Source organism: Klebsiella sp. Lac1, assembly GCF_009825425.1.
Taxonomy (GTDB): Bacteria; Pseudomonadota; Gammaproteobacteria; order Enterobacterales; family Enterobacteriaceae; genus Klebsiella; species Klebsiella electrica.
Map to the genome: position 1 here is coordinate 684,761 of NZ_VJZJ01000001.1, position 56,328 is coordinate 741,088.

Annotated in this window: 61 protein-coding genes (2 of these 61 only partly in view); 44 read left to right on the plus strand and 17 right to left on the minus strand. The window is 54.7% G+C overall.

The genetic code is table 11. The features are described from left to right. The 23 genes from FNY10_RS03290 to dacC all read left to right on the plus strand — a co-directional run. A protein-coding gene (locus tag FNY10_RS03290; RefSeq protein WP_160705094.1) for a terminase large subunit crosses the window boundary here: on the plus strand, nt 1-76 show its 3' portion. 1,655 nt of this gene lie to the left of the window's left edge; only the last 76 of its 1,731 coding nucleotides appear in the window; its start codon lies beyond the left edge, outside the window; its stop codon occupies nt 74-76. Continuing rightward, a complete protein-coding gene (locus tag FNY10_RS26565; protein ID WP_202395559.1) occupies nt 73-234 on the plus strand; it encodes a hypothetical protein in 162 nt (53 codons plus the stop codon). Before FNY10_RS03290 ends, FNY10_RS26565 begins: the two co-directional genes overlap by 4 nt. Further along, complete coding sequence (locus tag FNY10_RS03295; RefSeq protein WP_160705093.1) at nt 224-1,450, plus strand: phage portal protein; 1,227 nt, start codon at nt 224-226, stop codon at nt 1,448-1,450. The genes FNY10_RS26565 and FNY10_RS03295 overlap by 11 nt, the downstream gene beginning before the upstream one ends. Further along, nucleotides 1,443-2,042 carry an HK97 family phage prohead protease gene (locus tag FNY10_RS03300; RefSeq protein WP_135721207.1) on the plus strand — a complete coding sequence of 200 codons (600 nt, stop codon included), beginning with the start codon at nt 1,443-1,445 and terminating at the stop codon, nt 2,040-2,042. Before FNY10_RS03295 ends, FNY10_RS03300 begins: the two co-directional genes overlap by 8 nt. 9 nt (nt 2,043-2,051) lie before the next feature. Beyond that, the gene (locus tag FNY10_RS03305) at nt 2,052-3,290 is read left to right on the plus strand and encodes a phage major capsid protein (protein WP_160705092.1); all 1,239 of its coding nucleotides are present in this window, start codon (nt 2,052-2,054) and stop codon (nt 3,288-3,290) included. Nucleotides 3,291-3,367: 77 nt separating this feature from the next. Further along, nucleotides 3,368-3,685 (plus strand): head-tail connector protein, encoded by a 318-nt coding sequence (locus FNY10_RS03310; RefSeq protein WP_160705091.1) that lies wholly within the window; start codon nt 3,368-3,370, stop codon nt 3,683-3,685. A gap of 8 nt (nt 3,686-3,693) precedes the next feature. Further along, a complete protein-coding gene (locus tag FNY10_RS03315) occupies nt 3,694-4,032 on the plus strand; it encodes a phage head closure protein (protein ID WP_160705090.1) in 339 nt (112 codons plus the stop codon). Beyond that, the gene (locus FNY10_RS03320) at nt 4,029-4,478 is read left to right on the plus strand and encodes an HK97-gp10 family putative phage morphogenesis protein (RefSeq protein WP_160705089.1); all 450 of its coding nucleotides are present in this window, start codon (nt 4,029-4,031) and stop codon (nt 4,476-4,478) included. The genes FNY10_RS03315 and FNY10_RS03320 overlap by 4 nt, the downstream gene beginning before the upstream one ends. After that, a complete protein-coding gene (locus FNY10_RS03325; RefSeq protein ID WP_160705088.1) occupies nt 4,475-4,822 on the plus strand; it encodes a DUF3168 domain-containing protein in 348 nt (115 codons plus the stop codon). Before FNY10_RS03320 ends, FNY10_RS03325 begins: the two co-directional genes overlap by 4 nt. Nucleotides 4,823-4,879: 57 nt before the next feature. After that, nucleotides 4,880-5,584 carry an immunoglobulin domain-containing protein gene (locus FNY10_RS03330; RefSeq protein ID WP_160705107.1) on the plus strand — a complete coding sequence of 235 codons (705 nt, stop codon included), beginning with the start codon at nt 4,880-4,882 and terminating at the stop codon, nt 5,582-5,584. A 30-nt stretch (nt 5,585-5,614) separates the two neighbouring features. Next, on the plus strand, nt 5,615-6,007 hold the full coding sequence (locus tag FNY10_RS03335; RefSeq protein ID WP_160705087.1) for a phage tail assembly chaperone: 393 nt from the start codon (nt 5,615-5,617) through the stop codon (nt 6,005-6,007). Between the two features lie 2 nt (nt 6,008-6,009). Further along, complete coding sequence (locus FNY10_RS03340; RefSeq protein ID WP_160705086.1) at nt 6,010-6,315, plus strand: DUF4035 domain-containing protein; 306 nt, start codon at nt 6,010-6,012, stop codon at nt 6,313-6,315. Nucleotides 6,316-6,405: 90 nt separating this feature from the next. After that, nucleotides 6,406-6,639, plus strand: a complete 234-nt coding sequence (locus FNY10_RS03345) for a YebO family protein (protein ID WP_160705085.1) — start codon at nt 6,406-6,408, stop codon at nt 6,637-6,639. Between the two features lie 58 nt (nt 6,640-6,697). After that, nucleotides 6,698-10,078 carry a phage tail tape measure protein gene (locus FNY10_RS03350; protein ID WP_160705084.1) on the plus strand — a complete coding sequence of 1,127 codons (3,381 nt, stop codon included), beginning with the start codon at nt 6,698-6,700 and terminating at the stop codon, nt 10,076-10,078. Between the two features lie 23 nt (nt 10,079-10,101). Further along, nucleotides 10,102-10,575, plus strand: a complete 474-nt coding sequence (locus tag FNY10_RS03355; protein WP_160705083.1) for a hypothetical protein — start codon at nt 10,102-10,104, stop codon at nt 10,573-10,575. Continuing rightward, nucleotides 10,562-11,044: a DUF1833 family protein gene (locus tag FNY10_RS03360; protein WP_160705082.1), complete on the plus strand. Its 483-nt coding sequence runs from the start codon at nt 10,562-10,564 to the stop codon at nt 11,042-11,044. The genes FNY10_RS03355 and FNY10_RS03360 overlap by 14 nt, the downstream gene beginning before the upstream one ends. A 9-nt stretch (nt 11,045-11,053) precedes the next feature. Then, nucleotides 11,054-11,434, plus strand: a complete 381-nt coding sequence (locus FNY10_RS03365) for a hypothetical protein (RefSeq protein WP_064367488.1) — start codon at nt 11,054-11,056, stop codon at nt 11,432-11,434. Next, a complete protein-coding gene (locus FNY10_RS03370; RefSeq protein WP_160705081.1) occupies nt 11,434-14,520 on the plus strand; it encodes a host specificity factor TipJ family phage tail protein in 3,087 nt (1,028 codons plus the stop codon). Before FNY10_RS03365 ends, FNY10_RS03370 begins: the two co-directional genes overlap by 1 nt. 77 nt (nt 14,521-14,597) lie before the next feature. After that, nucleotides 14,598-17,162, plus strand: coding sequence for a hypothetical protein (locus tag FNY10_RS03375; RefSeq protein WP_160726280.1), 2,565 nt, complete (start codon nt 14,598-14,600; stop codon nt 17,160-17,162). A 9-nt stretch (nt 17,163-17,171) separates the two neighbouring features. Beyond that, nucleotides 17,172-17,459 (plus strand): hypothetical protein, encoded by a 288-nt coding sequence (locus FNY10_RS03380; protein ID WP_160726281.1) that lies wholly within the window; start codon nt 17,172-17,174, stop codon nt 17,457-17,459. 97 nt (nt 17,460-17,556) lie between these two features. After that, nucleotides 17,557-17,796, plus strand: coding sequence for a hypothetical protein (locus FNY10_RS03385; protein ID WP_160705129.1), 240 nt, complete (start codon nt 17,557-17,559; stop codon nt 17,794-17,796). Next, nucleotides 17,796-18,113, plus strand: a complete 318-nt coding sequence (locus FNY10_RS03390; protein ID WP_160726282.1) for a hypothetical protein — start codon at nt 17,796-17,798, stop codon at nt 18,111-18,113. The genes FNY10_RS03385 and FNY10_RS03390 overlap by 1 nt, the downstream gene beginning before the upstream one ends. Before the next feature lie 364 nt (nt 18,114-18,477). After that, on the plus strand, nt 18,478-19,680 hold the full coding sequence (dacC, locus tag FNY10_RS03395; RefSeq protein WP_100684012.1) for a serine-type D-Ala-D-Ala carboxypeptidase: 1,203 nt from the start codon (nt 18,478-18,480) through the stop codon (nt 19,678-19,680). A 28-nt stretch (nt 19,681-19,708) separates the two neighbouring features. Here the strand turns inward: dacC and deoR are convergent, their stop codons facing one another. Beyond that, a complete protein-coding gene (deoR, locus tag FNY10_RS03400) occupies nt 19,709-20,467 on the minus strand; it encodes a DNA-binding transcriptional repressor DeoR (protein ID WP_141965025.1) in 759 nt (252 codons plus the stop codon). Between the two features lie 70 nt (nt 20,468-20,537). Continuing rightward, a complete protein-coding gene (gene ybjG / locus FNY10_RS03405) occupies nt 20,538-21,131 on the minus strand; it encodes an undecaprenyl-diphosphate phosphatase (RefSeq protein WP_131048287.1) in 594 nt (197 codons plus the stop codon). Between the two features lie 326 nt (nt 21,132-21,457). Here ybjG and FNY10_RS03410 point away from each other — a divergent pair, with 326 nt between their 5' ends. Further along, nucleotides 21,458-22,696: an MFS transporter gene (locus FNY10_RS03410; protein WP_131048288.1), complete on the plus strand. Its 1,239-nt coding sequence runs from the start codon at nt 21,458-21,460 to the stop codon at nt 22,694-22,696. Between the two features lie 46 nt (nt 22,697-22,742). Here the strand turns inward: FNY10_RS03410 and FNY10_RS03415 are convergent, their stop codons facing one another. After that, entirely contained in the window at nt 22,743-23,555 is an 813-nt protein-coding gene (locus tag FNY10_RS03415; protein ID WP_131048289.1) for a Cof-type HAD-IIB family hydrolase, read from the minus strand. Beyond that, entirely contained in the window at nt 23,555-24,757 is a 1,203-nt protein-coding gene (locus FNY10_RS03420; RefSeq protein ID WP_141965023.1) for an MFS transporter, read from the minus strand. The genes FNY10_RS03415 and FNY10_RS03420 overlap by 1 nt, the downstream gene beginning before the upstream one ends. Nucleotides 24,758-24,915: 158 nt before the next feature. Between FNY10_RS03420 and FNY10_RS03425 the strand changes: the two genes are divergently transcribed. After that, entirely contained in the window at nt 24,916-25,464 is a 549-nt protein-coding gene (locus FNY10_RS03425; protein ID WP_131048291.1) for a TetR/AcrR family transcriptional regulator, read from the plus strand. Nucleotides 25,465-25,886: 422 nt separating this feature from the next. Here the strand turns inward: FNY10_RS03425 and FNY10_RS03435 are convergent, their stop codons facing one another. Then, the gene (locus FNY10_RS03435) at nt 25,887-27,572 is read right to left on the minus strand and encodes an aspartate:alanine antiporter (protein ID WP_100684090.1); all 1,686 of its coding nucleotides are present in this window, start codon (nt 27,570-27,572) and stop codon (nt 25,887-25,889) included. 268 nt (nt 27,573-27,840) lie between these two features. Between FNY10_RS03435 and FNY10_RS03440 the strand changes: the two genes are divergently transcribed. Continuing rightward, entirely contained in the window at nt 27,841-28,224 is a 384-nt protein-coding gene (locus tag FNY10_RS03440) for an inner membrane protein YbjM (RefSeq protein WP_141965022.1), read from the plus strand. Nucleotides 28,225-28,230: 6 nt separating this feature from the next. On the opposite strand, the gene FNY10_RS03445 is transcribed toward FNY10_RS03440, so the two are convergent. Beyond that, nucleotides 28,231-28,494 carry a GrxA family glutaredoxin gene (locus FNY10_RS03445; RefSeq protein WP_004859945.1) on the minus strand — a complete coding sequence of 88 codons (264 nt, stop codon included), beginning with the start codon at nt 28,492-28,494 and terminating at the stop codon, nt 28,231-28,233. Between the two features lie 204 nt (nt 28,495-28,698). Here FNY10_RS03445 and FNY10_RS03450 point away from each other — a divergent pair, with 204 nt between their 5' ends. From FNY10_RS03450 to FNY10_RS03505, 12 genes are all read left to right on the plus strand, one after another. After that, nucleotides 28,699-28,986 (plus strand): YbjC family protein, encoded by a 288-nt coding sequence (locus tag FNY10_RS03450; RefSeq protein ID WP_131048293.1) that lies wholly within the window; start codon nt 28,699-28,701, stop codon nt 28,984-28,986. Further along, nucleotides 28,970-29,692, plus strand: coding sequence for an oxygen-insensitive NADPH nitroreductase (nfsA, locus tag FNY10_RS03455; RefSeq protein WP_100684000.1), 723 nt, complete (start codon nt 28,970-28,972; stop codon nt 29,690-29,692). The genes FNY10_RS03450 and nfsA overlap by 17 nt, the downstream gene beginning before the upstream one ends. A gap of 113 nt (nt 29,693-29,805) precedes the next feature. Further along, complete coding sequence (rimK, locus tag FNY10_RS03460) at nt 29,806-30,708, plus strand: 30S ribosomal protein S6--L-glutamate ligase (RefSeq protein ID WP_100683999.1); 903 nt, start codon at nt 29,806-29,808, stop codon at nt 30,706-30,708. Nucleotides 30,709-30,796: 88 nt separating this feature from the next. Then, the gene (locus FNY10_RS03465) at nt 30,797-31,276 is read left to right on the plus strand and encodes a YbjN domain-containing protein (protein ID WP_100683998.1); all 480 of its coding nucleotides are present in this window, start codon (nt 30,797-30,799) and stop codon (nt 31,274-31,276) included. Nucleotides 31,277-31,624: 348 nt separating this feature from the next. Next, a complete protein-coding gene (gene potF, locus FNY10_RS03470; RefSeq protein ID WP_100683997.1) occupies nt 31,625-32,737 on the plus strand; it encodes a spermidine/putrescine ABC transporter substrate-binding protein PotF in 1,113 nt (370 codons plus the stop codon). A 187-nt stretch (nt 32,738-32,924) separates the two neighbouring features. Then, nucleotides 32,925-34,058, plus strand: coding sequence for a putrescine ABC transporter ATP-binding subunit PotG (potG, locus tag FNY10_RS03475; RefSeq protein ID WP_100683996.1), 1,134 nt, complete (start codon nt 32,925-32,927; stop codon nt 34,056-34,058). A 10-nt stretch (nt 34,059-34,068) separates the two neighbouring features. Next, the gene (gene potH / locus FNY10_RS03480) at nt 34,069-35,022 is read left to right on the plus strand and encodes a putrescine ABC transporter permease PotH (protein ID WP_131048295.1); all 954 of its coding nucleotides are present in this window, start codon (nt 34,069-34,071) and stop codon (nt 35,020-35,022) included. After that, a complete protein-coding gene (gene potI / locus FNY10_RS03485) occupies nt 35,019-35,864 on the plus strand; it encodes a putrescine ABC transporter permease PotI (RefSeq protein ID WP_004859959.1) in 846 nt (281 codons plus the stop codon). The genes potH and potI overlap by 4 nt, the downstream gene beginning before the upstream one ends. Before the next feature lie 75 nt (nt 35,865-35,939). Beyond that, nucleotides 35,940-36,413, plus strand: coding sequence for a YbjO family protein (locus tag FNY10_RS03490; protein ID WP_100683993.1), 474 nt, complete (start codon nt 35,940-35,942; stop codon nt 36,411-36,413). 42 nt (nt 36,414-36,455) lie between these two features. Next, complete coding sequence (gene rlmC, locus FNY10_RS03495; RefSeq protein WP_160704001.1) at nt 36,456-37,586, plus strand: 23S rRNA (uracil(747)-C(5))-methyltransferase RlmC; 1,131 nt, start codon at nt 36,456-36,458, stop codon at nt 37,584-37,586. A 78-nt stretch (nt 37,587-37,664) separates the two neighbouring features. Continuing rightward, nucleotides 37,665-38,381 (plus strand): response regulator transcription factor, encoded by a 717-nt coding sequence (locus FNY10_RS03500; protein ID WP_100683991.1) that lies wholly within the window; start codon nt 37,665-37,667, stop codon nt 38,379-38,381. Then, on the plus strand, nt 38,378-39,856 hold the full coding sequence (locus FNY10_RS03505; RefSeq protein ID WP_160703999.1) for a sensor histidine kinase: 1,479 nt from the start codon (nt 38,378-38,380) through the stop codon (nt 39,854-39,856). The genes FNY10_RS03500 and FNY10_RS03505 overlap by 4 nt, the downstream gene beginning before the upstream one ends. Before the next feature lie 77 nt (nt 39,857-39,933). On the opposite strand, the gene artJ is transcribed toward FNY10_RS03505, so the two are convergent. Together artJ and FNY10_RS03515 are read right to left on the minus strand one after the other, a co-directional pair. Further along, nucleotides 39,934-40,665, minus strand: a complete 732-nt coding sequence (artJ, locus tag FNY10_RS03510; RefSeq protein ID WP_131048298.1) for an arginine ABC transporter substrate-binding protein ArtJ — start codon at nt 40,663-40,665, stop codon at nt 39,934-39,936. Between the two features lie 103 nt (nt 40,666-40,768). Next, a complete protein-coding gene (locus tag FNY10_RS03515; RefSeq protein ID WP_267459461.1) occupies nt 40,769-41,617 on the minus strand; it encodes a KpsF/GutQ family sugar-phosphate isomerase in 849 nt (282 codons plus the stop codon). 324 nt (nt 41,618-41,941) lie between these two features. Here FNY10_RS03515 and FNY10_RS03520 point away from each other — a divergent pair, with 324 nt between their 5' ends. From FNY10_RS03520 to FNY10_RS03535, 4 genes are read left to right on the plus strand one after another with little or no spacing between them, the layout of a single operon-like run. Further along, nucleotides 41,942-42,661, plus strand: coding sequence for a DeoR/GlpR family DNA-binding transcription regulator (locus tag FNY10_RS03520; protein ID WP_100683987.1), 720 nt, complete (start codon nt 41,942-41,944; stop codon nt 42,659-42,661). Between the two features lie 29 nt (nt 42,662-42,690). Continuing rightward, complete coding sequence (locus FNY10_RS27280) at nt 42,691-43,995, plus strand: four-carbon acid sugar kinase family protein (RefSeq protein ID WP_416309065.1); 1,305 nt, start codon at nt 42,691-42,693, stop codon at nt 43,993-43,995. An 18-nt stretch (nt 43,996-44,013) separates the two neighbouring features. Next, on the plus strand, nt 44,014-45,012 hold the full coding sequence (gene pdxA / locus FNY10_RS03530; protein WP_100683985.1) for a 4-hydroxythreonine-4-phosphate dehydrogenase PdxA: 999 nt from the start codon (nt 44,014-44,016) through the stop codon (nt 45,010-45,012). A 47-nt stretch (nt 45,013-45,059) separates the two neighbouring features. Continuing rightward, nucleotides 45,060-46,556 carry a GntP family permease gene (locus tag FNY10_RS03535; protein WP_131048301.1) on the plus strand — a complete coding sequence of 499 codons (1,497 nt, stop codon included), beginning with the start codon at nt 45,060-45,062 and terminating at the stop codon, nt 46,554-46,556. Between the two features lie 39 nt (nt 46,557-46,595). Here the strand turns inward: FNY10_RS03535 and artM are convergent, their stop codons facing one another. The 5 genes from artM to FNY10_RS03560 all read right to left on the minus strand — a co-directional run bounded on the left by artM (nt 46,596) and on the right by FNY10_RS03560 (nt 50,207). Next, a complete protein-coding gene (gene artM / locus FNY10_RS03540) occupies nt 46,596-47,264 on the minus strand; it encodes an arginine ABC transporter permease ArtM (RefSeq protein ID WP_100683983.1) in 669 nt (222 codons plus the stop codon). Then, complete coding sequence (gene artQ, locus FNY10_RS03545; RefSeq protein WP_131048302.1) at nt 47,264-47,980, minus strand: arginine ABC transporter permease ArtQ; 717 nt, start codon at nt 47,978-47,980, stop codon at nt 47,264-47,266. The genes artM and artQ overlap by 1 nt, the downstream gene beginning before the upstream one ends. 6 nt (nt 47,981-47,986) lie before the next feature. After that, the gene (gene artI, locus FNY10_RS03550) at nt 47,987-48,718 is read right to left on the minus strand and encodes an arginine ABC transporter substrate-binding protein ArtI (protein ID WP_131048303.1); all 732 of its coding nucleotides are present in this window, start codon (nt 48,716-48,718) and stop codon (nt 47,987-47,989) included. A 19-nt stretch (nt 48,719-48,737) separates the two neighbouring features. Continuing rightward, nucleotides 48,738-49,466 carry an arginine ABC transporter ATP-binding protein ArtP gene (gene artP, locus FNY10_RS03555; protein WP_100683980.1) on the minus strand — a complete coding sequence of 243 codons (729 nt, stop codon included), beginning with the start codon at nt 49,464-49,466 and terminating at the stop codon, nt 48,738-48,740. A 222-nt stretch (nt 49,467-49,688) separates the two neighbouring features. Then, entirely contained in the window at nt 49,689-50,207 is a 519-nt protein-coding gene (locus tag FNY10_RS03560; protein WP_131048304.1) for a lipoprotein, read from the minus strand. Nucleotides 50,208-50,323: 116 nt separating this feature from the next. Here FNY10_RS03560 and FNY10_RS03565 point away from each other — a divergent pair, with 116 nt between their 5' ends. Both FNY10_RS03565 and FNY10_RS03570 read left to right on the plus strand, forming a co-directional pair. Further along, the gene (locus FNY10_RS03565) at nt 50,324-50,644 is read left to right on the plus strand and encodes a heavy metal-binding domain-containing protein (protein ID WP_100684089.1); all 321 of its coding nucleotides are present in this window, start codon (nt 50,324-50,326) and stop codon (nt 50,642-50,644) included. Between the two features lie 2 nt (nt 50,645-50,646). Further along, complete coding sequence (locus FNY10_RS03570; RefSeq protein WP_160704071.1) at nt 50,647-51,477, plus strand: N-acetylmuramoyl-L-alanine amidase; 831 nt, start codon at nt 50,647-50,649, stop codon at nt 51,475-51,477. Nucleotides 51,478-51,484: 7 nt separating this feature from the next. Here the strand turns inward: FNY10_RS03570 and FNY10_RS03575 are convergent, their stop codons facing one another. The 4 genes from FNY10_RS03575 to poxB form a co-directional block, all read right to left on the minus strand. After that, on the minus strand, nt 51,485-52,498 hold the full coding sequence (locus FNY10_RS03575; protein WP_131048305.1) for an NAD-dependent epimerase/dehydratase family protein: 1,014 nt from the start codon (nt 52,496-52,498) through the stop codon (nt 51,485-51,487). A 96-nt stretch (nt 52,499-52,594) separates the two neighbouring features. After that, complete coding sequence (locus FNY10_RS03580) at nt 52,595-54,028, minus strand: SDR family oxidoreductase (RefSeq protein ID WP_141965016.1); 1,434 nt, start codon at nt 54,026-54,028, stop codon at nt 52,595-52,597. A 10-nt stretch (nt 54,029-54,038) separates the two neighbouring features. Further along, nucleotides 54,039-55,040, minus strand: a complete 1,002-nt coding sequence (ltaE, locus tag FNY10_RS03585) for a low-specificity L-threonine aldolase (protein ID WP_160703995.1) — start codon at nt 55,038-55,040, stop codon at nt 54,039-54,041. Nucleotides 55,041-55,192: 152 nt separating this feature from the next. Beyond that, on the minus strand, nt 55,193-56,328 hold the 3' portion of the coding sequence (gene poxB / locus FNY10_RS03590; RefSeq protein ID WP_160703993.1) for a ubiquinone-dependent pyruvate dehydrogenase. The gene runs 583 nt beyond the window's last position; the window shows 1,136 of its 1,719 coding nt (coding positions 584-1,719); its start codon lies off the right edge, out of view; its stop codon occupies nt 55,193-55,195.

Sequence of the window (56,328 nt, forward strand, 5' to 3'; positions counted from 1 at the left end):
AGGTCGCGCAATGCTCAATGAGGAACGCGATTTCCTGTCTACTCTCGACCCGGATGAAGGGCTTTTAATTATATGAAAACACTTATCACTGATGCAATTGGGCTGGCCGGGTTCGGTTCGCTCGCTGCTGGTGTATATCTACAGTTCGGGCTGGCGCTATCTCTGATGATATCAGGTGGCCTGATACTGCTTTATGCGCTGGTGGCGGCAATGAGGGGGAAAAATGCTTCTTGATGCCTTGTTCCGTAGTGAGCCTCTGGAAAACCCCAGCACACCGATCTCGGGGGAATCAGCAGAAACAGATAATATTTTTGCCCGTGACGTGTTTGTCAGCCCGGAAACAGCGATGAAGCTGGCTGCGGTGTATGCGTGTATTTACGTTATCTCTTCGAATATCGCTCAGATGCCACTGCATGTTATGCGGAAAACCAATAATAAGGTTGAAGCTGCACGCGACCACGGTGTGTTTTACCTGCTTCACGATGAACCGAATATATGGCAGACCAGCTATAAATGGCGCGAGTTAAAGCAGCGCCACATTCTAGGCTGGGGTAATGGTTACACATGGGTTAAGCGCTCCCGACGTGGAGAGGTTTCCGGACTTGAATGCTGTATGCCTTGGGAGACGACGTTACTTAATACTGGCGGACGCTACACCTATGGAGTTTACAACGAAGAGGGGGCATTTGCCGTCAATCCCGATGATATGGTGCATATCCGGGCGCTGGGTAATAACCAGAAGATGGGGCTCAGCCCAATTATGCAGCATGCCGAGACCATAGGTATGGGGATGAGCGGGCAGAAATATACCAGCTCGTTCTTTAACGGAAATGCAAGGCCTGCCGGGATTATTTCAGTCAAACAAGATTTGAATAAAGAAAGTTGGGGATGGCTTAAAGAGCAGTGGCAGAAAGCTACTGCAGCTTTACGCAGTCAGGAAAACAAAACATTACTTCTCCCGGCACAACTGGATTACAAAGCGCTCACAGTTTCCCCGGTCGATGCCCAAATTATCGAGATGTCGAAACTAAACCGTTCAATGATTGCAGGAATATTCAACGTTCCGGCACACATGATCAACGACCTCGAAAAAGCCACGTTCTCAAACATTACGCAGCAGGCCATTCAGTTTGTCCGATACACGATCATGCCGTGGGTGACGAACTGGGAGCAGGAACTTAACCGCCGCCTGTTTACCCGTGCTGAGCTGGCCGCCGGATATTACGTCAGGTTCAACCTTACTGGTCTGCTTCGCGGTACCCCGCAGGAGCGCGCGCAGTTCTACCACTTCGCGATCACTGATGGCTGGATGAGCCGCAATGAGGCGCGAGCCTTCGAAGATATGAATCCGGTAGATGGCCTGGATGAAATGCTGGTGAGCGTTAACGCCGCGAACCCGGCAGACGATTTTAAGGCACCAAAAACCGATGAGGAAAAGCCCAATGAATGACCGTGAAACGCGCTGTTACAGCGGGGAGGTCAGAGCCGAGCAACGCACCGATGAACCTACCCGCATTCTGGGCTATGGCTCGGTATTCAACAGCCGTTCTGAACCCCTATGGGGATTCCGCGAAATTATCAAGCCCGGAGCATTTGACGATGTGCTGAATGATGATGTTCGCGGGCTGTTTAACCATGACCCCAATTTTATTCTCGGACGGAGCGCCGCCGGAACGCTGTCCTTGTCAGTCGACGATCGCGGCCTGCGTTACGACATTACAGCACCGGATACGCAGACTATCCGCGATCTGGTGCTGGCGCCTATGCTGCGCGGTGATATTAACCAGTCGTCCTTTGCTTTTCGGGTAGCCCATGACGGTGAAAACTGGTACCAGGACGATGAAGGGATTGTTATTCGTGAAATATCGAAGTTTTCCCGGCTGTTTGATGTCAGCCCGGTGACCTATCCAGCATATCAGGAGGCCGATTCTGGCGTCCGATCAATGAAAGCCTGGCAGGAGGCGCGCAACAGCGGCGCGCTACAGAACGCCATTAATCAACGAATGGCGCGCGAGCGCCTGCTGACCCTTCTTAACGCGTAAGGAAAAAACATGAAACTGCATGAAATGAAGCAAAAACGTAATACCATCGCCAGCGATATGCGCGCACTGCATGAAAAAATTGGTGATACGGCCTGGACTGATGAGCAGCGTACTCAGTGGCAGGCGTCTAAAACTGAGCTGGATAGCCTGGATGAGCGTATTTCTCGCGAAGAGGAATTACGCCGACAGGATCAGAGCTATATTGAAGTGAATGAGCAGGAGCAGCGCCAGCAGCAAAACCAGAACCAGGGAACACCAGAAGCGCAGGCAGAAGCGCGTCGTGCTCTGGCGTTTGATAAATATTTACGCCAGGGTTTTTCTGAGTTGTCAGCTGAAGAACGCCAGGCTGTAAAAGAGCATCGTGCTCAGGGCGTATCACCTGACGAGAAAGGCGGCTATACCGTCCCTACGCAAATGCTGAACAAAATCGTTGATGCGATGAAAGCATATGGCGGTATCGCAAGTGTCGCCCAAATCCTCAACACTTCTAACGGGCAGGATATTACCTGGTCAACCTCTGATGGTACCTCTGAAGAAGGCGAGCTTCTGGCCGAAAACTCGGCGGCTTCTGAAGGTGATGTGACCTTTGGTACCGCTGTTCTTGGGGCCAAAAAACTTTCTTCAAAAATCATTCGCGTGTCCAATGAGCTGCTTCAGGATAGCGGTGTTGATATTGAAGCCTACCTCGCTGGCCGAATTGCCCAGCGCATTGGCCGCGGCGAGGCGAAATATCTGATTCAGGGAACGGGTGCCGGCACACCGACTCAGCCCAAGGGGCTGTCAGCATCTGTAACCGGCACGGTGAATACGGCATCGGCAACTGCGTTTACCTGGAAAGAGATGAATGCGTTGCGCCATGCTGTCGATCCGGCCTATCGCACTGCTCCGCAAATTCGCTGGGCCTTTAACGATAAAACCCTGCAGGTTGTGGAAGAGATGGAGGACAACCAGGGGCGTCCTCTTTGGTTACCTTCTATTATCGGTGGCGCCCCTGCTACCGTTCTGAACGTTCCCTACGTCGTGGATCAGGGTATCGCTGACCTCGGCGCCGGAAATAAATTTATCTATTTCGGTGATTTTAACCGCTTCATCATCCGCCGTGTGACCTATATGACCCTGAAACGGCTGGTGGAGCGTTACGCAGAGTATGACCAGACTGCGTTCCTGGCATTCCATCGTTTTGACTGCGTACTGGAAGATACTGCAGCCATCAAAGCGCTGGTGGGTAAACCGGCATCTGGCGGCTAAGGCAATAATCAGCTTCAATCTCCACCGCTACGGCGGTTTTTTTGTGCCCGCAGTTCGCTGCGGGCCAGGGAAAAAACATGAGCACAACGATTGAGAAGTTACGGGCTCAGTGTCGGATCGATATTGACGATACAACGGAAGATGAGTTGCTGAAGCTCTATTTTGGTTCTGCGCGACGTAAGGCAGAAAACTTCATTAACCGCAAACTTTATGAAGATGAAGTGCCAGAAACCGATCCTTATGGGCTGCTGATTGCTGACGATATTTTATTGGCGCTGATGCTGCTGGTAGGGCACTGGAATGAGAGTCGCGAAGAAGCTTCCGATGTTAATAAGATGAGCATCCCCTTCGGCTTTACCTCGCTGCTTGAACCCTATCGATTTATTCAGTTGTAGGAGAATTTATGCAGGCAGGACGATTACGGCACCGCGTCACCATCCAAAATTTCACAACCTCCAGAACGCCTTCTGGCCAGCCAGTTGAAAATTGGGAAGATGGGAAAACCATCTGGGCCGAGGTTAAGGGGATAAGTGGTCGGGAGTTGTTAGCCGCTGGCGTCGAGCATGCCGATGCGACAATCCGAGTATGGGTGCGTTTTCGCAGGGATATTTCAGCCACATCCCGATTGAAGGTACGCACTGGCCCGTTTAAAGGTGCAATTCTTAACGTCACGGGACCTCCGGTTCCGGATATCAAAGGTACCCGGCTGGAAATTCTCTGCAAAAAGGGGACCGAAAAATGATTGATGTGAATCTGGATTTTTCCGGCTTACAGGATATTGCCCGAGATCTGCAAACCCTCAGCAAGGCCGAAAACAATAAAGTCCTCCGGGATTCGACCCGCGCCGGGGCTGAAGTCCTCAGGAAGGAAGTGATTGATCGGGCCCCTGAGAAAACCGGGAAGCTGAAGAAAAACGTTGTTGTCGTCACTCAGAAAAGCCGCCGCCGTGGCGAAATCTCATCCGGGGTGCACATTCGTGGCGTTAACCCGCAAACGGGGAACAGTGACAACACCATGAAGGCCAGCAATAAGCGGAATGCTTTCTACTGGCGCTTTGTTGAGCTGGGAACGGCAACGGCCCCCGCACATCCTTTTGTCCGTCCTGCGTTCGATACCCGCATCGAGGAAGCCGCCCAGGTTGCGATGAACCGAATGAATACGGCTATTGATGAGGTTCTGGCTAAATGACAGAGGATGATATTTATACCCTGCTGGTTCCGCTGGCCGATGGTCGGGTTTATCCCTATGTGGTTCCGCTGGGGAGCGACAATCTTCCAGCGGTCGCTACTCCCTACATCATCTTTTCGATCCCGACAGATGTTGGCGGGGATGTGTTCTGCGGGCAGGCGGAATCGACACTGCACATTCAGGTCGATGTCTGGGCCAAAACGAACGACGAGGCCAGGGCGTTGCGGCTTGAGGCCCTTTCCCGACTGGAAGTTCTTTCACCCGCCGAAGTGACAAAAATCCCTGGCTACGACACAACAACCCATCTTTATCGGGCAACGCTTGAAATAACGGTCATTGCCTGACAAAAACCAATCCAATCCGACCGCCACTCGCGGTTTTTTTCATTTATGGAGGCTGCAATGTCAGCACTATTTGAACGCGCCCAAAAAACGGTAGTAATGATTACCTCAGTGCCGGTCACTGCGGCAGAACTGGACACGGCGACCTGGTTAAACCTGAGTTGCACTATCAAACAGGCCAGCTTTACCGCCGGTCAGAAAAACGATATTGACGTGACAACGCTATGCTCTGACGAAACGGAAAATATCAACGGCCTTCCGGCACCGTCTGAAATGTCTCTTTCTGGTAACTTCTACCGCAACCCGGCACAGGATGCCCTACGCGCGGCTTACGATAACGACGGCGTTTATGGATTTAAGGTTATTTTCCCGTCTGGAAATGGGTTCCTGATGCGTTCTGAGGTGCGTCAGCACACCTGGGATTCTCAGACCAATGGTGTGGTGGCCGCAACGTTCTCACTGCGCCTGAAAGGCAAACCATCCAATATTAATGCCCCAGGAATTCTGTCTTTCGCTACAGACCTTCCGGCTTCCCAGACAGTCGCGGCAGGAAGCGCCCTGACAATGGGTGTTGTCGTTCAGGGCGGCACAGCACCTTATACCTACGTCTGGAAAAAAGGTTCCTCAACCGTCAGCGGGCAGACCAGCGCCACTTTCAATAAGGCCAGCGCCGTATCAGGTGACGCCGGGGTTTATTCATGCGTGGTTACTGATGCCGATGGCACCGTTATTACTTCTGCTGACCACACCGTCACCATCAGTTAATGGAGCGCCGGGAAACCGGCGATAAACTTAATGGCAAAACAGAATCTTAAAGCGCTTGCACTGGCCCCTATGGCGGGTTTTCGCAAAAAATCAGTCACCGTTCCGGAGTGGGATAACGCAGAAGTTATCATTCGCGAACCGTCGGCTGAAGCCTGGATACGCTGGCAGGGGATCGCCAGCAAACTACCGGAAGGACAGGAAGCGCCAGAGGTTCCAGAACTGACCCCTTCAGAACGTGCTTTCCGCACGATGCGGGCAGATGTCACGCTGTTTATTGATATTTTACTGGATACTGACCTGCAGTACGTTTTCACCGTCGATGACACCGAACAAGTTGAAGCGATTTACGGGCCTGTTCATTCCCGGCTGTTGAAACAGGCGCTTGATCTCATTCGTGACGCGGATGATGCCAAAGCAAAGTAAAAATGCCTGGCATGCAGTTTCTGATGGCGCTGGCGCTCCGGATGGGCCGCACGCTGGGCGAACTGCGACAGACCATGACGGTTGGCGAATTCAGGATGTGGGCTGAATACGACCGTCTCAGCCCGATTGGTGATGTGCGTGGCGATATTCTCAATGCTCAGCTGGTTTCAGCGATGTACGGTGCGCAGGGCGGTAAAGTCACCATTGAAGACGCTCAACTCCAGTGGAGCGCAGAAGAAGACGAAGTAAGCGACGGCGGCGATCCATTTGCCGGGTTAGAGGCAGCGCTTCTTGCTGCCTCAGCATGATATTACAAAATCAGGTAGTCAGTTATAATTCGTGTAGATGCCATTTTTAACTGGTGTTATGTTATTTTTTTTACACACGGAGTGCTTTCGATGACTACTACTGGTTGGATTTTATTATTTGTTTTCGCTCGTCTTGTTGATCTTGTTATTTGGTATTTTCTTAACAGAGGAAGCGTAAGGGCAAATGATCAGATCGCTATGCTTAAAGAAATTTCTAAAAAGCAAAGTGCTCAAATTGATCTTCTTATTGCGCTTGCTCATAAAAAAGATGAACCAGAAAAAGATTACCTCGAAGAAGCCAGGAAAAAAGCTGGTTTAATTTAATTATACTTAAATCATGAAAACCCCGCAGTGCGGGGTTTTTTGTTTCTGAGGAAATGAAATGGCAACCCTGCGTGAACTTATCATTAAAGTTTCTGCTAACTCTCAGTCTTTTCAGACAGAGATTGCCCGCGCGTCACGTATGGGGGCTGATTATTATAAGACAATGCAGAGTGGTGGTCGGCAAGCCGCTGCTGCATCAAAAGATACCCGCCGAGCATTGTCTGAGTTGACCGATCAAATGGAGTCAGCAAAATCTTCAGCGATGTCTCTTGCGGGAGCATTTGCTGGTGCCTTTGCTACCGGACACCTCATTTCACTGGCTGATGAATGGAATTCTGTTAATGCTCGCTTAAAGCAGGCGTCTCAGTCTACGGATGATTTCTCGTCTTCCCAGCGCCTGCTGATGGATATAAGCCAAAAAACTGGCACGGCATTTTCTGATAATGCCAATCTTTTTTCTCGCTCTGCGGCATCAATGCGTGAGTTCGGCTACAGCTCAACAGAAGTATTGCAGATTACCGAGGCTATCTCTACAGGGCTGAAACTTTCAGGGGCCAATGCCCAAGAGTCCAGCTCTGTCATTACTCAGTTCAGTCAAGCCCTGGCACAGGGCGTGCTCCGTGGCGAAGAGTTTAATGCGGTAAATGAAAGCGGAGATCGTGTTATTCGTGCCCTGGCTGCTGGTATGGGCGTTGCACGTAAAGACCTGAAAGGTATGGCTGATCAGGGGAAACTTACCATTGATAAAGTTGTACCTGCACTAATTAGCCAACTTGGAAAACTTCGCGACGAATATGGAGAATTACCACAAACAGTTTCTTCGTCTGCGACAAAAATCGAAAATGCTTTCATGCAATGGGTTGGCGGCGCTAATGAAGCAAGTGGAGCTACACGCACTTTAACTGGTTTACTTAATGGTGTGGCTGAAAATATTGACACCGTTGCCACTGCTGCTGGTGTGCTGGTTGCTGTTGGCGTAAGTCGATATTTTGGAGGTATGACTTCGGGGGCTTATTCAGCAACAGCTGGAATAATTAACGCAGCAAAAAGCGAAGTAGCGTTAGCTGAAGCTCAAGTCAGAGGGACCCAGATTTCTACAGCGCGAGCACGCGCAGCACTATATCGGGCCCAGCAAGCCCTGTCCGCAGCACGCGGAACCGACGCACAAACCGTCGCGGAGAATAGACTGTCGTTGGCACAGGAATCTTTGAACCGAAATATACAGGCAAGAATTGCTGCCCAATCAGCCTTGAACTCTGTTACATCGGTAGGTTCAAGGCTCATGGGGGGAGCACTAGGGCTTGTTGGCGGCATACCTGGACTGGTGCTTCTCGGAGCTGGCGCTTGGTACACAATGCATCAGAATCAGGAGCAGGCCCGCCTTTCAGCTCAGGACTACGCAAAAACTATCGATGAAGTCAGGGAAAAGACCAAATCAATGTCCTTACCTGAGGCATCTGATAATGAGGAAAAAACGAGACAATCTCTTGATGAGCAAAACCGACTCATTGACGCCCAGTCCTCTAAAGTTAAAAGCCTCAAGGAAGAAATAGCTGGTTATCAGTACATTTTGGCAAACCCTGGCCCTACAACCAGCGGAGGTTTCATGATTAATCATCTTACCTCTGTTGAAACCGCTACTCGAGGGCTTGAAGATGCCACTTCAGCACTTGCTGTAGAGCAGGAACGTCTGTCGCAAATGCAGGCTAAATCTGAATCTATACAGTCGGTTCTTGAAGGACTCGAACATCGCCGGATTACATTGATTCGGCAGCAGGCTGCAGAACAGAACGCTGCATATCAGTCATTGATAATGATGAATGGTCAGCATACAGAATTTAACCGCCTTCTGGGGCTTGGTAATAACTTACTGATGGCGCGACAAGGATTAGTTAATGCGCCGATGCGAATGCCCCAGTCAGATTTAACATCACAACAAACAAATGCGCTTGAGAAGAGTCGCCGCGATTTAGCGCTTTCAAAGCTCAAAGGTGAAGCAAAAGAGAGAGCCAGACTGGGATATGCTGCTGATGACCTGGGATTAACTAACGATCCGCAGTATCAGACTGGAAGGCAGGAGCTTGTTAATAATGGACTTGCCGAGTGGAGAAATAATGAAGCGAATAAGCCAAAAAGAAAAGGTCCAAAAACTGATGAAGAAAAAGCAGAGGATGTTTATAAGCGACTGCTAAAACAGCAGCGGGAACAAATAGCCCTCGCAAGCCAGAATACCGAACTGGCAAAAGTAAAATATCAGGTAACTCAGGGTGAATTGCACACCCTCGAACAAGCCAAAAAAGAAACTCTTCTTCATAATGCTGCGCTTATCGATCAGAAAAATATTGCCGAACAGTTGAAAACCTTCCGCGAAGGACTGGCCGACAGTAACGCCGCCGCTCGTGATCGGGGGAATATTGATTTCCTTGGTGCAGGAATGGGCGACAAGGCCCGTGACCGCATGAAGGAAATGGCTGATATTCGTACTGATTTCCTCAAACAGCAACGAGAGCTTCAACGTGACTTCAGTAAAGGGCAGATATCCGAAGACCTGTATAAGAAACAAACTGAGGCGTTGAAAACTGCACTTGATGAGCGCCTGACAATACAGGAGGACTATTACAAAAAGGTTGACGAGAAGCAATCTGACTGGCGTGCCGGAATTAGCGATTCGCTGATGAACTACGCTGATCAGGCTACTGACCTCAGTTCAATGGCAGCATCAGCGACCAGCGAGATTCTCAATAACACCACGAACTCCATTTCCAACAACCTGACCAGTGTTCTGACTGGTGCGACTTCGTTCAAGGATGGCATGTCGAATATCTTCAGCTCTCTGGGCGAAACGGTGATTCAGACGCTGATCCAGATGGCAACACAGGCGTTAATCACCAAAGCGATTATGGCGTCGTTCGGTGGTGCTGCTGGTGGGATGTTCGGTAGTCTTTTTGGTGGAGCCGGTGGAGCTGCAAGTAGTGGAACTGCGCTGCAAAGCTTCGGATCGTCTTTTTCCTTTAACGCCCTCGGCGGTGTCTACGATTCGCCGTCACTTTCTGCATACAGCGGCGGCGTATACAGCACTCCGCAGTATTTTGCCTTTGCGAAAGGGGCTGGCGTGTTCGGTGAAGCTGGCCCGGAAGCAATTATGCCGCTGACCCGTGGCGCTGATGGTTCGCTGGGGGTTCGTGCTGTTGGGCGTGAGTCACCGGCAGTCCAGGATGCCGCAAGGCAGATTGAGGCGCAACCACGAATCGCGGTCAGTGTGGATGCCCGTAGCACGTTTAGCGGGCAACCTGATGACGCAACGATGCTGGCAGTAGAGCGTCGGAATGCCGCGTTAAAGCATGAAATTATTAACGAGTTAGCAGCTGAAGTGATTAAACCGCAAAAGAGATTTGGACGGGCTATTTACTCTAATCTTCAGGCTAAAAGACCAGACTGATTACCTGCCAGGAGGAAATGTTAATGGCAGATATTATCTACCCGGATGAGTACCTGCCCATGCCGCTGATGGACGGGTACGGGTTTAAGCCTGTATCGCCATTATTACGCACGGAATTAACCTCCGGTCGCTCCAGGCAGCGACGGCGATATACTTCAACACCCACTCAGGCATCAGTTAAATGGATTTTTCAGACTGACGCGCTGGCGCAGGTGTTTGAAGCTTTTTTCCGTGATGCTCTTAAAGATGGTGAATACTGGTTTTATCTGAAACTCCAGACCCCCATTGGGGTAAAGCCCTATAGAGCCAGGTTCGTGGATATTTACGAAGGGCCGACGCTGGTGGCACCAAAATACTGGCAGTACAGCGCAACGCTGGAGTTATGGGAGCGTCCGTTACCGCCTGCGGGTTGGGGAAATTACCCGGAATGGCTCGCTGGGCAGTCATTACTCGATATTGCACTGAATAAAGAGTGGCCTAAACATGGAGATACTTGAGCGGCTTTACGCCAGCAGTGGTTCGGAGGTAATTCATGACACGCTGGAAATTACAACTGGACAGGAAACATACCGACTGACTCAGGGATACGACGATATAAGTGTGACGCTTGAAGATGGTCAGCTGGCGACGTTCGAAGCCTGCGCGATTGATATCGCACTTCCTGCACGTAATACCGATGGCACACAGGATTTGAAATTTGCCATCAGCAACATCGACGGCGTTGTTTCACGGGCGATTGATAAGATTCTGGATGAACAGAAATCAGCAAAACTGACTTTTCGCCGGTACGTTTCCACTGATTTATCAGCGCCAGCCGCAGCGCCATACATGCTTGATGTTAAAAACGGCTCATGGACGCCGACAGCGGTTCAGATAACCGCCGGGTATATGAACATTCTGAAAACCGCGTGGCCCCGTAATCGTTACAACCTCGTTGATCATCCCGGTCTGCGCTATCTGTCCTGAGGTTCATCTATGTTTCAACCTGAAAAATATCTTTCAGTCAAATGGCTGAAGGGGGGCCGCGCTTACCCTGAGCTTGACTGTTTCGGCATTGTGAATGAAATCCGCGCAGACCTTGGGTTACCCCTCTGGCCTGATTTTGCAGGGGTGACAAAAGACGGCGGTGGCCTGGACCGCGAGGCAAGAAAGTTGATGCGCTCTCTTGAGCGCTGCGAACCCTGTGAGGGGGCGGGAGTGGCATGTTACTCCGGCTCTGTCGTGACGCATGTCGGTATCGTGGTCTGGCTGGATAATCAGCTTCAGGTTGCCGAGTGTAATCACGGCACTAACGTAACATTCCTCCCCCTCAATCGTTTTATTCGTCGATTTTACCGTGTGGAGTTCTGGCGATAATGACTATCCGATTCTATCCGTCACGCCTGCCCGGTGAACCTCTGGCGAAGCGTGAACACGCTGAAATGACCCTGCATGACTGGCTGCGAAAAAACGTTCCCAGTTATGCGCCTGGCAAAACGCACCCGATCGCGGTTGAAGTTAACGGACGACCCGTCCCGCCTGCTGAGTGGCCATTATGCTATTTACGTGCAGATAGTGATGTTCGTATTTACCCCGTCCCCTATGGTACCGGACTGGAAATTGCTGCCTGGGCAGCGGTGGCTGTCACTGTAGCCTCTGCTGCATACAGCATCATTATGATGTCCCAACTCGGGAAAACAGGAGCATCGACCGCTAACGGCGACCAGCTGGATTTAACCCCCGCAAAGGCTAACACTGCAAAACTCGGGAGTCCAATTCGGGAGGTGTTCGGGCGCTGCAAAGTTTACCCGGATTACCTGGTCCAGCCCGTCAGTCGGTTCGACCCGAATGATCCGCAGATTTATCGCACCGAGCTGTTTTTATCCGTGGCATACGGTGATTACGCTGATTTCCGCAACACAGTAAAAATCGGCAACACACCACTTTCCTCATTCGGGGATGATGCCTCTGTAACGATTTATCCACCCGGCGCTGACGTCAGCGGCGATCGCAGGGCAGATAACTGGTTTAACTCAACAGAAGTCGGTGGTACCAACTCCGGCACTGCCGGTCTCGACCTCGCGTCCACGGGGCCGGGGAGGGTGAGTATCAGCGCTGCGGCGGTTGCCGTTTCCGGGGATGCCGTTACGCTGATTGGTCAGACAGCAGACGACGATTCAGGAAACGATACGTCGGTCCCTGAGTCGTGGAAAGCGGGTACTGTCATTACCATCGTGACGCCTGACACCTTCACTGTCAGCAATGACGGTGGCCGAACGGCTATCCATGGCGATTTTACGGAGCTTAACCCGGTTGTAGGTCAGGCGGTGAGCCTGCACTGGACGAACTACGATTACGATCTTTTTGTGTCGTCGTTTACGCCTGGTTCCCCGGCTGTTCCCGGCGTCGGCGGTTCAGCGGCATCTCTGACCGCTTCAGCCGCGCCGACCACGTATGATTTCAGCGCATCCCCTGTCTCGTTCACGCTGACCTGGTCAGGACATAGCTATGTGATTTCCCTGTCGGCGAATTATCTCACGATGGCTGCGTTGCTCGATACCATCACCGACCAGCTGACCGGGTCGGGACTTATCGCGCAGGATGCCGGTGGCCGCGTGCAGATTATTGAGAAAACCAGCCCGTGGAGCGGGCGCAGCATTGGCTACACAACGCTTCCATCTGCGGTATTCGGGGATGCTCCCGTCAACGTTGCGGGCGTGGCGTCTACCGGCGGGAGCCCGGAAATCTTACCCGCTATCACGCTGGCATGGGGTAGCGCTTCAGGAACTGCATTTTCAGGCATTCCCGACGGCACCCAGCGTATAGCGTTGAGTGCAAAAGGGGACCAGTACAAGATAACTGACATTGACGGGCTGACGATTACTGTCAGCAGGATGAAGGAGGATATTTCCGGCAATCTGGTGATTGATACCAGTTGGCCGGGATTCACCTCCCGCACGTTACTGGACGCCAGTATTACAGGTTTAAATGACTCATCGGACTGGATGGGACCATTTTTGTGCTGCCCCGATGGAGAAGTTACTACTGAAGTCGAACTGAACTTTACCTACCCACAGGGGCTGGTCGATATCGGGAGTAAAGACGGAAAAATTCACTGGCACGACGTCTGGATCACTATTCAGTATCGTCTGACCGGGACCAGCGCCTGGCAATCTGTTTCCATCAGACACGGCAATAATACCGTCAACATGATCGGCTACACCGAGAGGATTGCATTCCCGACGCCGGGAAACTATGAGATTCGTGTCAAACGTGATACGCCCGTCTGGGGCGGGACGACGCGCGATTCTGTCCAGTGGCAATCACTGAAAGCAAAGCTATCTGCCAGGCCAGTCAGGTACCAGAACATCACCACGATGGCGATTACCCTGCGGACTGGTCCTCGCCTGGCATCTCAGTCCGATCGGCGCGTCAGTGCGGTTATCAACAGGCTGTATGATGGCAGCCCGTCGCGCAGTATTTCCGGCGGGTTTTACTATCTCGCCCGCAGCCTGGGGTACAGCGACAGCCAGATCGATATCGCGTCTATTAACCAACTGGAGGCGACATACTGGACACCACGCGGGGAGTATTTTGATTATGTGGCTGACAGCGACAGCACATCGGCAAAGGATATTTTCGACCGTATCACCGAAGCCGGGATGGGTTACTTCCTTCTGTCAGACGGTAAGATTTCGGCGGGTAGGGAGGGAATAAAAAGCTGGGCCGGGATGATCACCCCGCAGGAAATGACTGAGGAAATGCAGACAACTTTCCGCGCCGTGACGGACGATGATTTCGACGGCGTGGACGTGAAATATATCAACCCCACCACCTGGGCAGAGGAAACTGTGCAGTGCCGGACGCCGGATAATCCGGTACCGCGAAAAGTTGAATCGCACTCGCTGGATATGGTGATGAGTGCAGACAGGGCATACCGCATCGGCATGCGCCGGTTGATGAAGCACATTCATCAGCGACGGACATATTCAACGTCAACGGAAATGGATGCCTGGTGCTATCAGTTCAGTGATCGCCTGGTGCTGGCCGATGATATTCCGACATCAGGAACTATCAGCTGTCTGATTGAACACAGGGAATATGATTCAGAGAAAATCACTCTGTTTGTGACTGAACCGCTCAGCCGTGGTTATGCCAGTCCGCGTTGCTGGATACGGTTCCAGGACGGAAGGGCATCGCGACTGCTGGTGCCGACGTTAATTGACGATTACACGCTCACCGTACCCTACAGCGCCGATCTTGAGCCTGAACTCTGGATTTTTGACGATCCGAGCGTTGAGCCGCCGAGATTGCTGTTTTGCGAAAGCGAACAGCGCGCGCGACATGGTTTAGTTGCTGAAATCGCGCCGTCGGATAACGGCACTTTCCAGGTGACCGCCCCGGAATATAAAGACATTTTCTACAACTATGACGACGCCACATATCCCGGCAACGTCTCGTAATACCTCATAACAACCCCTGATTAACTCTTTTCGCTTAAACCCTCGTTTAGGCGAAGCCTCTTTTTGGAGCAAAAAACATGGCCTTTAATCCGCCACTGGGGAGCACGTCTCCCGCCGTGCTGCTCGATAATGCCAAACGCCTGGATGAGTTGGCCAACGGGCCCGCTGCCATTGTTCCCGATCGTGCAGGTCAACCGCTGGATTCCTGGCGTAAAATGCAAGAAGACAATGCTGCGCTGGTGGACGAAACCCGCCAGAACCTTATCCCCCTGAGTCGTCAGTACATGACGCTGGAAGAGGCACAGGCTGATATCGCGAATATCCCGGTTGGGTCGACAACGTATTACCGCAGCCCTGACGACAGCGCCCTGGCTATTGAGGTAATCAATAACGCAGGTACGCTTGTAGCAACCGGCAGAAAAATGCCCTCAGCGATGCCTACAGGCTATCAGGCCGCAACGGCAGTCAGCAGCAGCGCTGCAAACACGGTCGCGATCACTATTCCAGGCCTGCTTGTTGACAGCAGCCTGATTTATTTCCTGTCCCCCATCCTGAATACCGGCGCGGTCAATGTCACGGTGACGGACTCGAAAGGCAACAGCGTGACTCGCTCTGTGCTAAGAAGGGCTAACGCCGTCCTGGTTGGTGGTGAGCTGATTCAATATAACCCAGTGCTAATGGTTTACCGTGGCGCACCAACTGATAATTTCATGTTGATAGCGTCCGGGGCTACGGCGTCGGAGGTGGGATCCAGCCTTGACGCATACAAGACCACTAATGACGCCCTGACCGCCACCCTGAAAAATCAGGTGCCTATCCCGGTGACGGTTAGCAGTGTTGCCGATGATATTTACACGGCAACATCATCCATCACCAGTGGTGAGCTAACGAACTGGCGACTGTTCCTGTTTACGCCGCCATCTGCAAATACAACCCGTACCCCCAAGCTGAAACTCAATGCGTGGGGTGCCTATGACATTAGACATATTAATGGCGGGCAGGTTGCTGCCGGAGACCTGGCATCAGGCCGGGCGCATCTGCTGCACTGGCACGCAGGGGCTAATCAGTTTCGGGTAATGACGTATGCCGATGAGCGAGAAAAAATTTACGGTACAGTTCTTCGCGCAACCATGACCAGCGATGCCAGTACGCCGAATGATTTATCTGTCACGGTTGATGGTTATATCGGCAATGGCACGTTGGTAGTATTGGAACCACCAGCAACGAATACCGGGGCGGTCGCCATCACTGTCGTTAACCGTTACGGCGACAAGATTGTACGCAGTGTGTTTAAGGGTGCAAACTCGCCGCTGACAGGTGGGGAGATAAAGTACGCAGAACCAGTTTTTCTGATGTATCGCGGCGCACCGCAAAACAACTTCAAAATCATTTCGTCCGGCGATTTGTCCACTCCAGTGGCAAAACTCCAGTCGGATGTTGAAACTCTCAAAGCCTCATTTACCGACCCGTATGCGAAGCTGGCGAAAAAAATTATCGGCGATGGTACGACCGCGAATACCGGGCCTTTTGGTTCGATATCGTTCACGAATGGGGTAAGGACCACAGTTAAGCGTCGGCTGGTATTTACCTCAATCGGCTCGTCAGTCGGTGTTGGAGCGGGTTCTTCTGATGGTTCCAAATTTGCGCCTAACTCGCTGTTCGTCGAGGCCATGAAAGCGCAGTTAGCCGGGTACGGTAACTTTGAGTTTATCAATGATAACCAATGTATTCCCACTCAGGCGCTACAGCAGTTTTCTGCCCAACTTCATAACTCACCATACTTCACCAGCACAAACGAGAATGACTGGCCCGATTTTGTACTCATTATTGGCGGCATGAATGATGCGCCCGTCGGGAACTTTAACAACGGGCTAACGTTCCCTGCGCAAAAAGGAAAACTTGAAGCTCTTATCGATGAGTGTAAAGCCAAAGGCGCGGTAGTGATTGTTGCTACCAGCCCACACCACAACCCACTAAGCCCGTCTGTTACGGCTATGGACTTAGGCAGCCTGAACGTTTCATGGCCTGTCAGGACGTTCAACGTTGACACAAACTATACCTTTGATGCGGCAGCGCGAACCATCAATGGCGGGGCATTCTCCTACGGGACAGACAACGCCGCTACCAGCTGGGGCGGCCAGATTCTTCAGGTAGGTCATACGCTCCGTGTATTGAGTGGTGAAAACGCGGGGGACTACACAATCTCAGCCATTTCTGCCGACCGGAACACCATCACAGTAGCAGAATCTTTCCCGGCTTCTGGTCTCATAAAGACGACTATTCGTCATATCGGTCTTAACAGCCTACGCGAAGAGATTCTAGAGCCACCTCCGTCACGATCATTTATCGAGCGGGACTGGTCTGGAAGCAGAACCAAAACCGTAGGCGCTGCCCGATTCGGCATGGTGAACAGCATGTTCCGGTCTGTGGCAAGAGATAAAGCGGTATTCCTGATGGAATGTGAAATACCGTGGTTCCGGGATGGCGTTGAAGCGCATGGTTGGGCGGCGCTGTTCGACGGTACGAACTACAACCACCCGAATGACCTCGGCTATACCGTCAGTTACAAGGCTGGCGCAGATGCAGCGGCATTTAGTCTGTGCAAACTGATTTACGGCGAAAAATACTACTTACCTTCGTGAGGAATAATTATGGCTTTCAAATTATCATCACCCAAAACCGTTCAGATTCATTATCTCAGCGGGTATCTCTGCGATAAGCAAATCGAAATCGACCTGATTTATGCCGTCGAAAGCGTCCGGCAGGACGACGCTGGTGTGGTCAAGGCTTCGCTATCCGTGCGCTACGATGACCAGGCAAAAATCATGGTGGGAGATTACCCCGTTACGCTGGATACCACATCATCAAAATCCTGGGCTGAGCAGGCAGAAGCGCAAATTATGGAGCTGGAAGAGTTTTCTGGTTCAGTTGCTTCATAAAGCCGCCTGTAGAGAAAATTGATAGCCGCAGCCTCTTTGATCTGCCTCCTGAATGAAATTACTGTATGCATAAACAGTATATTCAGGAGAGCAGATCATGCTTCGTCAGTCAGACATCACCCAGGCGTTCCGTGAGTCGATCGCCGTTAATCCGAAGGGGTATCGTTACCTGCATACCAGAGATTTTGTGTGTAAGTTGCAGGAGAGAGGAATCCATTTCTCGGGGCGTGAAGCAAACCAATGGATAGAGCGCTATCAAACCTACTTCGTTGACAAGACGCCAGACGAGTCGGAAAACCGTTTGTGGATGCTTCGCAATATGGGGATTGTTTTATAATGGGATTTCCGTCTCCAGCAAACGACTACGTTGAAGCTACGCTCACGGTCAACAGCTTATGTAATATCGGTGCTAATACGCGCGTTGTTGAAACCAGCGACGGCTATGCCGTCATTGACGTGTCGCAACGCCCAAGGCAGGGCGATATCGTGCTGATTCACCATGACGGCCGCACTGAGTTTGCAAAACTAATGGGAAGGGCGTTTATCACAGCAGAGGGCGAGGCTATAGAAGGTGAGGCGTTAGATGACGTTACAGTAGCTGGCGTTGTAACGCACACAATCATTGATCTGATGCGTGATGATTCGCCTGTTTAATAGAGTAAATTGGGGCAGATTTTGGGGCAAAAAAGGCTTTTGGGGCACGATTTGGGGCGGTAAAATGTCTGCATTTGTCCGTATTTGTCCATTTGAAGAGATTTCTATATCATTGAAAAGTTGGTAATTTGTTGATTTTGTAAATCTATTTTTTATGATGCCATAATAAACATAATATTTAGGCAATCATGATCAAAAAAATTGCTCTGTTTTCAGCAGGGAGCGAGGTTATTGCGTAAACTTTAAAAACTTTACCAACTCGCTGTTTCTTTAAGGTCATTTGTACGCTTTACTCACCGGCTGCTGCTGCGCCGATAGAGTGTTGCGGCATATTTTGTTTGGAAAGGATACTTGGGTGGCTCTTATGACGCATGACGCTTTTTCCCTTCGCGGCCTCGTGGCAGGCTGCGCGCTTCTCGTTCTTGTCGCACCTGCGGTGCAGGCTGCGGAACAACTCCCCGATGCCCCGTCGATCGACGCCCGAGCCTGGATCCTGATGGATTACGCCAGCGGTAAAGTGCTGAGCGAGGGCAACGCCGATGAAAAACTCGACCCGGCGAGTCTGACCAAGATAATGACCAGCTATGTCGTCGGGCAGGCGCTGAAGGCGGGCAAGATTAAGTCCACCGATATGGTCACCGTCGGTCGCGATGCCTGGGCTACCGGTAACCCGGCGCTGCGCGGGTCATCGGTGATGTTCCTTAAACCAGGGATGCAGGTTTCGGTCGAAGACCTGAATAAAGGCGTGATTATCCAGTCCGGTAACGATGCCAGCATCGCGATCGCCGACTATGTGGCAGGGAGCCAGGATGCATTCGTCAGCCTGATGAATGGCTATGCGCAAAAAATGGGGCTGACCAACACCACCTTTATGACCGTGCACGGTCTGGATGCGCCGGGCCAGTTTAGTACCGCGCGCGACATGGCGCTGCTGACCAGGGCGATGATTCATGACGTCCCCGAAGAGTACGCCATTCATAAAGAGAAAGAGTTTACCTTCAATAAGATTCGTCAGCCGAACCGCAACCGTCTGCTGTGGAGCTCAAACCTCAACGCGGATGGCGTCAAAACGGGGACCACCGCCGGCGCAGGCTACAACCTGGTCTCCTCGGCAACCCAGGGAGACATGCGTTTGATTGCCGTGGTGCTTGGCACCAAAACCGATCGTATTCGTTTTAATGAATCCGAAAAGCTGCTGACCTGGGGCTTTCGTTTCTATGAAACCGTGACGCCGATTAAACCGGATGCCACCTTTATCACCCAGCGCGTCTGGTTTGGCGACAGCAGCGAAGCCAAACTCGGGGCGGGCGAAGCCGGCTCGATTACCCTGCCGCGCGGCCAGCTGAAAAACCTGAAAGCCAGCTATACCCTGACGGATACGCAGCTGACGGCGCCGCTGAGCAAAGGGCAGGTGGTCGGGACCATCGACTTTAAACTCAATGATAAAACCATCGAGCAGCGCCCGCTTATTGTCATGGAAGCGGTCAATGAAGGCGGCTTCTTTAGCCGGATGATGGACTTCGTGCTGATGAAACTGCACGGCTGGTTCGGTAGCTGGTTCTCGTAATCAACAGGCCGCGCCCTGCGGGGCGCGGTCAGTAGAGCAGTGAAATCTGTTTTTCTTTCGCCAGCGCAAGCAGATCCTCATCCGGGCAGACATCGCTGGCAATCACATCAAAACGCGATAAATCGCCCATCCGCGCCGGTCTGACCTTGCCAAATTTACTGTGATCGACAACCAGTACGTGGTAGCGCGCGCTGCTCATCGCCCAGTGTTTAACCGGCAGTTCCTCGAGGTTATAGCAGGTGGCGCCCTGCGCGCAGTCGATCCCGGCCGCCGAGTAGAAGGCAATGTCCGGGCACAGATGGCTGAGGGTATCCTGCAGGCTGAGCGGTTTAAAAATGGCATTGCTGGCATGGAACTCGCCGCCGCAGAGAATGGCCCGACACTGCGGTTTTTCCTGCAGCGCCAGAAAAGTGTTCAGCGAATAGCAGATGCCGGTAAAAGGCAGGGCGTTATCAATCGCGTCAATGATCCAGGGCGTGGTTGTTCCACAGTCGAAAAAGGCCATCTGATGGGCTTCAAGCAGCGCGGCAGCGTGACGGGCGGCACGGCGTTTTTCGTCCACCAGACGGGTTTTCTGGTCGCTGAGCAGGTAATGGGTTGCGCTGCGCGGCTCCAGAACGATATAACCGCCTAACAACACCACCGGGCCATTATGGCCGTTCAGGTCGCGACGAATGGTCATTTCTGATACGCCAAGCAGCGCGGCGGCCTCTTTTAGATGAAGCTTATCGCTGCGCTTGAGCGCCTGAATGAGTTGGCTGATGCGTTCATCACGACGTGTTTCCATATTCCCTCTACCCTGAAATCGCCCGGCATCGGCAGGGCGTCAGTGGGCAATTTTACCTGCCCGGAGAGGGTTAGTCACGCACCCAGCCTTTACGAATCGGCAGGGAGAAGCAAACCCGGTACAGCTGCTGCAGAGATTGATACAGCGCCTGGCCACCGGCCGGCCACAGTAGTCCGGCGGCCAGACAACCGCACATCCCGGTCAGCAGGCCGCCCAGCATATCCAGCGGCCAGTGAACGCCAAGATAGACGCGGGACCAGGCGATCGCCGCGGCGGTCGCCAGCAGCGCGATCCCGGACCACAGGCGATGCCAGAACAAGAAAGCCAGCGCAAAGGTAAAGCTGATGGTGCCGTGATTGCTGGGGAAGGAGTTATTCGGCGCGTGATGCAGGAACTGATAGCCGACGCCTGCGGCAAACGGGCGCTCATGCGGGAAGAGCAGGCCAAAAATCCATGACAGACTCAGGCTAATCGCCAGCGCGAGGAACACTTTAAACACCAGCTGCCGCTGGTTTGGCCCCCAGAGCCACAGCGCAGCGGCCAACAGAGGCACAATCAGAATCACCTGTTTGGCAATGAAGGTCGCCAGTGCGATGAGCCACGAGGGTGAGGCGGGGGTGGCGTTGATTAAGGCAAACAGCGTGTCGTTGATATTTTCCAGCATAGATTCAGACTCTTGGTATCCGATAGCAATCAGCCGCCCACCTTAAAAAACGGTGGCGATAAATTAAAGCAGTATTGTCTTAATTATCAGCTTGTTAAGAAGCTGCTGGCGCGGCATGCCGTGGCGAAGATGTCGCAGGGAATGAGTATATCGCCTGTAACCTAATTGAAATATAAACGAAATATAGACAGGTTTAATTAAAATGGCGGTGAGATCGGCGGGCGGAAGGCGCGTTGCGCTATTTTTCATTGTCACTCACAATTCACTATCTCCTCCGCAAGACTTTCATTAAACTTTGCGCGATTTTTGTTTAACTAAGAGATTGCATGCAGAATTATTCACTTTCAGGCAAACGCCTCGGACGGCAGGCGCTTTTGTTCCCGCTCTGCCTGGTGTTATACGAATTTTCCACTTATATCGGTAACGATATGATCCAGCCGGGAATGCTCTCGGTGGTGGAAGAGTTTCAGGTAGGCAATGAATGGGTGCCGACCTCGATGACCGCCTATCTCGCCGGCGGCATGTTTTTACAATGGCTGTTGGGACCGTTGTCGGATCGGATCGGCCGTCGCCCGGTGATGCTCACCGGGGTGGTGTGGTTTATCGTCACCTGCCTGGCCACTCTGCTGGCGCAGACCATTGAGCAGTTCACGCTGCTGCGCTTTTTGCAGGGGATTAGCCTGTGCTTCATCGGCGCGGTGGGTTACGCCGCCATTCAGGAGTCGTTTGAGGAGGCGATGTGCATCAAAATCACCGCCCTGATGGCGAACGTTGCGCTGATTGCCCCGCTGCTGGGGCCGCTGGTGGGGGCGGCGTGGGTGCACATCCTGCCGTGGGAAATGATGTTCGTGCTGTTTGCCGTGCTGGCCGCTATTGCCTTTGTGGGCCTGCAGCGCGCGATGCCGGAAACCGCGACGCGGATGGGCGAGAAGCTGTCGATGAAAGAGCTGGGTCGCGATTATGGCCTGGTGCTGAAGAATCTGCGCTTCGTCGCCGGCGCGCTGGCGACCGGGTTTGTCAGCCTGCCGCTGCTGGCGTGGATTGCCCAGTCGCCGGTGATTATTATCAGCGGGGAAAACGCCACCAGCTATGAGTATGGCCTGCTGCAGGTGCCGATTTTCGGCGCGCTGATTGCCGGTAACCTGGTGCTGGCGCGACTGACCTCGCGGCGCACGGTGCGCTCGCTGATTATTCTCGGCGGCTGGCCGATTATGTTCGGGCTGCTGCTCTCTGCGGTGGCGACGGTGGTATCGAGCCATGCTTATTTGTGGATGACCGCCGGGCTGAGCGTCTACGCCTTCGGGATCGGGCTGGCGAATGCCGGGTTGGTGCGCCTGACGCTGTTTGCCAGCGACATGAGCAAAGGTACGGTTTCGGCCGCGATGGGGATGCTGCAGATGCTGATTTTTACCGTCGGCATAGAGGTCAGTAAGCATGCGTATGAGCAGGGGGGGAGCGGGGTATTCAGCCTGTTCAACTTGCTCAGCGGCGTAGTGTGGCTGGCAATGATTGTCTATTTTCTCAAAGACAAGCGCGTCGGAAACTCCAACGACCCGCAGGCATAACGTCGGGCGTTCCGGGTGGGGCACGACTGCCGCACCCGGACGAAAATCAAGCGAACGGCGCTTCGCGATTCAGCACTTTGTCGATGATGTGTAGCACACCTTCTTCATTGTTATGCGGCGCATCGTAGCGGGCAACGGCTTTCACCGGCTCTGCTGCGTTGGCCATGGCAAAACCAAACCCGGCATGTTGCAGCATTTCAATATCATTTCCGCTGTCGCCAAAGGCGACGACTTCATGATTCTCAATGCCCCAGCGCTGTTGCAAAATACGCAGGCCGTTGGCTTTGTGCACACCGGGAATAATCAGGTCGATACTGCCGTAGCCGGTTGCCACGGCGGTCACCATATCGCCCAACGCCGCGTGTAGCTGCGGCTGGATTTGTGCAATCAGATGATCGGGCACGTTGAGGCCGAATTTCAGTATCACGTCATCGATATGGTTGAAGTCATCCACCAGCTGCAGGCGATGATAATATTTCGCGGCGACCGTCTTTAACTCATCGTTATAGCGATTCAGGGTATACGCGCTGCCTTTGCCGCAGGCGATGATTTCAATATTGGTCAGCGTCTGCAGATAGTCGATGACGGTGTGGAAATGATCTTTCGGCAGCTGACAGTTAAAAACGTCATCGCCGGCGCTGACCACCCAGCCGCCATTTTCGGCGACAAAGGCTATCTCGTGGGCAATGTCCGGAAAAAATGAAATCAGCTGGTAATACTGGTTGCCGCTGGCGACGACAAAACGAATATTCTGCTCGCGCATACGCTGATACTGGTTCAGAAAGCGCGAGCGATTGTAGGTTTTGGCATCGCTTAAGAAGGTACCATCCATGTCTACCGCAATCAGTTTGATGCTCATTAACTGTTCTCCATGACAGGTTCATGTTGTGGTTTTGCTACCGCTCTGGCGACCAGTGCCGCCACCATGACCAGACCCAGCACTACCATCATGGCGCTGCGCAGGCCGAAGTGTTCTCCAAGGAAGCCCAGCAGCGGCGGCCCGACCAGGAAGGCAAGATAGCCGGTTATCGCCACCACGCTGACGCGCTTCGGCGCATCGGGACCGGTGTCGCTGGCGGCGGAAATGGTCAGCGGGAAACCGAGCGATGCGCCAAGTCCCCACAGCAGTACCGAGACGCCGGCTACCCACGGGTTGTCGACAAAGATAATCAGGCCGATGCCCAGCGCGCCCATGACGGCGCTGGCACGTACAACCGTGACCCGGCTGTAGCGATCGATAAACCAGCCGCCGGTAAAGCGGCCTAGTGTCATCCCGAGGGTGAAACCGGCGTAAATCAAGGAGCCAGAGGTGGGGCTGAAGCCGTGGCCGTCCACCATCAGCAGCGGCAGCCAGTCGTTGGCGGATCCTTCAGCAAAGGCCATTGCCAGCACCACAACGCCAATCAGCAACAGCTGAACATCACGCCATACCGGCAGACCTTTTTCCTCATGATGCGCGCTTTCAGCCGCATTTTTTCCGGTCCCATCAGGGATGGCGCGAATCGCTATCGCAATTGGGGCAATCGCCACCAGCGCGGCCAGCAGAATATGCGGCGCGGCGGGCAGACCAAAACCGGTCACCGCCATTCCTACACCGGCGCCGAACAGCGTACCGAAGCTGTAAAACCCGTGCATCATCGGCAGCACGGTTTTATTCATTTCCCGCTCGACGGCGGCGCCTTCGACGTTAATGGCCACCTCCGCCGAACCGAAGCTGGCGCCGAAAATGGCCAGCCCGATGGCAAACAGGATGGCTGAGGTGAGCCACAGCGCCACGCTGAGCACGAGCATGCCGACCACGGCGCACGACATGGTGGTGCGAATCACCTTACGGGTGCCAAAACGTTTGACCAGCCACGCCGAGCAGAGAATCCCGCTCATCGAACCAATCGACAGGCCAAATAAAACGATGCCCATTTCCGCCGTTGACAGCGTCAGCAGGTCACGGATCGCCGGAGTACGGGTAGCCCATGAGGCCATCAGCAATCCAGGGATAAAGAAGAACATGAAGAGGGCCCAGAGTCGGAGCTGTAAAGCCCGGCGGGAGGTTTGCGCTGTCATCCGTAAACGCCTGTGAATGAGAAGATAGAGACAACAGTAGCAAGATTGTGTACATTTGTACATATTCTTCAGCATGCGTATTCGGGCAAGGACCGGGCGCCAGGGAGCGCGACATTGCTGCCGACAGCATGCGCATGACAGCGACTAAGAGGAAAGATATGGCCCGTCGACCGAACGATCCGCAGCGCCGGGAGCGCATTTTGCAGGCGACGCTGGATACCATTGCCGCCCACGGGATCCACGCGGTCACCCATCGTAAAATTGCCAGCTGCGCGGAGGTTCCGCTAGGCTCGCTGACCTACTATTTCAGCGGCATTGACGCGCTGATAGAAGAGGCGTTTCGCATTTTTACCCGCGATATGTCCGCGCAGTACCAGCAGTTTTTTACCGCGGTCAGCAGCCGTGAAGAGGCCTGCGATGCCATTGCCGAGCTGATCTTCAGCGCCCAGGTGACGACCGCGCGAAATATGGAGTTGATGTATCAGCTGTATGCGTTTTGCAGCAGCCAGCCGGCGCTGAAGGCGGTGATGCAGCACTGGATGCAGCGCAGCCAGCAAACCCTGGAGCAGTGGTTTGAACCGGAGACGGCTCGCGGGCTGGATGCGTTTATCGAGGGAATGACCCTGCATTTTGTCACCGATAGCGCGCCGCTCTCAAAGCAGGCTATCCGCCTGATGGTCGGACGGCTGGCCGGAGAGGGGCAATAGCCCGATAACGCGCTGCACGCGGAGAACTTCGAAATAAACATTGTGGAGTCAGCAGGAAAGCGGCGAGGCGTCGCGAACGGGTCATCCTGTTCCAGGCGGATTGTGCGTGTAACACTGGCGCTTCACCCGGCGTATCAGTGTACATCAACCGGTGGTTCAGAGGGGGCACGTCTCCATAAAGCCTGGGACAACAGAAATGGGGTGAGGAGCATGCGCTACCGCCACTGGTACTGCCCGGTGGTGGTAACTGAATAATTTTAAAGGTCATAAAATTCAGACAACAAAAAACCCATCAACCTTGAACCAAAATGGCGGGGTTGATGGGCTCCACAAAATGGGGACATCAAAGAAAAGCAGTGGCACTACTTATGACTGACGGCCAAGAGAAAAGTTCTGCCTCTGTCCCATTTTTTCTTAAATATTTACTGTAGCCCTGGCCAGATGATGACAATCAGCGTCCCCGCGAGAGTCAGCAGCACGTTGGCAATCGCATACGTACCCGCGTAGCCCAGCGCCGGAATGTTGCTGCGCGCGGTGTCGCTGATGATTTCCATCGCCGGGGCGCAGGTACGCGCCCCCATCATGGCGCCAAACAACATCGCGCGGTTCATGCGCAGCACATAGGCGCCAAACAAGAAGCAAATCACCACCGGCACCAGGCTGACGATAAGACCCGCCGCCAGCATCTGGCCGCCGATGGTGCCCAGGCCGTGACCAATCCCGGCGCCGGCGCTCAGACCGACCCCGGCCATAAACACCATCAGGCCGAACTCTTTCACCATATTCAGCGCGCCCTGCGGAATGTAGCCGAAGGTCGGGTGGTTGGCGCGCAGGAAGCCGAGCATGATCCCGGCAAACAGCAGCCCCGCCGCGTTACCGATACCAAAGCTGAAAGAGCTAAACTGGAAGGTGATCATGCCGATCATCAGGCCGACGATAAAGAAGGCGCAGAAGGCGAGCAGGTCGGTCACCTGGCTGTGAATGGAGATAAAGCCGATGCGGTCGGCAACGGTTTTCACGCGTCGCGCATCGCCGCTGACCTGTAATACGTCGCCTTTGTTGAGCACCACGTTATCGTCGATAGGCATTTCAATCTGGCTGCGAATGACGCGGTTTAAGAAGCAGCCGTGATCGGTGAGCTTCAGCTGCGCCAGACGGCGGCCAACGGCGTTATGGTTCTTCACCACGATCTCTTCGGTGACGATGCGCATATCCAGCAGGTCGCGGTCGAAGACCTCTTTGCCATTACGGAAGCTGGGATCAAGGCGGGCATGGGCGTCCGGGTAACCTACCAGCGCGATATCATCGCCCATCTGCAGGACGGCATCGCCATCCGGGTTCGCCAGAATGCCGTTACGGCGAATACGCTCGATGTAGCAGCCGGTTTGCCGGTAAATCCCCAGCTCGCGCAGATTTTTACCATCAGCCCAGGCGACCAGCTCCGGGCCGACGCGATAGGCGCGGATCACCGGCAGGTAGACTTTACGTTTGGAGTCGGTATCGAGCCCGCGTTCACGCGCAATCTGCTGGGCGCTGGTTTGCAGATCCTGATGCTGCAGCTTCGGCATATAGCGCGCGCCAACGATCAGACTGACGAGACCAATCAGATAGGTCAGGGCGTAGCCCAGACTCAGGTGGTCGAGGGAGAGTGCCAGCCGATCGCTGGGCAGGCCAAAGTGGCGAAGCGTATCCCCCGCACCGACCAGCACCGGCGTTGAGGTCATGGCACCGGCGAGCATCCCGGCGGTCAGGCCGATGTCCCAGCCGAACAGTTTTCCCAGCCCCATCGCCAGCAGCATCGCGCTGCCGACCATCACCAGGGCGAGCATCAGATAGTTTTTTCCGTCGCGGAAAAAAATAGAAAAAAAGTTGGGACCCGCTTCCACGCCAACGCAAAAAATAAACAGCATAAAGCCCAGATTTAGCGCATCAGTGTTAATACTGAAATGCTGCTGACCTAATAATAATGAAACCACTAAAACGCCAATAGAATTACCAAGTTGTACCGACCCGAGGCGAAGTTTCCCGAGACAAAGCCCCAGGGCAAGTACAACGAATAATAACAGGATGTAATTCCCGTTTAACAAATCTGCGACGTTTATATTCACGAAAGCCAACTTCTCATTTACTAGTAAGTTGTTGAAGGAAATGGTTATTTGGTCTAAGGTTGGTCCAGTGTTCGCGTTGTCCCGAACCCTGTTCTGGCATCCCGTTATAACCAGTAAAAACAGAGCCGGTAGTTTAATCCTTCCTGGATGCTGCGGCTAGTCACAATCGTTTTTACGCCGGTGGGGGCTAAATTGGCATGGATTGCCGGAATGCTTTATCTGACTGGGCGAAAGTTAAGTGGGTTAGAAGCAGAATCAGGAGGATGTTGTGAAATATGAGCGTGCCTGGGTGGGTATTACCTGTGGGTTCTTTCTGTTTATCGTAGTGTGTTTACTGCTGTTACTGCATATGAAAGACGTCTTTCGGGCTACCGGTCATCCTGAAGTGGGACTGCTCTGCTTTTTGCTGCCCGGTGCGGCCGCCAGCTGTCTCTCTCCGGGGCGGCGCGTCATCCAACCGCTGGTGGGGGCGATTCTGGCAACCCCTGTCTGTCTGCTGATCATGCGGCTTTTTTTTGCGGCTCAGCGTACCTTCTGGCAGCAGCTGGCGTGGTTGTTTAGCGCGGTGTTCTGGTGCGCGCTGGGGGCGCTGTGCTTTTTGTTTATCTGCGCCTGGCTGGATACCAGACGCAATCATTCGTCAGAGGAATGAGTCGGCTCAGGCAAACAGACCGAGATTCTCTTTCGCCCAGGCTTCAAAATCGGTGCAGCCGCCGATATGTTTTTGATCGACAAAAATCTGCGGAACGGTCTCAACCGGTTTGCCTACGGTCTTTTCCAGGTCGCTCTTGCTGATGCCTTCGGCGTGGATATCAACATAGCGATAGTTGAAATCATCGCGTTCATTGGTCAGTTTCTCTGCCAGCTCTTTGGCGCGTACGCAATACGGGCAACCAGGACGACCAAAAATAACGGTAAACATACTTTCTCTCCTTAAATCTCAGCCGGGTGGCGAATGGCGGCTATGATGCCGCGTTATGTCGGCGAGGAAAAGAAGGTTCTGCCTTTTTCTTCGATGGTTTAAGGCTATGTTTGATAACTGCCTTCGTGGTTAAATTATTATACTGTGTCTGCCGCGCGCGATGAGCCAGAAGGCCGCGCGCAAAACATTGACTGGAGGAGTGCTATGCGATCGCCTGCCGTTTTGCCGAAAAGCGTTCTGCTGGTAGAGGTCATCGGGATTGTGCTGTTGACCCTCGCCTGGCTCTCGCTCAATCAGTACCTGCAGCTGCCGGCGCCGTTTTCCAGCCCGACGGCGGCGATGCTGATGATCTTCGCCGGGATCCTGCTGATGCTCCCGGCCGCGATAGCATTAATGTGGCGAATGGCCAGGATCGTCGCGCCACAGCTGACCCACACTCCGGAACCCACTTCTTCATCAGACAGAGAAAAACAAGATGACGCCGACCATTGATCTGCTGCGTAGCCACCGCTCCATCCGCCACTTTACCGATGCGCCGATTGGCGACGAACAGCGCGAAGCTATCATCGCCAGCGCGCAGGGGGCCTCAAGCTCGAGCTTTTTACAATGCAGCTCCATTATTCGCGTCACCGATCCTCAGCTTCGTCAGCAGCTGGTTACGATGAGCGGCGGCCAGCAGCACGTTGCGCGCGCGGCGGAGTTCTGGGTCTTTTGCGCCGACTTTAACCGCCTGCTGCAAATCTGTCCGGATGCCCGGCTAGGGCTCGCCGAACAGCTGCTGCTGGGCGCGGTGGATACCGCAATGATGGCGCAAAATGCGCTGGTCGCCGCCGAATCTCTGGGCCTCGGCGGCGTCTATATCGGCGGGATCCGCAATAGTATCGAAGGGGTGACCGAACTGCTGAAGCTGCCGCAGCACGTCCTGCCGCTGTTTGGCCTGTGCCTGGGATGGCCTGCCGATAATCCGGACGTGAAGCCGCGCATGCCCGCAGCTATGCTGGTGCATGAAAATACGTACCAGCCGGTGGATGAGGCAGTGCTGGCGCAATATGATGAGCAGATGGCGCAATACTACCTGTCGCGCGGCAGCAACACCCGCCGCGATACCTGGAGCGACCATATTCGCCGTACCATCATTAAGGAAAGTCGCCCGTTTATTCTCGAATATCTGCATAAGCAGGGGTGGGCAACGCGCTGATTACGTGTACACTGCTGCCTGCTTCCCGCCCCGCTATTTGGCGGAGCGGGCGGTCGTGGCGCAATTAACATATTGCAGGCCCGCCGGAGCGGGCCTTGTTGCAGAGGTGCAGGGTGAAAATTGCTATATTATCCCGGGATGGAACGCTTTATTCCTGTCGTCGCCTGCGCGAAGCCGCGCAAAAACGCGGCCACCAGGTGGAAATCCTCGATCCGCTTTCCTGCTATATGAACGTGAGTCCGGTGGCCTCATCGATTCACTATAAAGGACGTCAGCTCCCGCATTTTGATGCCGTGATCCCACGCATTGGTTCCGCGATTACCTATTACGGAACCGCCGCCCTTCGTCAGTTTGAACTGCTCGGTAGCTATCCGCTCAATGAATCGGTGGCGATAACCCGCGCCCGCGATAAGCTGCGCTCGCTGCAATTGCTGGCGCGCCAGGGGATCGATCTGCCTCTGACCGGCATTGCGCACTCCCCGGACGACACCAGCGATCTGATTGCCATGGTTGGTGGCGCGCCGCTGGTGGTTAAACTGGTGGAGGGGACCCAGGGCATTGGCGTGGTGCTGGCAGAGACCCGCCAGGCGGCAGAGAGCGTGATTGACGCCTTCCGCGGCCTGAACGCGCATATTCTGGTTCAGGAGTATATCGCCGAGGCGAAAGGACGGGATCTGCGCTGTCTGGTCGTGGGTAATGAAGTGGTGGCGGCTATCGAGCGGCGGGCGAAAGAGGGCGATTTCCGCTCTAACCTGCACCGCGGCGGGGTGGCGACGGTGGCCACGATCAGCGATCAGGAACGTGAGATGGCCATCAGGGCGGCGCAAACCCTGGGGCTGGATGTCGCCGGGGTGGATATCCTTCGCGCGACCCGTGGGCCGCTGGTGATGGAGGTGAACGCTTCTCCGGGCCTGGAAGGCATTGAAACCACTACCGGAATTGATATTGCCGGGCGCATGATCGCCTGGATTGAGCGTCAGGCCACGCCAGAATTTTGTCTGAAAATGGGCGGATAACCGGCGCGGGCGACACTTTCATGGTATGCGCTGCGTTTTTTGCGTAAGCTATGGCGTCGTTTTTCTACAGTAAGAGGTCACAGGTCATATGGATTCACTGGTCGTTCCGGGTCTGGATACGCTACGTCACTGGCTCGATGAGTTAGGTATCAACTTCTTTGAGTGTGATTCCTGCCAGGCCTTGCATCTGCCGCATATGCAGAATTTCGACGGCATTTTTGATGCGAAGCTCGATCTGGTCGATAACGTCGTGCTCTTTTCGGCTCTGGCAGAAGTGAAGCCTTCGGCGCTGCTCGGGCTTGCCGCGGATCTTTCGGCAATTAACGCCAGTTCGTTGACCGTCAAAGCCTTCCTCGATATTCAGGATGACAATCTGCCCAAACTGGTGGTGTGCCAGGCGCTATCCGTCGGCGTCGGTATTAGCGTCGAACAGTTTGGCTGGTTCTTCCGCCAGAGCGAAGAGCAGATCTCTATGGTTATCCTTGAAGCGGCAGCCAACCAGGTGCTCTATAAAGCCGAAGAAGAAGAGTACGTCGCGGAAGATATTCAGCACCATTTTCTTCACTAAACCTGTCGATGAATAGCGCAGCCACTGCCATAGCGGCTGCGTATTACGTGCTTTTATTCTGCATTTCACCTTCCGTTAAAGAATTTTTCACCGCCATTCAGCCGCTTTTGGCTTATCACGTAGACCGTTATTGCATAAAAAATTGATAAAAGGCGTTATTTTACCTGGGCTATAGCCTCTTATTCTGGCTACAGTTATTCTGACGATGCTTCCAGTTGCGGGCAACCATTCCGGGAGAGGACCTCTCTCCTTTTCTTAGGCAATGAGAAAATATGCATGATTATTGCATGCAGACAAGTGCGTATATTAAGCCCGCTTGTTAACGGGCATTGAGAAGGAAAAAGAGATATGACCGCCTTTGGTAAAAAATGGTTAACAGGTCTGGTTACGGGTGCGTTGATGGCCGTCTCTGCCGGTTCACTCGCCGCTGAACAAAAAACCCTGCATGTTTATAACTGGTCTGATTATATTGCGCCGGATACGGTGGCAAATTTTGAAAAAGAGACCGGCATTAAAGTGGTGTACGACGTTTTTGATTCCAACGAAGTGCTGGAAGGCAAATTAATGGCGGGCAGCACCGGTTTTGACCTGGTGGTCCCGTCCGCCAGCTTCCTTGAACGTCAGCTGGCGGCAGGCGTCTTCCAGCCGCTGGACAAGAGCAAGCTGCCAAACTGGAAGAATCTTGACCCGGAAGTCCTCAAGCTGGTCGCCAAACACGACCCGGATAACAAGTACGCGGTGCCGTACCTGTGGGCGACTACCGGCATCGGCTATAACGTCGATAAAGTGAAAGCCGTGCTCGGTAAAGATGCGCCGCTGAATAGCTGGGATCTGGTGCTTAAGCCGGAGAACCTTGAAAAACTGAAAAGCTGCGGCGTCTCCTTCCTCGATGCGCCGGAAGAGATTTTCGCCACCGTCCTGAACTATCTGGGCAAAGACCCGAACAGCACAAAAGCCGATGATTACACCGGCCCGGCGACCGATCTGCTGCTGAAACTGCGGCCGAATATCCGCTACTTCCACTCTTCGCAATACATTAACGACCTTGCTAACGGCGATATTTGCGTCGCCATCGGCTGGGCTGGCGATGTCTGGCAGGCGGCGAATCGGGCAAAAGAAGCGAAGAACGGCGTGAATGTCTCCTACTTTATTCCCAAAGAGGGGGCGCTGGCGTTCTTTGATGTCTTCGCGATGCCAGCGGATGCGAAAAATAAAGATGAGGCTTATCAGTTCCTTAACTATCTGATGCGCCCGGAAGTGATCGCCAAAATCAGCGATAAGGTGTACTACGCTAACGGCAACAAAGCCTCCACGCCGCTGGTGAGCGAAGCCATCCGTAATAACCCGGCTATCTACCCGCCGGCCGATGTGTTCGCTAAACTGTTCACCCTGAAGGTGCAGGATCCGAAAATCGACCGCGTACGCACACGTGCGTGGACGAAAGTCAAAAGCGGGAAATAAAACCTGATGGCCCGGTTCACCGGGCCTGAAAAGGTCTGACCCGGCCGGCTGGTTTCGCCATGCGGCCGGGCAACAAACGGATAAAAGTGCAGCGAATAAATGCACCAGGATGGTGCACCTGCACTGTAAAGTTCAATGTATGGCAACCGGGCCATACGGTGGTAGTTTTTTGCCGGAGAGCACCCGAGTGAACGACGCAATTCCCCGCCCACAAGCGAAAACCCCCAAGGCGCTGACCCCGCTGCTGGAAATCCGTAATCTGACGAAGTCTTTCGACGGGCAGCACGCCGTCGATGACGTCAACCTCACGATTTATAAAGGTGAAATCTTCGCGCTGCTGGGCGCATCCGGCTGCGGCAAATCGACGCTGCTGCGCATGCTGGCCGGCTTTGAGGAGCCGACGGCCGGGCAAATTATGCTCGATGGCGTAGACCTGTCGCGCGTGCCGCCCTATCAGCGGCCCATCAATATGATGTTTCAGTCCTACGCGCTGTTCCCCCATATGACGGTGGAGCAGAACATTGCCTTTGGCCTGAAACAAGACAAGCTGCCGAAAGCTGAAATCGCCAGCCGGGTGCAGGAGATGCTGGCGCTGGTGCATATGCAGGAGTTCGCCAAACGCAAACCGCATCAGCTTTCCGGCGGCCAGCGTCAGCGCGTGGCGCTGGCCCGTAGCCTGGCGAAACGACCAAAACTGCTGCTGCTTGATGAGCCGATGGGCGCGCTGGATAAAAAGCTCCGTGACCGCATGCAGCTGGAAGTGGTGGATATCCTCGAGCGCGTGGGGGCCACCTGCGTCATGGTGACCCACGATCAGGAAGAGGCGATGACCATGGCGGGACGTATCGCCATTATGAACCGCGGGAAGTTCGTGCAAATCGGCGAGCCGGAGGAGATCTACGAGCATCCGACCACCCGCTACAGCGCGGAATTTATCGGCTCGGTCAACGTATTTGAAGGGGTGGTCAAAGATCGCCTGGAAGATGGTCTGGTACTGAGCTCGCCGGGGCTGACGCACCCGCTAAAAGTCGACCCTGATGCTTCCATCGTCGACAATGTACCGGTGTGGGTCGCTCTGCGCCCGGAAAAAATTATGCTCTGCGATGAGCCGCCGGCGGATGGCTATAACTTTGCGACAGGAGAGGTGATACATATCGCCTACCTCGGCGACCTGTCTATCTACCACGTACGGTTGCAAAGCGGACAGATGATCAGCGCTCAGTTGCAGAACGAACACCGCCACCGCAAGGGCACGCCAACCTGGGGCGATGAAGTGCGTTTGTGCTGGGATGCCGACAGCTGCGTTGTTCTGACGGTGTAAGGAGAGGGCGATGAGTATATTAGAACCACCGGCCGGGGTGAAAAAAACGGGCGGTTTTGCCCGATGGCTCACGCGTTTGCAGATGGCGCATGGTCGCAAGCTGGTGATCGCGCTGCCCTATCTGTGGCTGATTCTGCTGTTTCTGCTGCCGTTCCTGATCGTCTTTAAAATCAGCCTGGCGGAGATGGCGAGAGCGATCCCGCCTTACACCGATCTGTGGGAGTGGGCGGACGGTCAGCTCACGCTGACGCTGAACCTCGGCAATTTCCTGCAACTGACCGATGACCCGCTCTATTTCGAAGCCTATCTGCAGTCGCTGCAGGTGGCGGGAATTTCGACATTCTGCTGCCTGCTGCTCGGCTATCCGCTGGCATGGGCGGTGGCGCACAGCAAACCGTCCACGCGCAATATTCTGCTGCTGCTGGTGATCCTGCCGTCGTGGACCTCATTCCTGATCCGCGTTTATGCGTGGATGGGACTGCTGAAAAGCAACGGCGTACTGAATAATTTCCTGCTGTGGACCGGGGTTATCGATCGGCCGCTGGAGATCCTGCATACCAATCTGGCCGTTTATATCGGTATTGTATACGCCTACCTGCCGTTTATGGTGCTGCCTATCTATACCGCGCTGACGCGGATTGACTACTCGCTGGTGGAGGCGTCGCTGGATCTGGGTGCCCGGCCGCTGAAGACCTTCTTCCAGGTGATCGTCCCGTTGACCAAAGGCGGGATTATCGCCGGTTCAATGCTGGTCTTTATCCCGGCAGTCGGGGAGTTCGTGATCCCGGAACTGCTGGGCGGTCCGGACAGCATTATGATCGGGCGCGTTCTGTGGCAGGAGTTCTTTAATAACCGCGACTGGCCGGTCGCCTCAGCGGTGGCGATCGTGATGCTGCTTCTGCTGATCGTGCCGATTATGTGGTTCCACAAACATCAGCAAAAACAGATGGGGGATCATGGATGAATGATTTGCCGGTAGTCCGTTCGCCGTGGCGAATTTTAATCCTCGTGCTCGGCTTTACCTTTTTGTATGCGCCGATGCTAATGCTGGTGATTTACTCATTCAACAGCTCGAAGCTGGTGACGGTGTGGGCGGGTTGGTCGACACGCTGGTACAGCGAGTTGTTCCATGATGATGCGATGATGAGCGCCGTCGGGCTGAGTCTGACTATCGCCACCTGCGCGGCGACGGCGGCAGCGATTCTGGGCACCATTGCCGCGGTGGTGATGGTGCGCTTTGGCCGCTTCCGTGGTTCGAACGGCTTTGCCTTTATGATTACCGCGCCGCTGGTGATGCCGGATGTCATTACCGGGCTGTCGCTGCTGCTGCTGTTTGTCGCGCTCGGGCACGCCATCGGCTGGCCGTCGGATCGCGGCATGCTGACCATCTGGCTGGCGCACGTCACCTTCTGTACCGCCTATGTGGCGGTGGTGATTTCGTCGCGCCTGCGTGAACTGGACCACTCTATTGAGGAGGCGGCGATGGATTTAGGCGCGCCGCCGCTGAAGGTCTTTTTCATCATTACCCTGCCGATGATCATGCCAGCGGTTATCTCCGGCTGGCTGCTGGCGTTTACCTTATCACTCGACGATCTGGTCATCGCCAGCTTCGTTTCCGGCCCTGGAGCCACCACCTTGCCGATGCTGGTCTTCTCCAGCGTGCGTATGGGGGTGAACCCGGAAATCAACGCCCTGGCAACCTTAATCCTCGGCGTGGTCGGTATTGTTGGTTTTATCGCCTGGTATTTGATGGCGCGCGCAGAAAAGCAGCGGGTGCGCGATATCCAGCGTGCAAGACGCAGCTGAAGCCCCTAAAATCTACGGTAATACTGGTATCGGCGTCGCGATGGTGCGACGCCGTTTTCATGGAAGACGTTTCCGTTGGGACTGTTTACAAAAACTCGTTCATCTCATGCGCGTCTTAACGTTCCTGCGCTGGTGCAGGTGGCGGCGTTCGCCATTATTTTGATTCGCGGCGTGGATCTGCTGATGATCCTCAATCAGCTGGGGATCGGTGGGATAGAGGCGTTTATTCATCGTAGCGTGCAGACATGGACCCTGACGCTGGTATTTCTCTCCAGCCTGCTGCTGGTCTTTATTGAGATCTGGTGCGCATTTTCACTGGTGAAAGGGCGGAACCTGGCGCGCTGGATCTTTCTCCTGACGCAAATTATTGTCACCGGTTATCTCTGGGCGGCCTCGCTGGGGTATGGCTATCCGGAGCTGTTCAGTATTGCCGGCGAGTCAAAACGTGAAATTCTGCGTTCTCTGGTGATGCAAAAACTGCCTGATTTTCTGGTGCTGGCGCTGCTGTTTGTTCCGGCGTCGTGTCGACGGTTTTTCCGACTGCAATAACGGTGATACAATCCCCGCCCCTGATTTTTGGAAGGTCTTTTTATGCACTGCGCACTCTATGACGCGGGCCGCTGTCGCTCCTGTCAGTGGCTGGAACGGCCGTTAACACAACAGCTCGCCAGTAAAATGGCCGACCTCAGAACGTTGTTGGCGGACAGCCCGGTCGCGACATGGTTTGAGCCGGTTTCCGGCCCGCAAGCCGGTTTTCGCAACAAAGCCAAAATGGTGGTCAGCGGCAGCGTTGAACGCCCGCTGCTGGGGATGTTGCACCGCGATGGCAGCCCGGAAGACCTGACCGAATGTCCGCTTTATCCGGCCAGTTTTGCGCCGGTTTTTGCCGCGCTGAAACCGTTTATCGCCCGCGCCGGGTTAACGCCCTATAACGTCGCCCGCAAGCGCGGCGAGCTGAAGTATCTGCTGCTGACGGAAAGCCAGCTGGATGGCGGCATGATGCTGCGTTTTGTGCTGCGCTCGCCGACAAAACTGGAGCAGCTCCGCGCCGCGCTGCCGTGGCTGCAGGCGCAGTTCCCGCAGCTGAAGGTGATTACCGCCAATATTCAGCCGGTACATATGGCCATTATGGAAGGCGAGCAGGAGATTCTCTTAAGCGAGCAGCCGGCGCTGGCGGAGAACTTTAACGGCGTACCGCTGTGGATCCGCCCGCAGAGTTTCTTTCAAACCAACCCGAGCGTTGCCAGCCAGCTGTATGCGACCGCTCGCGATTGGGTGCGCCAACTGCCGGTCAAGCATATGTGGGACCTGTTCTGCGGAGTAGGGGGCTTTGGCCTGCACTGCGCCACGCCGCAAATGCGCCTGACCGGGATTGAGATTGCGCCGGAGGCGATCGCCAGCGCGAAGCAGTCTGCCGCTGAACTGGGCCTGAGCAATCTGCATTTTCAGGCGCTGGACTCGACGCAGTTTGCCACCGCGGAGGGCGAGATTCCTGAGCTGGTGCTGGTCAACCCGCCGCGCCGTGGGATCGGCCGCGAGCTGTGCGACTATTTATGCCGTATGGCGCCGCCCTTTATTATCTACTCCAGCTGTAACGCGCAGACGATGGCGCAAGATATTGCGCGGCTGCCGGGCTATCGGGTTGAGCGGGTGCAGCTGTTTGATATGTTCCCCCATACCGCCCACTACGAAGTGCTGACGCTGCTGGTTCGCGAAGTTTAAACAAAATGTGAACTCTTCTGCCGGCGTAAATCGGGTAAGCTTGACTCATAACAGCGTGAAATGAGCGGAGCACTACCCATGGCAAAGAAAATCCTGTTGGTCGAAGATGACGACGATATTGCCGCGTTGCTGCGTTTAAATCTGCAGGATGAGGGATATCAGATTGTGCATGAAGCGGACGGCGCGCAGGCGCTGGTGCAGCTGGAAAAGGGCGGCTGGGATGCGGCGATTCTTGACCTGATGCTGCCCAATGTCGATGGGCTGGAGATTTGCCGGCGCATTCGCCAGATGACCCGCTACCTGCCGGTGATTATTATCAGCGCCCGCGCCAGCGAGACGCACCGCGTGCTGGGGCTGGAAATGGGGGCGGACGACTACCTGGCCAAACCGTTTTCGGTTATCGAACTGGTTGCGCGAGTCAAAGCGCTGTTTCGCCGCCAGGAGGCGATGGGACTCAATTTGCTGATGGATTCCGGGCGTATTGATTGCCACGGTCTGAGCATCGACCCGCTTTCGCGCGAAATCAGACTGCATGACGAACTGGTGGATCTGACGCCGCGCGAATTTGACCTGCTGTACTACTTTGCCCGCCATCCCGGCGAGGTCTTTTCTCGTCTGGCTCTGCTTGACCGCGTCTGGGGCTACCAGCATGAAGGCTATGAGCATACGGTCAATACGCATATCAACCGCCTGCGCAGTAAAATCGAACGCGACCCGGCGGAGCCGGAAATCATTCTGACGGTCTGGGGCAAGGGCTATAAATTCGCGCCCGCGCGTAAAGGAGCCGGGCAATGATGCGTCGCTTAAGCCTGAGCCAGCGCCTGGCGTTGGTGTTCACTTCGCTGCTGCTGCTTTGCGCGGCGGCGGTCTGCGTGGTTCAGCTGTATAGCAGCGCGCAATACGGTAATGCGATGGTCCAGCGTCTTTCGGTCGGGCTGGCGCAGCAGATTGTTGCCCGTGAACCGCTGCTCGATGCGCGGGGCCAGGTTAATCGCGAGGCGCTGAAACCGCTTTTCGACCGGCTGATGGTCTTCAATCCCAGCGTCGAGCTCTATCTGGTCTCTCCTGACGGCGAGCTGCTGGCGGATGCTGCGCCGCCGGGCCATATCAAACGCCAGCGCGTTGACATCGTGCCGATCCAGACGTTTCTCTCCGGTGGCACCTGGCCGGTGTACGGCGACGATCCGCGTAGCCAGGATCAGCGCAAGGTGTTCAGCGTGGCGCCGCTGAATGTCGACGGCCAGCTGCGCGGCTATCTCTATATTATCCTGCAAGGGGAAACCTTTAATGAGCTGGCGGCCAGCGCCTGGCAGAAGACGCTGGGAAGCCTGCTTGTCTGGACGCTGCTGCTGGTGGCCCTGTTTGGTCTGCTGGCCGGCGGCCTGGCCTGGTATTGGGTGACGCGCCCGGTACGCCAGCTAACCGCGCAGGTGGGGATCCCCGGAGAAGACAGCATCGGGGCGATTAAACTGCTGGCGGCGCAAGCGCCGGATCCGCATCCGGGGAATGAAGTGGCGATCCTGCATAACCGGTTTATCGACCTGGCCCGGCAGATCGCCGGACAGTGGGATCGGCTGGCTGACAGCGATCGCCAGCGGCGTGAGTTTATCGCCAATATTTCTCACGATCTGCGCACTCCGTTGACGTCGCTGCTGGGCTATCTCGAGACGCTGACGCTGAAAGCCGATCGGCTGAGTGCGGAAGAGAGCAAACGCTACCTCAATATTGCGCTGCGCCAGGGGAATAAAGTCCGCTCTCTTTCCCAGCAGTTGTTTGAGCTGGCGCGCCTTGAGCATGGCGGCATCAAGCTGCAGCCGGAGAAATTTGTGCTGGCGGAGCTGGTTCAGGACGTGGCGCAGAAGTTCGACCTGGCGATTGCCACCCGCCATATCCGCTTACAGCTCTCGCTGGCCGGGGGATTGCCGCCGGTGGTGGCGGATTTATCGATGATGGAGCGGGTGTTGACCAATTTGCTGGATAACGCGATTCGCCATACGCCGGATGGCGGCAATATCAGCCTGACGGCCCGTCAGAAGGGGGCGGAGATGGTGGTTGACGTCGCCGATAGCGGTCCCGGCGTTGCTGGCGAGCTGCGGGCCACATTGTTTGAGAGGCCTTCGGTGCTGGAGCCCGGCCAGAGCCCGGAATCACGAGGCGGGTTGGGGCTGATGATTGTGCGGCGGATGCTGCAACTGCACGGCGGTGATATTCACCTGGTGGATGTGCCAGCAGGGGCCAGCTTCCGCTTTACCCTGCCGTTGCGCTCATAGCATGGGTTCCCCGTTCGTGCCGTACTGGCCGGGGAGAGCGACCCGGAGCAGACATGGCGCCCCGGGTCAGCGGAGGATTACTGCGGGAACCACTGATTGCTGATTTTCTGATACGTGCCGTCCGCTTTAATCGCTTTCAGCGCGCCATTGAGTTTTTCCAGCAGCGCCTTGTTGTCCGGACGTACCGCGATGCCGAGGCCGGTGCCGAAGTATTGCGGGTCGGTCACTTTAGGCGTGGCGACGCCCAGCTGTGGGTTGGTCTTCAGCCACTCATTCACCACAGCGGTATCGCCAAACACCCCGTCAATACGGCCATTTTTCAGGTCGATAATCGCGTTCTGATAGCTGTCATAGGCGACGGTTTTGACTTCCGGATGTTTGTCCTGCAGATATTTCTGGTGGGTAGTGCCGTTTTCCATGCCAATACGTTTGCCTTTCAGATCGGCAAAGGAGTGGAAGGCGTCTTTTTTAGCGATAACCAGCGCCGAGTTAGCGTAGTACGGATCGGTAAAGGCGACCTGCTTGCTGCGCTCCGGGGTAATGTCCATGCCGGAAATCACCGCGTCATATTTTTTAAATTTCAGCGCCGGGATCAGGCTATCGAAAGCGTGGTTGGTAAAGGTACAGTCAGCCTGCATCTGTTTGCACAGTGCTTTCGCCAGATCCAGATCGAAACCGACGATCTGATTGTTAGCATCCATGGATTCAAAAGGAGGGTAGGTCGCCGAAACGCCGAAGCTGATCTTCTCTGCTGCGGCCGCGTTAAATGCGGTAGTGGCGAACATTGCGGCTAACAGTAACTTCTTCATGCGTGTTGCTCCCGTCTGTCAATATTATGGTCGTTCGTCGTTTCCTGACGTGGAATCACCATGCCAAAAAATGAATTTATATTCAATATAAATGTATTTTTATTTAGTTTTCTGCTGGAAATATGTTCAGGAGATCGGTTAAATGCAGCAATCCGACAACCTGCTTGTCGTCGTTAATCACCGGCAGTACGCTGACGGGAGCCGGCTGATGCTGCTCCATGGTCCTGATCGCCTCATCAATTAACTGGTGTTGACCAATGCAGGTCGCGAAAGGGTTCATCAGCTCCCTCACCGGGGTCTGTAAGAAGAGGTTGTTGTACATGATATAGCGGCGGATATCACCGTCGGTAATAATGCCTTCCAGTTCATTGCGGCCATTGACAATCAGCGCTGCCCCGGAGAGATAGCGGGTCATGATAAACAGCGCATCGAGTATCGTCGACTCCCGACCGATAAGACAGGCTTTTTCGCCGCTGCGCATTGCTTTCCCGACCGTTAATAGCCTCCTCCTGCCGAGCGAACCGCCGGGATGGTAGAGGGCAAACGCCTCTTTGCTGAAGTTTCGCTCTTGCATCAGGGTCACGGCAAGGGCGTCTCCGATAGCCAACGCCAGGGTGGTGCTGGTTGTCGGGGCAAGATCCAGGGGGCAGCATTCGTGCTCAACCTGAGCGGAGATAACCACGTCGCTGTATTTTGCCAGGAGGGAGTCAGGGGTTCCGCATATCGCAATAATGGGCACGCCTGTTCGCTTGAGCGCGGGAAGCATATTGACGACTTCGGTCGTTTCGCCGCTGTTGGAGATAAGGATCACGACATCTTCGCGGCTGACTCTTCCCAGGTCGCCGTGCAGCGCTTCGCCCGGGTGCAGATAAAATGAGGGAGTGCCGGTGCTGGCGAGGGTGGCCGAAATCTTATGCGCGATATAGCCGGGTTTGCCCATTGCGCTTAGCACCACCTTGCCCGGTGCATTTAATATAATATTTATCGCTTGTGCAAAACTCTCATTAATATTAGAGGTTGCACTAATTATTGCCTTTGCTTCTTCATGCAATACGTTACGGCCTCGATTAATTAATTCCTGAATGTTTCTTGTTTTATTATTCATAACGAGTTCCTTTAGTCGTTTATCGTTATTATGGTAGGCCCGATCACAATACTCTTTTAATTTTGTGATTGAGTGAATGAACTGTGAATTTGTGATTTTATTCACATCTCCATATTTAAAAAACGGTTAGCTTAAAAATCGAGTGAAGCTAACACTCAGCGAGATAATGTCATGACACGCTATTCAAAAACGCAAAGGGTGCGTCGTATTATTGAGATGCTTGACGTTAATCATTCCACTACTATTAACCAGTTAGCTGAATACTTTACAGTTTCACATATGACAATTCGCCGTGATGTTGAGGAACTCCAGAAGAACGGGCGGGTCAAGGTTATATTCGGTGGGCAAATTATTAAGGGATTCATTAACGAAAGTCCGGAATATAAAGATAAAGCGCAGCACAATATTGCATGGAAGAAAGAGGTAGCGCTCCAGGCCTATAAACTCTTGCGTCCTGGCGAGATTGTTTTTATGGACGGTGGTACCACGGTGAAACAGCTGGCCTGGTTAATAGATATTCCACTAACGGTGATCACTAACGATATTTCTACCGCCTATATTTTGAATGACCGACCCAACATTAAATTGCTTATTTGCCCCGGTGAGTTAGTCAGGGAAAGCCGCTCAGCCTATTGTACCGAGACGCTGCGTTACCTGAGCGAGCATTATACCGACCTCGCTTTTATCGGGGCCGATGGTTTTGATGAGAATTATGGCGCAATGACGACCACGCAAAGTAAAGCGGACTGCAAGTGGATGGCAATGAGCCGTGCCGCAAAGTCAGTCCTGCTGGTGGATGAGAGTAAACGAAATGTCTTCTGCCATTACAAAATAACCGATTTGGCGGAATTCAGTCAGGTCATCGTCAATAGCGATTCGCTGATGAGGTGACATCAACCCGATACGGAGAGGGAAGCACTGTGAAAATTGCAATAATTGCGGACGATTTAACCGGCGCAAATGCGACCGCCGCGCTGTTAAGTACCAAAGGGTTTACGACCATGACCTGTCTGGATAACGACGCTGAAGAGGCGCAGCGCTTTGATGTGGTTTCATTTTCTACAGATTCCCGCTCTGTTTCCTCTGTTGAAGCCTACAGGCGGGTAGCGGAATGCGTCGCGCGGATTAACCCCGAACAGACGTTGATCAGTAAGCGCATTGATTCAACGCTGCGCGGTAATTTGGGCGCTGAAGTTGATGCGGTCATCGATAGCTTCCCCCATCTGATGGCTATCGTCGTCCCCGTTTATCCCTCCAGCGGGCGTATTTGTGTGGGAGGCTCGCTGCTGGTGGATGGCATTCCGCTACAGAATACCGCAATGCGCAACGATCCTAAAAACCCCATGCTGGAATCGTCGGTGGTGGAATTGTTCCGCCAGCAGACCAATAAAAACGTCAGCTATATTTGTCTGCGCGATGTGTTGCGAGGCGAAATCACGCTGACTAAAAAACTGAAGGAGTTGTATTGCTCTAACGTGCGTATTGTCATCATCGATGCGACAACCGGCGATGATATTCAGCAGATAGCCCAGGCGGTACAGAAAGCAAAAATTCCCTGTTTTTGCGTTGACCCCGGCGTGTTTACAGCGCAACTCGCATGGTTAAAATTTTCATCAGGACGCAGGCGGACCAATAAAGTTTTTCTGGCCATTGGCAGTGTTTCTGATTTGACCCAGCGGCAAATAAAAAAATTACGCTACGAGCGCGAAGTATATATTGAAACGCTGTCGGCAGAAGAGTTAATTAATTTTTCTCTTCACCCGGAAAATGCCGCCCAGCTCGTTGACCGGTTAATTGATAAAACCCGGACCTGTGATGTGGTCGGCATTGATTCTGTCGAGGCCCCTGAGCATATATTCAGGCTGGAAACGCTCGCTAAAAAATTTGCGGTCGACAATCATCAGGTCAGCTGCATGATTAATAGCGGTATCGCCGAAGTCGTGGCTCAGGTGTTGAAGAAAGAAAAATCGCCGATCAGCGGACTCTACGGTAGCGGCGGCGATGTGATGGTCAGTATAACCAAACGATTAAAAGGCAGTGGCGTAGTATTAAAAGACGAAGTTGAGCCGCTGGCCGTCTATGGAAAGTTAGTTGGCGGACTGGCTGATGGGCTGCCATTAATTACCAAAGGCGGATTTGTCGGGAATGATAATACTCTGGTGCACTGCATTGATTATTTAGTGACGAAAGTCTCGGGTAACACTGCCATTACCGAAACTGTGTAAATATAAAAGGAGTTAATTATGAGACCGTTGGTGGTTATTCCAATGGGGGATGCTGCTGGCATCGGCCCGGAGATTACCGTAAAAACCCTGGCGTCGGAGCATGCGCAACAATATGCCAGAATGGTCGTTGTCGGCAATAAAACCATTCTGGAACAGGCGATGAAGTTTTCCGGCGTATCGTTATCAATTAACGTCATTTCTGGCGTGAATGAGTATATCGATCGGCCGGGATTAATGAATCTTATTGAGACCGGAGATCTCAATATTGACGTGTTTAAAGCGGGAGAGATTCAGGGGCAGTGCGGCAGGGCGGCCTATGACTGTATTGAGAAAGCGGTAAAGATGACGCTATGCGGCGACGTCGATGCGGTGGCGACGACCCCGATTAATAAGGAGTCGCTGAGGGCCGGGGGCGTTGATTTTATCGGACATACCGAGATATTTGCTCATCTCACGAATACCCACGATCCGCTGACCCTGTTTCAGGTTCGCACGCTGCGGGTTTTCTTCCTGACGCGCCATCTCTCTCTGGTTGAGGCGATCCGCAGCCTGACGCCGGAGAAAGTATGCGATTACGCGCTGCGCTGTACGCGTGCGCTGCAGCAGCTTGGCGTGCCGCAGCCCAAACTGGTGGTGGCCGCGATTAATCCCCACGGCGGTGAGCACGGCCTGTTTGGCCATGAGGATGATGACGTTCTGTTGCCGGGTATTGAGCTCGCGCGTGAGCAAGGCATAGCGATTGAGGGGCCAAAACCGGCCGACAGCGTATTCCATTTTGCTCTGCAGGGGGCATGGGATGCCGTGCTGTCGCCGTATCATGACCAGGGGCATATCGCCACCAAAATGGTGGACTTCCACCGCACCATTTCTATCACCAGCGGCATGCCTGTCCTGCGAACTTCCGTTGATCACGGTACCGCAAATGACATTGCGGGGAGGGGAATTGCCGATCCGGTCAGCCTGATTGAAGCGGTCAGGCTGGCGGCACTCTACGCGCCTTATTACAAAAAACAATAACCTGTGGCGGGCGTCACCGCCCGCTGCCTCAATAATCCGAGGTGAGTATGTCTGATAAACCAGTGGAAGCCGCCGCGACGGGAATGAGTCCGGCATTGAAGGGGGCGCTAGTCCTTGGCATTGGGTTAATCATTTTTAACCCTGGAAGCACCAGCGGGGAGGAGCTCGACAGTTTCCGCGTGATTGGCGGACTGCTGGTCGCAATAGCGGCGCTGCTCTTTATGATCCTTAAAACGCGCATTCCCGCGTTTCCCGCATTGATCATTGCCGCGGTGATTACCGGCTCGTTGGGCGGGATGAAAAGCGAAATGATGATCGCTTCTGTCACCAGGGGCTTTGGCGGGACGTTAGGCAATATCGGCATCGTGATTGGCTTTGGCGTGATGATGGGCTCGCTGCTGCAGATGAGCGGAGCCTCTAAGCGCATGGCGATTTCGTTTATCAACCTGCTGGGCAAGGGACGTGAGGAGCTGGCGCTGGTGATGATCGGTCTGATCGTCTCAATGGCCGTATTCTGCGATTCGGCGTTTATCGTTCTGGTACCGTTGGTTAAGGCTATCTCCCGTTCAACGGGTAAATCGGTGGTTGGCTTAGGGGCAACGCTTGCGGCCGGATTAGTGATCAGTCATAGCATGATCCCGCCTGCCGTTGGTCCGTTTGGCGTGGTATCGCAGTTCAATATGCCGATTGGCCGGTTTATGCTCTGGAGCATGGTCGTGGCGGTACCGGTGGCGATAGCCGGATTCCTGTATACCCGACGTCTTGGCAACGCTATTTTCCTGATCCCGACGGCAGACGGCAGTGGTTTTACCCGTGAGCGCCCCCTTGCCGGCGAGGAAAGCGTGCAGCAGGAGGAGTCTCTGCCGGGTAAAGTGATTTCGTTTGCTCCGCTGATGGTGCCCATCGTACTGATTCTGCTGGCCACCTTCTTCAAGGAGTTCGGCTACATTGACCCGGAGAGTCATACGTGGCAGCAGTCGTTAGCGCAGATGGTCGTCGCTATCGGCCATCCGGTTACGGCGGTGGGGACCGGGTTACTGATCGCCATTATTGGGCTGGGTAGCCGTTACGAGCGTAAAGAAGTCACCCAAAATATGGAAAATGCGATTCGCTCGGCGGGGATTATCTTTCTGGTTATCGGCGGCGGCGGGGCGCTGGGTATGGTGCTGCGTGATTCCGGCGCCGGCAATATGATAGCCGATTACATTATCCGCACAGGCGTGCCGGGCGTCCTGCTGCCGCTGACCATTTCGACGCTGGTGCGTTTAATTCAGGGGTCTGGTACGGTGGCGATGATTACCGCGGCGAGTATTACCGCCCCGATGATCGGGACCTTAGGCGTGGATCCGGTGATTGCTGGCCTCGGCTGTACGGTAGGCTCTTTTATGTTTTCCTACTTTAACGATGCCTATTTTTGGGTTGTGAACCGCTCGCTCGGCGTGACTGAAGTTCAGGAGCAGATCAGGGTGTGGAGTATCACCTCGACTATCCTCTGGGCGACCGGGTCGGTTACCCTACTGCTGATTAACGCGCTGTGCTTTTAAGAGATAAAAAAAGGGATCCCTCAGGGATCCCTTTTAGGGTTAATTCCGTCGTTCGAATGCCAGCGCTCGACGCTCCACTAACCGCATCAGCAGCGTCAGCAGACCGTTGACGATGAGATAGACGATGCCGGCCGCGCCAAACACCATGACGTCGTAGGTGCGTCCGTACAGCAGCTGGCCGTGTCCCATGACTTCCATCAGCGTAATGGTGTAAGCCAGAGAGGTACTTTTGAACACCAGCACCACCTCGTTGGAATAAGAAGAGAGGGCGCGCTTAAAGGCGTACGGCAGCAGAATCGCCAGCGTGTCTTTCTTGCTCATGCCCAGCGCGCTACAGGATTGCCACTGGCCGTCCGGGATGGCGCGGATCGCACCATAAAACAGCTGGGTGGTGTAGGCGGCGCTGTTCAGGGACAGAGCTATCATGGCGCACAGCCAGGGTTCAGAAATCAGATGCCACAGCACCGGGTAGTCCTGCAAAGAGGGGAACTGACCTGGACCATAGTAAATCAGGAAGATCTGCACCAGCAGCGGCGTACCGGTAAATAAGGTGATATAAGCGCGAACAATCCACACCAGCACCGGCGTTTTCAGCGTCAGGACGATGGTGAAAACCAGCGACAGGATCAGCGCGACGACGATCGACGCCGCCGTCAGCGTCAGGCTGGTATGCAGCCCTTTTAGCAGTTCGGGTAAGTAATCGAGCATCAGCCTGGTCTCCGTTCGAAGCGCGTCGCACGTTGGTCAATACGTTTGAGGATGTACTGACTGAGCAGGGTGATGACCAGATAGATCGCCGCCGCGATGATATACCAGTTAAACGGTTCCTGAGTGCGGGTGGCGATGCTCTTGGTTTGCAGCATCAGATCGTTGACGCTGATTAAACTGACCAGTGCGGTATCTTTCAGCAGAACCAGCCACTGGTTGCCGAGGCCCGGCAGCGCATGACGCCACATTTGCGGCATCACCAGACGGAAGAAGATAGCCCCTTTCGACAGCCCCAGCGCCTGGCCTGACTCCCATTGTCCCTGAGGTACCGCCTTGAGCGCCCCGCGCAAAGTTTGCGAGGCGTAAGCGGCGTACAGCAGGGACAGCGCGATGGCGCCGCACAGGAACGGACTGACGTCGAAGTCTTCAATCTGCATCTGTACCGGAATCTGCACAAAACCAAGATTGATCGTAAAACCGTCAGAGAGCGTAAGCAGCAGCTGTGAGGAGCCGAAATAGATAAACAGGACCACCAGAATCTCCGGTAGCCCACGCAGAATCGTGACCACGCCGGTTGCGAACCATGCCAGCGGGCGCCATTTCACTGACTCCAGCACGGCAAACAGCATCGCCAGCACCAGGCCGATGATCAGCGCGCAAACGGCAAGGCCGACGGTCATCCCGGCGGCGCTTGCTAAGGGAAAAATTTCATTCATTTAGCGTTACTTCTGAAACCATTTGCTGTAGATGGTCTGGTAAGTCCCATCTTTTTTCACTTTTTCCAGCGCAGCATTAAATTTCTGCTGCAGCTCGGTATTGCCCTGGCGCAGCGCAATGCCCAGACCGGTACCGAAGTAGTCTTTATCCGTGACCTTATCGCCCACCGCGGCCAGCTTCGGATTGCTCTTCAGCCATTCGGTGACGACGGCATTATCGCCAAACACGGCATCAATACGGCCATTTTGCAGATCCAGTTTCGCATTCTGGTAGCTGTCATACGGCACGGTGGTGATTTCAGGGTGTTTGTCATTAATAAATTTCTGGTGCGTAGTCCCGTTCTGGACGCCGACTTTTTTGCCTTTCAGCTGCTCGAGGCTGGTGAATTTACCCTTCTGGCCGACAAACAGCGCCGAGTTTTCATAGTAAGGCGTGGTGAACAGCACCTGCTTTTCACGCTCAGGCGTGATATCCATCCCGGCCATCACCGCATCGACGCGGCGGAATTTGAGGCTGGGGATCAGGCTATCGAAGGCCTGGTTGGTAAAGGTGCAGGTGGCATCAATTTCTTTACACAGCGCGTTGGCCAGATCGACATCAAAACCGACAATTTTATTGTTGGCATCAATCGATTCAAACGGAGGGTAGGAGGCCTCAGTGGCGAAACGAATGGTCTGGGCGGCAGTAGCTGACAGGCTCATGCTGGCCAGGATCGCGGCAATCAGTACTTTTTTCATCGTCATTTCCCCGAAAACATCAATGTGAAAGATAGTTTTTAAACGCGTCGGTCTGCGGATGCGTAAAGCAGCTGGCATCCCCTTGTTCAATGATGTGACCATTTTCCATATACACCACGCGGCTTGCCGTTTTACGCGCCACTTCCACTTCGTGGGTGACGATAACCTGCGTAATACCGGTGCCGGCCAGCTCGCGAATAATGCTGACGATCTGAGCGGTGATTTCCGGGTCGAGCGCTGCTGTAGGTTCATCAAACAGCAGGACCTGGGGTTCCATCATCAGCGCCCGCGCAATGGCGACGCGCTGCTGCTGGCCACCGGAAAGATGCAGCGGATAACGATCGCTGTAGGGCTTGAGACGAAGACGTTCCAGCAGTTTTTCGGCGCGAGCGAGCGCCATGTCTTTACTTAACCCCAGCACGCGGCAGGGGGCTTCAATCAGGTTTTGCTGCACCGTCAGGTGCGGCCACAGATTATACTGCTGGAAAACCATACCCACGTTCTGGCGCAGCTCGCGAATGGCTTTGTCAGAAGGCGTTTTGGTAAAGTCGAAGTGGTTACCGGCGATATGTAATGTCCCGGAACGCGGCATTTCCAACAGGTTGAGTACGCGAAGCAGCGAGCTTTTCCCGGCGCCACTCGGGCCGAGCAGCACCAGCGTTTCCCCCTGCGGGCAATCCAGCGTGATGTCGAACAGCGCCTGATGCGCGCCGTAGAAGCAGTTAATGCCGTTTAGTTTAATACTCATCTGGGCTGTCTGATACGAATAGCTATTGAGGCCGCAAATACTACCTTTGACAGAATAGTTATGCAATATTTATGCGTTAAAAGTTAAATGTAAGCCGCATTTACCTCTAAACTTAGCACAAAATATGGGTTCGTGGGGTAGGGAGGCTCGAATGTCGGCATAACTGGAGAAATACCGACATTTTACCGGAGTTATCGTTTCAGCGGCGTAGGTTCCACGTCCTTATCCGCGTTTTTCAAGACTCTGTTGCAGGGAACCGGCCGGGGCACGAGAGTTAATGCCAAGGTAACGCACGTCATCGACGGCCCAGCACTGGCCTTCCTGAATCATCAGCACTTCATCCTGCCAGCTTTGGCTGCCCTGTTTTAAATCGACGCGCAGAGGGATATTGCGGGCATCGCGGTTTGGAATAGTGGAGGCGCTGGCCACGCTGGCGCTATCGGCCGGGGTTGTCGAGCTGGAGAAGAGGTTCGATTGCAGCAGCGAGCTGCGGGACGGATCCTGGCGGGCATCGTTTAATAATCTGGCCAGATCGTCGCTGAGATAAGGACGCAGGGCCGTCAGGTCGTTGTTTCGGTGCTGGATCTGATAATCGTAGAATTTCTGCGCCACCTCATCCGGTCCTCCTTCGATGCAGGCCCCGCTGCGGGTGCCATTATCTTTATAGGCGGGGGTGACGGTGGTACAGGCACTCAGCGCGAGCGCGCACGGGATAATAAAAGCAACGAGTTTGTCGCGCATAATGATTTCCTTATAGGCTCACTACGTTAAAATATCTCTTCAAGCATAGCGTATCGATACGACAATGTGCTTGACTCTCTGAGCTAACACCTTGAACGCAAAAGAAGGACTTGATGATGCAATTTTCAACGACTCCCACCCTCGAAGGGCAGCCTATTGTGAAATATTGCGGTGTCGTGACGGGGGAGGCTATCCTCGGCGCGAACGTTTTTCGCGACTTCTTCGCCAGCATCCGCGATATCGTCGGTGGTCGCGCGGGGTCCTATGAAAAAGAGCTGCGCAAGGCGCGGGAGATTGCGTTTGGCGAGATGGGCGAGCAGGCAAAAGCGCTGGGTGCCAACGCGGTCGTCGGTATCGATATCGATTATGAGACGGTGGGCAAGGATGGCAGCATGCTGATGGTTTCCGTCAGCGGCACGGCGGTACAGACACGGTGAGGATACGCCCTGGACTGAGCGTCGCGCTGCTAACGCTGCTGCTGGCGGGCTGCGCGACAGAAAAGGGAATTATTGACCGCGACGGTTACCAACTCGACACTCGCCATCCGGCACAGGCCGCCTACCCGAGAGTGAAAATATTAGTCATTCACTATACCGCCGATGACTTTGACGTTTCCCTGGCGACCCTGACGGATAAAGAGGTCAGTTCGCACTATTTGATTCCCGAGCAGCCCCCGCTGCATCACGGCAAACCGCGGATCTGGCAACTGGTGCCGGAACAAGATTTGGCCTGGCACGCGGGGATTAGCTTCTGGCGCGGCAGCACGCGCATTAACGATACCTCTATCGGCATTGAGCTGGAGAACCGCGGCTGGCAGAAAAACGCGGGGACGAAAAGCTTTACGCCGTTCAACCCGGCACAGATTAATGCGCTGATGCCGCTGGCAAAAGATATTATTGCCCGCTACCACATTGCGCCGCAAAACGTGGTTGCCCACGCCGATATTGCCCCGCAGCGTAAGGACGATCCCGGGCCGTTATTCCCATGGCGGCAGCTGGCGGAGAAGGGTATTGGCGCGTGGCCGGATGCCGGTCGGGTGGCGTTTTATCTCAATGGCCGACCGTCGTATCAAGCGGTTGATAGCGCAGAGCTGCTGGATATGCTCTCTCGCTATGGCTATCAGGTCACGCCGGAGATGACCCCGGCGCAACAGAAACGGGTCATTATGGCCTTTCAGATGCACTTTCGCCCGGCGCGCTGGGATGGCGTCGCCGATGCTGAAACCCAGGCCATCGCCGAGGCGCTGCTGGAAAAGTATGGCCAGGGATAACCTGCGGTTAGCGGTGTAATTTGCCGTGGTCCTTCAGCCAGGCGGCGGTGCGAATAATGCCGTCATCGAGCGTAACCACGGGTTGATAACCCAGCTCTTGCTGAGCGCGGGAGATATCGAGGGTAAAGTCAAAGTTCAGCTTGGAGACGCCGTAGTGGGTAAAGGCGGGTTCTCTGGCGGATTTATTGCCGAAATGCTCCATACTGCGGGCGATAATATCCAGCATCGGGTAGGGTACGGAGCGGATCCGGCATTTAATGCCCAGTTCATCAATCAGCTTCTGCACGATGCTGTGCAGCGTACGCGGTTCGCCGTTGGTGATATTCCAGGCGCGGCCGGAGGGCAAGCTGTCGCACTGCGGCTGGCTGGCGAGCCACATCGCATGCACCGCATTTTCATAATAGGTCATATCAACCAGCGCGCTGCCGCCGCGTGGCAGCAGGACGCTACCATAGTGCTGCATCATTTGCGCCAGGCGAGGAATAAACACTTTATCATGGGGGCCGAACAGGCTCTGCGGACGCAGAATGGTAAAGCGGGTATTGGGGTTCGCCTGAGCCAGCAGATGAATGACCTCTTCACTGGCCGCCTTGCTGCGGGCAAATTCATTGGCGAAACGCTGCGGGCGGAAATCTTCCTGCACATCGCGATGATGGTGATAATCAAAATAGAGCGACGGGGAGGAGATATGAACGAAATTACGCACCCCCCAGGCAACGGCCCACTCTCCGAGACGGCGGGTGGCCCGCACGTTAGCGAGATCAAAAGCCTGCTGCGTACCCCAGGGAGAGGTAAAGCTTGAACAGTGCCACAGGGTATCGATACCGGCGAGCATCACTTTAGCCTGCGAAGAAACCAGTTCGGTTAAATCGGCAGGCACAAACTCGGCGCCCATTTTGCTCAGAAGCTTGCCCATCGCTTCATTACGCCCGGTGGCTCTGACGCTGATGCCTTGATGACGCAGATATTCCACCGCGTTGCGGCCTAATCCGCTGGTCGCGCCGGTAACCAGTACCTTCATATCAACCTACTGTCCCAGAAAAGAATTTCGTGCGCATTTTTCCGTGATTCTCCTCATGATGCAATGAGAATGATGAAAGAATGCCACACATACTGCCTATTTGCCTGTGATTTGTTCGGCCAGCCGGGCAATGCGTCGCGCCATGCCGCGAAAGATAAACAGATGCGCCGGGATCATCAGCAGCCAGTAGAACAGCCCGGGCATGCCGTGAGGATGCCACCAGGCGCGGACATCCAGCTCGCGGCGATCGCCTTTATCTCTGAGCGTAAAACTCAGTCGTCCCAGACCCGGCGCTTTCATGCCGAATAGTAAGGTTAGCTGCTTTTCCGGTTCGACGATAATGACCTTCCAGCTGTCCACCGTATCCCCGGTCTGCAGGTTGGCGCGATCGGGACGGCCTTTCGCCAGCCGGTGGCCGACCAGCAGGTCCATCATCCCGCGGATTTGCCACAAAATGTTGCCAAAGAAGTAACCCTCTTTGCCGCCGATTTGATTAACCACCTGCCACAGCGCCGCCGCGCTGGCGCGGGTGCTGATCGTACAACCGGCCTGTTTAGGGTAGTAGCCATACTCCGGCCGCCAGCGGGCAAACGCCTGGGCGTCATAGCCCCAGTCGCTGGAGTTCGCCAGCTGCTCTTCGTCTTTTAACGTGCGGCGCACCGCCTCATTAAAGGAGATAAGCGGCTGGGGGATCAGCGCGCGCAGGGCGCGATCGTCGGCGATCAGATCGTGCTTTAGCCCCTGAATCAATGCCCGGGCGATGGTGGGAGGCACCGACGTGATCACGTTGAGAAACCACACCGAAATCCAGCGGGTGGGAAACGGAATCGGGATTAACAGGCGCTGCTTGCCGCTCACCGCCATAAAGCGAGTGAACTGCTGCTGGTAACTTAATACTTCTGGTCCGGCGGCTTCCAGTATCCGATGAGCGCTGGCCGGATGATGCAGCAGTTGCACCAGATAATAGAGCAGGTTCTCCAGCGCGACAGGCGTCGTTCGCGAGCGAACCCAGCGCGGCGGCGTCAGAACCGGCAGATTGTAGACCATATCGCGCATCACTTCGAAAGCGGCGGAACCGGCGCCGATGATAATTCCCGCCCGCAGTTCGGTGACCGGGACGGCGGCTTCCCGCAGAATGTCGGCGGTGATTTGCCTGGCGCGCAGATGATCCGATTGTTCCGCTTCCGGCGCCTGCAGGGAACTGAGAAAAATCAGCTGCCGGACTGGCGTGACGCGCAGGGCATCACGAACGTTGACCGCGACCCGGCGCTCGTGGGCAATAAAGTCGCCGCCTTCGCCCATTCCGTGCACCAGATAATACACGGTATCCGCCTGCGCCAGCAGGGCGGACAGCCCCTGCGGTTGGTTAAGATCGAGCGGCTGGCAGCTTACGCCCGGGAGATTGAGCTTTTGCAGTCTGTCGACATGGCGCGCCGCCGCCAGCACCGGGTAACCCTGCTCGCTTAATGCCTGCACCAGATGCTGGCCGATATAGCCGCTGGCGCCGAGCACCAGAATGTGTTGCGACACGCCGGGCTCCTTAGCGTTGCAAAAATGCCTGCCAGTGGCCGACGACGTCCGCAAGCTGCTGGCGGCTGACATCCAGATGCGTCACCAGGCGCACGATCGGCGAAGCATTGATCAGCACGCCGCGCTGCTGCATAAATGCCCCCAGCGCTGTGGCGTGCTCTTCCCCCACGCGGACAAACAGCATGTTGGTATCATGCCGGGTCACGTCGGCGCCAATGGCGCTGAGTTGCCCGGCCATCCACGTCGCATTATCGTGATCCTCTTGTAGCCGTTGGACGTTGTTTTGCAGGGCGTAGAGGCCCGCCGCCGCCAGAATCCCGGCCTGGCGCATGCCGCCGCCGACCATTTTCCGCCAGCGGGTGGCGCGGCGAATGTACTCGTGGCTACCGACCAGCAGCGAGCCGACCGGCGTACCCAGCCCTTTGGAGAGACAGATAGTGAATGAATCACAGTACTGCGCGATGTCGCGCAGTTCGCAGCCGTAATCAACCACCGCATTGAAGATACGCGCGCCATCAACGTGCAATGCCAGATTATGCTTACGGGTAAACTCCCATGCCTCCTGGAGGTATGCGCGCGGCAGAACCTTACCGTTGTGGGTGTTTTCGAGGCTCAGCAGGCGTGTCGGGGCAAAGTGGATATCGTCAGGTTTAATCTTCGCGGCGACCTTATCCAGCGGCAGAGTGCCGTCGGCGGCGGCATCGATCGGCTGTGGCTGAATGCTACCCAGCACTGCCGCTCCGCCCGCTTCATACAGATAGTTATGCGCGCCCTGGCCGACGATATACTCTTCGCCGCGCTGGCAGTGGCTTAGCAGACCGACCAGATTAGCCTGGGTGCCGGTGGGCAGGAACAGCGCGGCTTCTTTAGCGGCCAGCTGTGCGGCGTAGCGCTGAAGTTCATTTACCGTCGGGTCGTCGCCATACACGTCGTCTCCGATCGGCGCGGCCATCATCGCCTCCAGCATGGCGGGGCCTGGCCGGGTTACGGTATCACTGCGTAAATCTATCACGGCATTTCCTTCTGGGTCGATCATCCCGCAGGCGGCTGCTGTCGCGCGCCTTTTGTGTCCCCGATGACAGGCGCGGTGCTGTCGTCGGGGATGCTCGGGCGCGCCGCATCGCGGCATCAGGCATGATTTCAGAGATTAACGAAAAGAATGTTTTACCTGAGCCAGTTGGTTTTCGCCAGTTCGATGACCTCATCGCCGCGTCCGCTGATAATGGCACGCAGCATGTACAGACTAAATCCTTTGGCCTGCTCCAGTTTGATCTGCGGCGGAATGGCCAGCTCCTCTTTGGCGACGACAACATCCACCAGCACCGGGCCATCGGTACTAAACGCGGTCTGTAACGCGCTATCGACCTCGCTGGCTTTTTCGACGCGGATCCCTGTTATCCCGCAGGCTTCAGCAATGCGGGCGAAATTGGTGTCGTGCAGTTCGGTACCGTCGGTCAGATAGCCTCCGGCTTTCATTTCCATTGCCACGAAGCCGAGGACGCTATTATTAAAGATGATAATTTTCACCGGCAGCTTCATCTGCGCCAGCGAGAGAAAGTCGCCCATCAACATGCTAAAACCACCGTCGCCGCACAGCGCCACCACCTGGCGATCCGGCGCTGCCGCCTTGGCGCCAATCGCCTGCGGCATGGCGTTAGCCATCGAACCGTGGTTAAACGACCCGATCAGGCGGCGTCTGCCGTTCATTTTCAGATAGCGCGCGGCCCAGACGGTCGGTGTCCCGACGTCGCAGGTGAAAATTGCGTCGTCGGCGGCAAAATGACCGATCTGCTGCGCCAGATACTGCGGATGAATCGCTTTGTCGCTCGGCTTTGCCAGATCATCGAGCCCTTTACGCGCTTCACGATAGTGCTCAAGAGCTTTATCCAGAAACGTGCGGTCGGTTTTTTCTTCCAGATGCGGCAGCAGCGCAGCGAGCGTGGACTTAATATCGCCAACCAGCGCCATATCGACTTTGCTATGGGCGCCGATGCTGCCGGGGTTGATATCAATCTGGATAATTTTGGCGTCGGTGGGGTAGAAGGCCCGGTAGGGGAACTGGGTGCCCAGCAGCACCAGGGTATCGGCATTCATCATGGTATGGAAACCCGAGGAGAAGCCAATCAGTCCGGTCATCCCGACATCATAGGGGTTGTCATACTCAACGTGCTCTTTACCACGCAGGGCATGGACAACAGGGGCTTTTATTTTCGCGGCAAACTCGACCAGCTCTGCGTGCGCGCCAGCGCAGCCGCTGCCGCACAGCAGGGCGATATTACTGGCATAGCGCAGCACCTGCG

What these genes read in the sequence shown, in the direction of transcription:
- FNY10_RS26565 (WP_202395559.1), top strand. Translation starts at nt 73, where the DNA reads ATGAAAACACTTATCACTGATGCAATTGGGCTGGCCGGGTTCGGTTCG.
- FNY10_RS03295 (WP_160705093.1), top strand. Translation starts at nt 224, where the DNA reads ATGCTTCTTGATGCCTTGTTCCGTAGTGAGCCTCTGGAAAACCCCAGC.
- FNY10_RS03300 (WP_135721207.1), top strand. Translation starts at nt 1,443, where the DNA reads ATGAATGACCGTGAAACGCGCTGTTACAGCGGGGAGGTCAGAGCCGAG.
- FNY10_RS03305 (WP_160705092.1), top strand. Translation starts at nt 2,052, where the DNA reads ATGAAACTGCATGAAATGAAGCAAAAACGTAATACCATCGCCAGCGAT.
- FNY10_RS03310 (WP_160705091.1), top strand. Translation starts at nt 3,368, where the DNA reads ATGAGCACAACGATTGAGAAGTTACGGGCTCAGTGTCGGATCGATATT.
- FNY10_RS03315 (WP_160705090.1), top strand. Translation starts at nt 3,694, where the DNA reads ATGCAGGCAGGACGATTACGGCACCGCGTCACCATCCAAAATTTCACA.
- FNY10_RS03320 (WP_160705089.1), top strand. Translation starts at nt 4,029, where the DNA reads ATGATTGATGTGAATCTGGATTTTTCCGGCTTACAGGATATTGCCCGA.
- FNY10_RS03325 (WP_160705088.1), top strand. Translation starts at nt 4,475, where the DNA reads ATGACAGAGGATGATATTTATACCCTGCTGGTTCCGCTGGCCGATGGT.
- FNY10_RS03330 (WP_160705107.1), top strand. Translation starts at nt 4,880, where the DNA reads ATGTCAGCACTATTTGAACGCGCCCAAAAAACGGTAGTAATGATTACC.
- FNY10_RS03335 (WP_160705087.1), top strand. Translation starts at nt 5,615, where the DNA reads ATGGCAAAACAGAATCTTAAAGCGCTTGCACTGGCCCCTATGGCGGGT.
- FNY10_RS03340 (WP_160705086.1), top strand. Translation starts at nt 6,010, where the DNA reads ATGCCTGGCATGCAGTTTCTGATGGCGCTGGCGCTCCGGATGGGCCGC.
- FNY10_RS03345 (WP_160705085.1), top strand. Translation starts at nt 6,406, where the DNA reads ATGACTACTACTGGTTGGATTTTATTATTTGTTTTCGCTCGTCTTGTT.
- FNY10_RS03350 (WP_160705084.1), top strand. Translation starts at nt 6,698, where the DNA reads ATGGCAACCCTGCGTGAACTTATCATTAAAGTTTCTGCTAACTCTCAG.
- FNY10_RS03355 (WP_160705083.1), top strand. Translation starts at nt 10,102, where the DNA reads ATGGCAGATATTATCTACCCGGATGAGTACCTGCCCATGCCGCTGATG.
- FNY10_RS03360 (WP_160705082.1), top strand. Translation starts at nt 10,562, where the DNA reads ATGGAGATACTTGAGCGGCTTTACGCCAGCAGTGGTTCGGAGGTAATT.
- FNY10_RS03365 (WP_064367488.1), top strand. Translation starts at nt 11,054, where the DNA reads ATGTTTCAACCTGAAAAATATCTTTCAGTCAAATGGCTGAAGGGGGGC.
- FNY10_RS03370 (WP_160705081.1), top strand. Translation starts at nt 11,434, where the DNA reads ATGACTATCCGATTCTATCCGTCACGCCTGCCCGGTGAACCTCTGGCG.
- FNY10_RS03375 (WP_160726280.1), top strand. Translation starts at nt 14,598, where the DNA reads ATGGCCTTTAATCCGCCACTGGGGAGCACGTCTCCCGCCGTGCTGCTC.
- FNY10_RS03380 (WP_160726281.1), top strand. Translation starts at nt 17,172, where the DNA reads ATGGCTTTCAAATTATCATCACCCAAAACCGTTCAGATTCATTATCTC.
- FNY10_RS03385 (WP_160705129.1), top strand. Translation starts at nt 17,557, where the DNA reads ATGCTTCGTCAGTCAGACATCACCCAGGCGTTCCGTGAGTCGATCGCC.
- FNY10_RS03390 (WP_160726282.1), top strand. Translation starts at nt 17,796, where the DNA reads ATGGGATTTCCGTCTCCAGCAAACGACTACGTTGAAGCTACGCTCACG.
- dacC (WP_100684012.1), top strand. Translation starts at nt 18,478, where the DNA reads ATGACGCATGACGCTTTTTCCCTTCGCGGCCTCGTGGCAGGCTGCGCG.
- deoR (WP_141965025.1), bottom strand. Translation starts at nt 20,467, where the DNA reads ATGGAAACACGTCGTGATGAACGCATCAGCCAACTCATTCAGGCGCTC.
- ybjG (WP_131048287.1), bottom strand. Translation starts at nt 21,131, where the DNA reads ATGCTGGAAAATATCAACGACACGCTGTTTGCCTTAATCAACGCCACC.
- FNY10_RS03410 (WP_131048288.1), top strand. Translation starts at nt 21,458, where the DNA reads ATGCAGAATTATTCACTTTCAGGCAAACGCCTCGGACGGCAGGCGCTT.
- FNY10_RS03415 (WP_131048289.1), bottom strand. Translation starts at nt 23,555, where the DNA reads ATGAGCATCAAACTGATTGCGGTAGACATGGATGGTACCTTCTTAAGC.
- FNY10_RS03420 (WP_141965023.1), bottom strand. Translation starts at nt 24,757, where the DNA reads ATGACAGCGCAAACCTCCCGCCGGGCTTTACAGCTCCGACTCTGGGCC.
- FNY10_RS03425 (WP_131048291.1), top strand. Translation starts at nt 24,916, where the DNA reads ATGGCCCGTCGACCGAACGATCCGCAGCGCCGGGAGCGCATTTTGCAG.
- FNY10_RS03445 (WP_004859945.1), bottom strand. Translation starts at nt 28,494, where the DNA reads ATGTTTACCGTTATTTTTGGTCGTCCTGGTTGCCCGTATTGCGTACGC.
- FNY10_RS03450 (WP_131048293.1), top strand. Translation starts at nt 28,699, where the DNA reads ATGCGATCGCCTGCCGTTTTGCCGAAAAGCGTTCTGCTGGTAGAGGTC.
- nfsA (WP_100684000.1), top strand. Translation starts at nt 28,970, where the DNA reads ATGACGCCGACCATTGATCTGCTGCGTAGCCACCGCTCCATCCGCCAC.
- FNY10_RS03465 (WP_100683998.1), top strand. Translation starts at nt 30,797, where the DNA reads ATGGATTCACTGGTCGTTCCGGGTCTGGATACGCTACGTCACTGGCTC.
- potF (WP_100683997.1), top strand. Translation starts at nt 31,625, where the DNA reads ATGACCGCCTTTGGTAAAAAATGGTTAACAGGTCTGGTTACGGGTGCG.
- potH (WP_131048295.1), top strand. Translation starts at nt 34,069, where the DNA reads ATGAGTATATTAGAACCACCGGCCGGGGTGAAAAAAACGGGCGGTTTT.
- potI (WP_004859959.1), top strand. Translation starts at nt 35,019, where the DNA reads ATGAATGATTTGCCGGTAGTCCGTTCGCCGTGGCGAATTTTAATCCTC.
- rlmC (WP_160704001.1), top strand. Translation starts at nt 36,456, where the DNA reads ATGCACTGCGCACTCTATGACGCGGGCCGCTGTCGCTCCTGTCAGTGG.
- FNY10_RS03500 (WP_100683991.1), top strand. Translation starts at nt 37,665, where the DNA reads ATGGCAAAGAAAATCCTGTTGGTCGAAGATGACGACGATATTGCCGCG.
- FNY10_RS03505 (WP_160703999.1), top strand. Translation starts at nt 38,378, where the DNA reads ATGATGCGTCGCTTAAGCCTGAGCCAGCGCCTGGCGTTGGTGTTCACT.
- artJ (WP_131048298.1), bottom strand. Translation starts at nt 40,665, where the DNA reads ATGAAGAAGTTACTGTTAGCCGCAATGTTCGCCACTACCGCATTTAAC.
- FNY10_RS03520 (WP_100683987.1), top strand. Translation starts at nt 41,942, where the DNA reads ATGACACGCTATTCAAAAACGCAAAGGGTGCGTCGTATTATTGAGATG.
- pdxA (WP_100683985.1), top strand. Translation starts at nt 44,014, where the DNA reads ATGAGACCGTTGGTGGTTATTCCAATGGGGGATGCTGCTGGCATCGGC.
- FNY10_RS03535 (WP_131048301.1), top strand. Translation starts at nt 45,060, where the DNA reads ATGTCTGATAAACCAGTGGAAGCCGCCGCGACGGGAATGAGTCCGGCA.
- artM (WP_100683983.1), bottom strand. Translation starts at nt 47,264, where the DNA reads ATGCTCGATTACTTACCCGAACTGCTAAAAGGGCTGCATACCAGCCTG.
- artQ (WP_131048302.1), bottom strand. Translation starts at nt 47,980, where the DNA reads ATGAATGAAATTTTTCCCTTAGCAAGCGCCGCCGGGATGACCGTCGGC.
- artI (WP_131048303.1), bottom strand. Translation starts at nt 48,718, where the DNA reads ATGAAAAAAGTACTGATTGCCGCGATCCTGGCCAGCATGAGCCTGTCA.
- artP (WP_100683980.1), bottom strand. Translation starts at nt 49,466, where the DNA reads ATGAGTATTAAACTAAACGGCATTAACTGCTTCTACGGCGCGCATCAG.
- FNY10_RS03560 (WP_131048304.1), bottom strand. Translation starts at nt 50,207, where the DNA reads ATGCGCGACAAACTCGTTGCTTTTATTATCCCGTGCGCGCTCGCGCTG.
- FNY10_RS03565 (WP_100684089.1), top strand. Translation starts at nt 50,324, where the DNA reads ATGCAATTTTCAACGACTCCCACCCTCGAAGGGCAGCCTATTGTGAAA.
- FNY10_RS03575 (WP_131048305.1), bottom strand. Translation starts at nt 52,498, where the DNA reads ATGAAGGTACTGGTTACCGGCGCGACCAGCGGATTAGGCCGCAACGCG.